Below are 56611 nucleotides of genomic sequence, written 5' to 3'. Positions count from 1 at the left end.
TCGACATGGGCCGCCTCCTTCTCGATCAGGTCGAGCGGGATGAAGATCGGGAAATAGCAGTTCTGGTGGCCGGTCTCGCGGATGCGCTGGTCGAAGCGCTTCTGGATCTGCTCCCAGACGCCATAGCCCCAGGGGCGGATGACCATGCAGCCACGCACGCCCGAGGGCTCGGCCATCTCGGCTTCCTTGACCACTTCCTGGAACCAGGCCGGAAAATCCTCGGCACGGCTGATACGGATGGCGGTCTTCCGCTGGGCGCTGGACATCGGACGGAGGTCCCTGTGTGTTGGACGACGGCTGTTGAACGGCGGGGAAAGCGCCATGAATGCGCATGGTCCCATACTCGCCGGCATCATCCACGTTTCAGGGCCGAGAACAAGAGCTTCCAGGCTCAGAGGCTGCCGTGCGAGGCAAGCGCCACGCCCACCGCAAGCGGCAGCAGCGGCAGGACCGCCGTGAACCCATAACCGCGGATCATGCGCCGCTTCAGTCCCGAGCCACCGCCACCGACGGCAATCGCTGCAATGGCGACCGGCAGCCAGCCGGCAAGGCCAAGCGTCACCGCCGCCTCGGCGCCGTCCAGCACGGCCGTGACGGCAACGGCCGCCAGCACGACCACCGCGAGTGCCGCGATGGTGGCGGGCAGGCCGGATCGTGCCGCAGCCAGGCCCGCAGCGATGCGGTTGGCAGCGATACGGCCAGCAGCGATACGGCCAGCACGGGCCGTGGCGGGTTTTCGCGGATCGGAGACGATGCGGGGATCACGATCGGCGGACATGGGCGGGACACTCCATCTACTGGAATGAATCTAAGTTTCACTCTTATATACAGGAGCACGCCCCGGACTTGTAGAGGCGAATGCGGATCGACACGATAGGCAGTCCCGATCGTCACGGAGCCAGCCCACCCCCATGACCCTGACCGAACTCAGATATCTGGTGGCCATCGCCGATCACGGCCATTTCGGTCGGGCTGCCGCGGCCGCAGGCGTCGCCCAGCCCACCCTGAGCGCCCAGCTGCGCAAGCTTGAGGACTATCTGGGCGTGGAACTGGTCGAGCGCAGCCGCAAGGGCGTGCGGCTGACGGCGGCCGGCGAGCGCATCGTGACCCATGCCCGCCGGGCGCTGGCGGAACAGCAGGCGATCCTGCGACTGACCCGGCACCGGGCGAAGCCGCTGGAGGGACCCTACCGGCTGGGGGCGATCCCCACCCTCGGCCCCTATCTGCTGCCGAGCCTGCTGCCGGCGCTGAAGCAGGCACACCCCCGGCTCGACCTGGTGGTGATCGAGGATCTGACCGACAATCTGCTGGGGCTGCTCGACGACGGCCGGCTGGATGCCGCCCTGGTCGCGCTGCCGGTCGAACTGCGCGGCCGGCAGGCGGCGCCGCTGTTCGACGAAGGCTTCTTCGCGGTCGAGCCCGCAGACACCGACCGCCCCCTGCCCGACGAGGCGCCCGCAATCAGCGAAGCGGAGCTTACCGCGGCCCGGCTGCTGGTCCTTTCCGACGGTCACTGCCTGCGCGACCAAGTGCTGGCCGCCTGTGCCCGCCCCAGCCCCGGCGGTGACGACTTCCGCGCCGCCAGCCTGGAGACCCTGCGCGAGCTGGTCGCCGCCGGCTTCGGCACCACCCTGGTGCCCGCCCTCGCAGCCCATGCCTGGCAGCGGGGCGGGGAGCGGCGGATGATCTTCCGCCCGGTTGAAGGTGAGGCCGGCCATCGCCGGATCGGCCTCGTCTGGCGCCGTGGGGCGGGTGATGCCGATGCAACTGCCATGGGCCGTGTCTGTCGCGGCGCCGTTCCCCCGGAAGTGAGACCAGTCGACGGCTGAGCACATGATCCGGATCCGGGATCAGCCGCCCGATTCCGGGCAAAATCTGCGATTGATTATTATTTGCATATGATGCGAGCATGCCGGCTCGGGATCATCCCCTGACGAGGCTCCCATGACACCCCTCCCGTCCACCGCCGGCGATACCGGCGGTCGCATCGCCATCTCCCTCGACGGCGTACCCGAGACCATGCTCTGGCCGCTCTGGCATCGCGTCGGGTTGGCGGAAACCGGGCGGGTGCCGCGGGAAGAACTGCTCGACGATCCGCGCGCGGCGGACCTGCTGCGCCGCATCAATTACGACTTCGTCGGACGTTTCGGCCGCCCGCACCCCGCCCATACGATCCGGGCGAAGCTGGGCGACCGGTTGATCCGCGACTTCGCCGCCCTGCATGACCGCCCGATCCGGGTGCTGTCGTTGGGCGAAGGATTGGAGACCCAGCTCTGGCGGGTCGATGACGGCCGCATGGATTGGGTGACGCTGGACCTGCCCGAGGGCATCGCGCTACGCCGACGTCTGCTGCCTGCCCATCCACGCAACCGTATGATTTCCGCATCGGCCTTCACTCCCGAAGACTGGATCAGCGAGATCGGGACCGACCGGCCGTGCTTCGTCAGCGCAGCAGGGCTGCTGATGTATGCCCCCGATACCATGACGGTGACACGGCTGCTGACGGCCCTCGCAGCAGGGCTGCCCGGCGGACAGGTTTATTTCGACACCATCCCCGGCTGGTATTCCCGCAAGACACGCCGCGGCCTTAAGGTGACACCCGGCTATACCGCACCGCCGATGCCCTTCGCCCTCACGCTGGCCGGCCTGGACGACTTCGCGGCCGGGATTGCGGGCTTCCGGGTCGAGCACAGCTGGACCTATGCTGATCCTTTCCCGCGGATGATGCCCATACTGGCCATGGCCTCGCGGATCGGTGTCGTCCGCCGGCATGTCGCGCCGCTCTTGATCCTGGGCAGCTTCGCTCCGACCCTTTGAGGGCGTGCCGCCCGCCCGCCAGACATCCACCACCGGAAGACAGATTGTCATGCACAGCCGACCGATTGAAGACTGGCAACCGGCCCACAGCTTCGGTCAGACCGTGCGTCGCCCGGTCGAAGGACGGGTCCATGCGGTCATCGCGCTGACCGTCGTCACCATGGTCGCCGAAGTGGTGACCGGCTGGCTGACCGGGTCGATGGCGTTGCTTGCCGACGGGCTGCACATGGGTACCCATGCTTTTGCCCTGGGGCTCGCAGCGCTCGCCTATGCGCTCACCCGCGCCCGGGCGCTCGATCGCCGCTACAGTTTCGGCAGCGGCAAGATCAGCGAGCTTGCCGGCTTCGCCAGCGCCCTGCTGCTCGGCGTCTCGGCACTGGTGATCGCGGGCGAAGCCGTCGCCAGACTGTTCGATCCGCGCCCGATCGCCTATGGCGACGCCATCCTGGTGGCCGTGATCGGCCTGGTCGTCAATCTGGTCTCGGCAGCGCTACTCGGCCTCACCCATCATCACGGGCACGAACATGGTCATGGTCATGCTCATGCTCATGGGCATGATCACCACGACCATACCCATGACGAGGACCATGGCCATGGCCTCGACACCAATGCCCGGGCGGCTCTGCTGCATGTTCTGGCCGATGCCCTGACCAGCCTTGCCGCGATCGCGGCGATCGGGATTGCCTGGGCGACCGGATGGCTCTGGGCCGACCCGCTCGCCGCCATGCTCGCGGCTGCGGTCATCCTGAAGTGGTCGGCGGATCTGGGACGGCAGTCAGCCGGTGTGCTACTCGACCGTCAGGCACCCGAGGCGATGCGCCACGAGATCACACGAGCGCTCGAGGCCGATGGCGACACGCAGGTGGTCGATCTGCATCTCTGGTCGGTCGGCCATCAGGCCTGGACTCTGGTCGCCTCGGTGGTCACGCATGGCGACACCGGCCCCGACGATTATCGCGCGCGACTGCCGCAGCGGGCAGACCTGCACCACCCGATCATCGAGGTCAACCGCTGCCGGGGGGACGGGCCGGGACATCCGGCCTGACGATCTGTGGCACCAGCACGCCCCGACGCCAGTCGGCCGGCGCCGCGCCGAAGCGGCGCCGGAACAGGCGGGCGAAATGGCTGGGATTGGTGTAGCCCACGGCCACGGCGGCATCGATCACCCGGGCCCCGTCCTCGATCATGCGGGCCGCCGCATCGAGCCGGGCGGCTTCCAGATGCCCATGAACCGTACGTCCGATCACCAGACGAAAGCCGGATTTCAGCTTCTTTTCATTCAGCCCCACCGTCCGCGCCAGAAGCGGGATGGTCCAGGCCTCGTCATGCCGCTCGACCAGCAGCCGGGCGGCATGTTCGATCCGGCGGCGCTCCGCCGGCACAGGCAGGGTGGCCACAGGCGGGGCTCCGTCGATCTCGGCGATCAGCCAGGCCAGAGCCTCCAGCGCCTTGGCCTTGAGAAAGACCTGCCGGGCGGCTCCCGTCAGCCGGCAGGCAAGTACCGCCCGCCCCACCGCTTCCAGCGCAGTCGATGTCGGGCGCCCCAGAAGCAGCACGTCGCGGACGCTGCAATCCGTTGCGAAACCACGGATCAGCACCGGCAGGGCGGCGAGGCCCAGCCCGGTCAGCAATCCGGCCTCGTAGCGGAAATCCAGGCAGAACACCCGGGCACCCGCGGGGATCAGATCCTCGCCCACCGTCGGCCGGTCGGCATGATACAGGACCGTCGTGCCGGGTCGGATTTCCAGGGGGCGTCCGCCATCGATCGACAGGCTGCCCGCACCATCGAAGAACATCGAGATCGAAAGCGTGGGCGGGCCGGCGATGCGCAACCGCTGTTCGGCCTCGGCGGTAAAATCGAACCGGTTGACCGCCATGCCGTCGCCGAGCGGCTCATTTGCCTGGGCGGCGAACCAGGCTGGGATGGCTGCGATCCCCTCGGCCTTGAGCGCGGCATTCTCATCGACCTCCCAGGTCGTCAGCGACGTCATGCTCCGGCTCCGCATGGGATGGCTGGGAAACCTGTATGATTCCGCAAGTGAGAATGATTCGCAAGAAAGTCCCGACTCGATCAGGATGAGCCCCGATCCGGGCGGCGGTGAGAACGGGAACGCGCGATGACGACGGGCCCTCTCTGACCGGCCATCCGTCCGGATCCCGTCACTCAAGCTCGCCAAGGATCACCCGCCATGCCCAAGCGCTCGTTCAGGTGCCGGACTGCGATCCTCGTCGCCCCACTGCTGATCTCTGCCCCTCTGCCGGCCCTTGCAGCGGATAACGGCGAGGATGGCGTTCAGCGTCTGGAGGCCTTGACCGTCACCGCCACCAAGCGCGAACAGGCCCTGGGCAGCGTGGATGCGGCAGTTTCGGTGCGCAGCGGCGAAGAGCTTGCGGAAGCCGGCATCACCCGCCTGGACCAGCTCGATCGGGTCTTCCCCGGCCTGGTGATCCGCGCTCGCGGCAATCGTGCCTATACCGGCGTCACCATCCGCGGCGTCACCTCTCCCGACTATTACAATCCCTCAGTGCAGGTCTATGTCGACGGTGTGCCTCAGGATCCCGCCAGTTTCGCCCAGGAGCTGGTCAATGTGGAACGGGTGGAACTGCTGCGTGGTCCGCAGGGCACGCTCTGGGGCCGCAACGCCCATGGCGGCGTGATCAACGTCATCACCCGCACACCGACGGATCACGTCGAAGGTCGTGCCGCCGTCACGCTGGGCGTGCCCGAACGCGGTGCCGAAGCGATGATCTCGGGCCCGCTGGTGCCCGACCGGCTGACGGCCGAACTGGCGGTGCGCTGGAGTGAGGATCAGGGCCAGATCGACGACATCGCAACCGGTGCCACCGGCATCGATGAGGGCATCTCGCGCTTCGCCCGGCTGAAGCTGCGTCATGCGCCGGCCGGCGGCCCGCTCGCCCTCACCCTCACCGCCACGCGCGAAGAGCTGGAGAGCCACGAAGAACTGTACATCCGCGAGACGAATGTCGCGGACCGGACCTATGACAGCGCCACACAGGGTGGCCGGGCCTGGCTCGACCGCGAGGTCACCACATTGGCGCTCGCCGGCGACTACGACATCTCGGACGCGCTCAGGCTGTCGAGCGTGACCTCCTGGCAGAGCCGGGACATGACCCGGGTCATCACCGTGAACACACCTGAAAGCCAGGACAGTTTCTCCCAGGAACTGCGCCTCGCCTTCCAGGCTGGCGCGCGCGTCGACGGTGTGCTGGGCGGCTTTGTCCAGGACACCGGCTTCACCCGCACGACCCCCGGCTATCCGGGCTATTACGGCCCCGACCGCAATGAGGTCGACACCCGGTCCTATGCCCTGTTCGGCGAAGCCACCTATGCGCTGACACCGGTGCTCGACCTGACCGGCGGACTGCGCTGGTCGCGGGAAGATGCGGAAATCCGTTATGACCGTCCGGGGGCTGGTCCCTACGACTTCCGCTTTCAGGCCGAAGACGACTTCTCGGACATCTCCCCAAAGCTGTCGCTCGGCTGGCAGCTGGCGGCGGATCACAGGGTCTGGGCCACCATCGCACGCGGCTTCAAGCCCGGTGGCTTCAACCATACCGTCTCCTCCCCCGCAGATGCCCTGCCCTATGACAGCGAGACCTCGACCAATTACGAGCTTGGCTGGCGCGGTACCGCCGCCGGCGGCCGGCTGGACATCGATGCCGCCCTTTATGTGATCACCGCCGAGGACAAGCAGATCTATACCGGCCCGCTGGGTGCCCAGGTGCTGCGCAATATGGGCGATGCGATCAGCCACGGCATCGAGATCGACACTGTCTTTCGTGCCACACCCGACCTGATGTTGCGCGCCGGCGCGACCCTTGGCCGGTCGGAATTCGACGGCGGCCCCTATGACGGCAAACGCCTGCCCTATGCCCCGGATACCACGTTCAGGGCCGGGCTGCGCTGGATCGTACCTCAGACCACGGTGCCCGGCGCCGTGGCGGTCGACCTCGGGACAGACTGGGTGTCGCGCAGCTGGTTCGATGAAGCCAACACGCTCTCCCAGAGCGCCTACGCCCTGATCGATGCGGCGGTGGAGGTCGATCTCGATGCGGGCTACGCGATCCGGGTCTTCGCCCGCAATCTGACCGACGAGGTCTACCGCACCTCCAGTTTCGATTTCGGTGGCGGCGACATCCGCAGCACCATCGGCGACGGCCGCACCATCGGCATCACCGGCAGCTGGAGGTTCTGAGGCGATGGGCGCCCTCATCCCCTCCGCCGCCACCCCGCCCGGCCGGGTACTCGCCGTCATCGCCGGGATCTATGTCACCCAGAGCACGATCGGCGGCCTCACCTTCCAGGGCCTGCCGACCAGCCTGCGGGCAGGCGGGGCCGGCTATGAGGTAATCAGCCTCGTCTCGCTGCTGATGCTGCCCTGGGCGCTCAAATTCCTCTGGGCACCCGCGGTCGAACGGCTTCGGCGGCCGATTGGCGGCGGACGGCGCAGCCGGCGCATCGTCCTCGGCGGCCAGATCCTGGCGATCCTGACCATCACCCTGCTCGCCGTCGGTGATGCACCGCCCTTGCCTGCGATGGTGCTTGCCGCCCTGGCGGTTGCCGCCCTGATCACCGCCACGGTCGATATCGGCTGCGATGCCTATGCCGTGGAACAGCTTCCGCCACGATTGCGCGGCCTGGGCAATGTCATGCAGGTCGGCGGCGGCTATCTGGGCGCCCTGATCGGTGGCGGCGCCTTCCTGGTGCTGCTCGACCACACCGGCTGGCGGGTCGCGATCCTGGCCATGGTCGCGATCATGATCCTGCTGACCCTGCCGATGGCGATGACGCGCGAAGGGCGGCCGGCGATCGACGGTGCCGATGCCGGCGCCGGGATCCATCGCCCTTCGCTCCGTCACGCCTTCGCGCGGCGGCCGGTGCGCATCGGCCTGGTAGTCGTGCTGGCGGTCCAGGCCGGGCTGCGCCTCGCCATGGGGCTGACGGGACCGCTGCTGGTCGACGGCGGGGTTTCGCTCGCCACCATCGGCCTGGTGACCGGCGCGGGCGGCATGGCACTCAGCATCGCCGGTACGGTGGCGGCAGGCATCGCCCTCCGCCGCATTGCGCCGGAGCACCTTCTGGCACCGCTGGTGGCGACCCAGGCGGTGCTCCTCGGCGCCATCGCAGCCGCGATCCCGGCCGGACTTCCAGCTTCCTGGATAATGGCCGTGCTGCTGGTCCTCTCGATGATCCAGGGAGCGAGCTTCGTTGCACTCTACAGCGCCATGATGGGTTGGGCGGCCTCGCCGCAGGCCGGGGTCGACTTCACCCTGCTGCAATGTGCCGATGCCGCGATCGCGGCTGTTGCCGGCCTGTCGGGAGGCCTGATCGCGGCCGCTCTCGGCCTCGACGCCACCTTCGCCCTTGCCGCCGGCACCGCGGCAGCTGCCGCCCTGCTCACCCCCCGCCTGCTCCGCCACGGCGCCCGCCCGGAGACCCTGCCGGCATGACCAGTCGACCCGTTTCCCCCTCGCACGCCGTCATCGCCGGTGCCGGCATTGCCGGGCTCACCGCGGCCTGGTGGCTCGACCGCATCGGCTGGCGCACGACGCTGGTCGAGCGCGCCCCTGACCTGCGTACCGACGGCTATATGCTGGGTCTCTCGGGCCCCGGGCTTGCCACGGCGACCCGGATGGGCCTGCGTCCCGCGCTGGAAGCCCGCAGCCGCGAGATCGACGAGAACCTCTATCTCGACAGCCGGGGGCGGGAACTGCTGCGCATCCGCTATCCCGACCTGCTGCAGGGGATCGACTGGATCACCCTGTCGCGTACTGCCCTGGTCGACTTACTCGCCGGTGCGCTGCCGGCCTCGGCCACCATCCGCTTCGATGATCGGATCACGGAGATCGAGGACCATCAGGAAGGACCGGTCCAGGTCGGGCTTGCCTCGGGTGCGGCCCTCGCCGCGGATCTGGTGATCGGCGCCGAAGGGTTGCGCTCAGATCTCCGCCGCCGGCACTTCGCCTCCGACAAGGTGGCGTTCGAGCCGCTCGGCTACGGCGTTGCCGCCTTCCGCCTGCCCGATACGCTGGGGCTGGGCCGCGATTTCCTGTCCTATGCCCAACCGGGCCGGCTGACCGAGTTCTACACCCTCGCCGACGGTTCCCTTGCCACCCTCTATGTCTGGCGGCGCACCGGGATCGACCTGCCGGCAGGCGAGGCAGACAGGATCCAGGCCCTGAAGACCGCCTATGCCGGCGCCCATCCGGCGGTGCTGACCGCGATCGATGCCCGTGATCCGGCGGACGGGCTCTATTTCGACACCACGCTGATGAGCGTCCTGCCTCACTGGTCGAAAGGCCGGCTTCTGCTGCTCGGTGACGCCGCCCATTGCCTCACCCTGCTGTCGGGCCAGGGAGCGGGCATGGCGATCACATCGGCAGCCCTGCTCGCCGAATGCCTGCTGCGCCATCCGCTGGATATGGGAAAGGCTCTTACGGAGCACGAAGCGCGGTTGCGTCCGGTCATCGGACGGCTTCAGGCCCGCAGCCGCAAGCTTGCCCGGCTGTTCATCCCGGCGACGTCGACAGGCTTCCGTCTGCGCAACCTCGCCCTGCGCCATATGCCGGCCCGACTGCTGGCCCGGCAGCTCACCCGAGACCTGAAGGGAGACGGGCCCTTCTGACGCCGGGCGTTTTCATAGTCACTGACTATGAATTACATATCCACAATCAATTTCCACTATCTATGCAGGGGACGCAGGATCACAGGCGAAGGCAGATGGCGCGAAGCCGATGCCAGATGCATGTGAGGAGGCAGACCCCATGAGCACGCCCAAGGACGATGCGATCCCGATCACCCGGCCGACCCTGACCACCGCCGCCGGTGCGCCGGTTGCCAGCAACCAGTACAGCCGCACCGCCGGCCGCCGCGGCCCGGTCACGCTCGACGACGTCCACCTGATCGAGAAGCTGGCGCATTTCAACCGCGAGCGGATCCCCGAGCGCGTGGTGCACGCCAAGGGCTCCGGTGCCTTCGGCAGGCTGACCATCACCAACGACGTCACCCGCTACAGCAAGGCGAAGATCTTCGCAGAACTGGGCAAAGAGACCCCGCTGCTGATCCGGTTCTCGACCGTGGCCGGCGAGCGCGGCGCCGCCGATGCCGAGCGCGATGTGCGCGGCTTCGCGGTCAAGTTCTATACCGACGAGGGCAACTGGGATCTGGTCGGCAACAACACGCCGATCTTCTTCATCCGCGACCCGCTGAAATTCCCCGATTTCATCCACACCCAGAAGCGCGATCCGCGGACCAATCTGCGCAATTCCACCGCCATGTGGGATTTCTGGTCGCGCAGCCCGGAGAGCCTGCACCAGGTGACGATCCTGTTCTCGGATCGCGGCCTGCCGGCCACCTATCGTCACCAGCACGGCTTCGGCAGCCACACCTTCGGTCTGGTCAATGCCGCCGGTGAGCGCGTCTGGGTGAAGTTCCACCTGAAGTCCATGCAGGGCATCCGCAACATCACCGATGCCGAGTCCACCGACATCATCGGCCGCGACCGCGAGAGCCATCAGGCGGATCTCTACGAGGCGATCGAGCGCGGCGACTATCCGCGCTGGCGGATGATGATCCAGGTGATGACCGAGGCGGAGGCGCGGCAGACACCCTATGATCCCTTCGACCTGACCAAGGTCTGGCCGCATGCGGATTTCCCGCTGATCGAGGTCGGCGTCGTCGAGCTGAACCGGAACCCTGAGAACTATTTCGCCGAGATCGAGCAGTCGATCTTCAGCCCCGGCAATCTCGTGCCCGGCATCACCGCCTCGCCCGATCGCATGCTCCAGGCCCGGCTCTTCGCCTATGGCGATGCGCATCGGTATCGGGTGGGGGTGAATGCCGACCAGCTGCCGGTGAACCGGCCGGTCGTCCAGGCGCATCCCGCCCATCGCGACGGCGCCATGCGCTTCGACGACAATGGTGGCCGGCAGCCCAATTACGAGCCGAACGGCTTCGGCGGGCCGGTCGAGGATCCGGCGGCCGGCGAACCGCCTTTGCCGCTCGACGGCCCGGCCGACCGCTACAGCCATCGCGAGGGCAATGACGATTACACCCAGGCCGGCGATCTGTTCCGGCTGATGAGCGAGGCCGAACAAGACCGCCTGATGACCGCAATCGCCGGTGCCATGGCCCCGGTGCCTGAAGACATCCAGCGCCGCCAGATCGGCCATTTCGCCAAGGCCGATCCCGCCTATGGCGCCGGGGTCGCCGCACGGCTGGGTCTGAGCCTCAGGGACGCGGTCGAATGACCTCTGCCTGACCTGCCATCCCGCCCCCCGATTGCGCCCCGGGGGGTGGCGGCGGCGGTGGTTTCCTCCGTGTGCCCACCCGGATGTCCGCCGCCGCCCGCAGGGATCGCCTGCCTCCCGGTCCCTGCGGGAGATCGTCGCACGGCCGGTTGTTGCCGCGACCGGCCGTGCGGCCTACTCTCCACCCATGACGACGGAGCCGGACCCGATGTTGCGCGACACGGCCGACGAGCGCGGGCCAGAGGCGGCCGCGCCCGATGGGGAAGCTGCGCCTGCCCACCCCCGCGCCCGGCTGCTGCGCATCGCCGGCTGGATCTGCGTCGGGCTGGGGGCGATCGGCGCGGTGCTGCCGCTGATGCCGACCACCATCTTCCTGATTCTGGCCGTCGCCTGCTTCATGCGCGCCGATCCGGAACTCGCCCGACGGCTGCTGGAACATCCCCGCTACGGCCCCTCGATCCGCGCCTGGCGCGAGCGGGGGATCGTGTCGCGCAAGGCGAAGATCGCGGCCGTGGTCGCGATGACGGCCGGCCTGGCCCTTTCCTGGGCGCTCGGCGCACCGACCATGGTGCTGGCCGGGACTGCGGCCATCCTTATCCCCGTCGCCACCTGGCTGGTGCTGCGCCCGGAAGACTAAGCCTGCACCTCCGGAACCGGCCCGGGACGCACACCGCCTGCCGCCGCCAGCAGCCGGCGACCCTCGGCCGTGAGATAGGGCTCGAAGATGCCCATCAGCTGCCAGGCGCCCCAGTCGAGATGCCGGCGGGTGATGTCGCCGACGCCGTGACGCATGCGCAGATAGTCGATCCAGTAGGTCGCGACGATCCAGGCGTTGACCATCATCCGCTCCAGTTCGTCGTCATCGGCCACGATCAGCCCGTTTGCTGCCATCGACCGCAGCGCCCGGCGCAGATCCGCCTGGCCCTCATCGGCCAGCGTTTCCAGTTCGGCCTGCAGGCCCGGGGCCAGCCTGCGGACGACCATGGCGTCCCGGTAGAAGAACCGCCATTCCCACATCAGGCCGAACCAGCCGCGGAAATACCGCGCGGCCCGGGTCTCGGCCTCGCCCTCCGCCAGATCGGCCGCCGCCACCTCGCGCAGCTCGGCCGCGAAAGCCGCGAACAGGGTCTCGAGGATCTGCTCCTTGCGCTTGAAGTGGTAATAGAGGTTGCCCTCGTTGATGCCCACCGCCGCCGCGATCTCGGCGGTGGTGATGTCGGCCGTCCCCCGCCGGTTGAACAGCTCCCGGCAGGTTTCCAGGATCCGCTGTCGCGTTCCCGACCTGCGCCCTGTCGTCGTCGCCATGCGGATCCTCCTGCGGCACGTGTTGACTCGCCTAAGGTAAACACCTTAGCCTGACCTTCGTGCAAGCGTAGCACGCAGACCGTCGCGGATCAGAGAGACCGGCAGGGTCCCGCCCGAAGCATCCGGCCCGTCCCGCGATGCCAGGGAGGATACCCGTTCATGGACACCACCACGATCGGCTCCGGCAGTGCCGGGGCCGAAGCCGCTGACCTGCGCGCCGTCGACGTCCTGGTGATCGGCGCCGGCCTGTCGGGCATTGCCGCCGGCTACCACCTTCAGACCCGCTGCCCCGGCATCGACTATGCGATCCTGGAAGCCCGCGATGCGATCGGCGGCACCTGGGATCTGTTCCGCTATCCCGGCATCCGCTCCGACAGCGACATGTACACCCTGGGCTTCGGCTTCCGTCCCTGGATCGGCGACAAGGTTTTCGCCGACGGCCCCTCGATCCGCGACTATGTGCGCGACACGGCCGCCGAATTCGGCATCGACCGGCGGATCCTGTTCGGCCACCGGGTCGTCTCCGCCGACTGGGACAGTGCGACAGCCCGCTGGCGGGTGCTTGTGGAAGCCGGGCCCGAGCGGCGCCCGCGCCGTTTCACCTGCCGGGTGCTCTATGCCTGCAGCGGCTATTACGATTATGCGGCGGGCCATATGCCCGACTGGCCGGGCATGGCGGATTTTCGCGGCAGCATCATCCATCCCCAGGACTGGCCGGCGGATCTGGACCATCGGGACAAGCGGGTGGTGGTGATCGGCAGCGGCGCCACGGCCGTCACCCTGGTGCCGGCCCTGGCCGAAAGTGCGGCACATGTCACCATGCTGCAGCGCTCCCCCACCTATATCGTCGCCCGGCCATCCCGGGACGCCGCGGCAGGCTGGCTGCGTCGCCATCTTCCGGAACGTCTCGCCTTCCGGGCGGCCCGGTGGAAGAACGTGCTGCTGTCGATCTATTTCTACAACCTCGCCCGCAGGAAGCCGGCGCTGGTGAAGTCGAAGATCCTGGCCGGCGTGCGCCATCAGCTGGGCCCCGACCAGGATCGCCACTTCACGCCGGCTTACGACCCCTGGGATCAGCGGCTCTGTCTGGTACCGGACGGCGATCTGTTCCGGGCGATCCGGGCCGGCACCGCCTCGGTCGTCACCGACGGCATCGAGCGCTTCACCGAAACCGGCCTCCGCCTCACCTCGGGCGAAGAGCTGGCGGCCGATATCGTGGTCGCAGCCACCGGCCTCCGGATGAAGCTGCTCGCCCATATCACCCTCTCGGTCGACGGCCGGCCGGTGCGGGTGGGGGAAACGACCTCGTACAAGGGCATGATGTTGAGCGGCGTGCCCAATTTCGCGCTGGCCCTCGGCTACACCAACGCATCCTGGACGCTGAAATGCGAGCTGACCGCGCAGCATCTCTGCCGGCTGATCCGCCGCATGGATGCCAGGGGGGCCGACTGGTTCATGCCCCGCCCGCCCGCGCCCGGCCTCGCCACCCGGCCGGCGATCGACCTCGCCTCGGGCTATGTCCGCCGGGCAGCCGCGGACCTGCCTCGTCAGGGCGACCGCAAGCCCTGGCGGCTCAATCAGAACTATCTCCTCGATATGGCCGCACTGCGCTACGGTTCGGTGGTCGACGACAACCTTGCCTTCGGGCAGCGCAGAGATGCGGGAGGTGCAGGCTGATGCTTCTGCAAACGATCATCGCGCTGGCTGCGACCGGCGGCGGGCTCGCCCTGTTCACCGGCTGGACGGCCAGCCGGGTGGAAAAGGCGCTGCCGCCACGCGGCCGGTTCATGGATGTCCGGGGCAATCGCCTGCACTATCTGGACGACGGCACCGGCCCGGACGACGACCGGCCGGCGGTGGTGATGGTTCATGGTCTCGGCGGCCAGATGCATCACTTCACCCACAGCCTGCTCGGCCGGCTCCGGACCGATCACCGGGTGATCGTGGTCGACCGGCCGGGCTCCGGCCATTCCACCCGTCCCGACGACGCGCCCGCCAATGTGCTGGCCCAGGCCGGCGTGATCGCGGATTTCATCCGGGCGCTGAAGCTGCCGCGCCCGCCGCTGCTGGTCGGCCATTCGCTCGGCGGCGCGATCGCGCTGGGCGTGGCGCTGGATCATCCGGAGACGATTTCGGGTGTGGCGCTGATCGCCGCTCTCACCCACCCGCAGGAGACGCCCCCCGACATCTTCAAGGGGCTGGCGATCCGCTCGGATATCGCCCGTCGGCTGGTCGCCTGGACGATGGCGACGCCGATGTCCTTCCTCCGCGGCCGCAAGGTGCTGGACGAGGTGTTCGGCCCCGATCCGGTTCCCGCGGACTTTGCGATCGCCGGCGGCGGCCTGCTCGGCCTCAGGCCCAAAGCCTTCCGCTCGGCCTCGATCGACATGGTGGCGGCCAATGACGACCTGCCCGCCATGACGGCCCGCTATCCCGACATCGCCCTGCCCGTCCACATGATCTTCGCCCGCGGCGACCGGATCCTCGACTGGCGCGCCCATGGCCAGGCCCTGCAGGCAAAGCTGCCGGCGCTGCAGCTGACCCTGATCGACGGCGGACACATGCTGCCGGTGACTGCACCGGATGCGGTCGAGACCCTGATCCGCAACGCGACGCAGCGGGCTTGATCTTTCATAAGGCACCATATTATATGGCTCCTTATGAACAAAATGGACACCAAATATCAGGCCCTGATCGACGAGAGCCGACGGCGGGGCCTCACCGGGCTCGACAGGCTCCGGACCTGCATGGAGCTGCTGTCGACGGCGCGGGCCATCGATCGCGACTGCGCCATCCGGCTCGGCAGCCATGGCCTCTCGGAAGGCAGGTTCGTGCTGCTCTTCCTGCTCCGCGACCGGACGGACGGGCTGGCACCGCATGTCCTGGCCGATCGGGCCGGTGTGACCCGTGGCACGATCACAGGTCTGCTCGACGGGCTGGAACGCGATGGACTTGTCCGGCGCACACCAGATCCCGAGGATCGCAGACGGGTCAGGGTGATGCTGACGACGTCCGGCGAAGCGGTGACGGCCAGGGCGTTCCAGGAGCATGCCGGCTGGATCGCCGGACTGACGGCGGGGCTTTCGGCGGAAGAGCAGGCAGACCTCGTCAGGCTGCTCGGCAAGTTGAGAGCAGGTCTTGCCAGCGAGGACGGATCATGAAGCCGACGGCTCTTTCCCCCGACCGCCATGCCGCGCTCAATGCCGGAGAGGTTGCCGCCACGACCCTTGCCGAATGCCTTGCGGTCGATTTCGCAATCCTGATGCGGTCGGTCTTCCCCGATGCCGGTGGTCAGGTGCTGCAGGCGATGGATGCGACGGCGGCACTCGGCATCTCGCGGCGCATGGCGCTGACGGCGGAGCTGATCATCGGCCGCTATGGCCCCGAGGTGATCCGGCACCTGGCCGATCACCCATCGGATACCGTCCGCGGCTGGGCCTGTTTCGCCGTGGGCCGGACCGCCCCCGCAGATCACGACCTCTGGTGCGAGGCCATCCGCCCCTTCGCCGACGACGGCCATTTCGGCGTCAGGGAATGGGCCTGGCTGGCGATCCGTGACCGGATCGCCGCCGACATTCCGGGTGCCATCGCGGCGCTGATGCCCTGGACGGCCGAGACCTCGCCGCGCCTGCGCCGCTTCGCGAGCGAGGCGACCCGGCCGCGCGGGGTCTGGTGTGCCCATCTGAAACCGCTGAAGGCGGACCCGACCCCGGGCTTCGCCCTGCTAGAGCCGCTGAAGGCGGACCCTGAAAGCTATGTGCAGGACTCGGTCGGCAACTGGCTGAACGATGCCGCCAAGGACCGGCCCGAGACGGTGCTGGCGCTCACCGGCCGCTGGCAGACTGAAAGCCCCTGCCCTGCCACGGCCAGGATCTGCCGGCGGGGGCTGCGCTCGATCCGGGCGTGACGGGGGCCAGGGTATGACGGGGGCCGGGGCATGACACGGGTCAGGCGGCGACCGGCTCGGTCAGACCGACATCCCAGCCGGTATCGTCGTCGAAAAACAACCGCCCCCGCTTGACCCGGAGTGCGACCGTCCGGCCAGTGGCGAGGCCGAGAGCGTCGGCTTCCTCGCGCGGCAGTTCGGCCTCGACCAGATCCAGCCCGGGCACGTCGAGTTCGATGCGCACCGAGGCGCCGAAAGCCACCAGATGGCGCACGGTCGCCGGCAGCGCGTCGGCGGTCCCCGCCGGCAGCACCGCCAGATCATGCGGCCGGACATAAAGCGTACCCTGTTCGGCGCGGGTCGCCTCCAGCCCCACCGGCAGCGGCAGCCCCGCCGTGCCGGCCCCGCTGACGCCCGCGACCTTCAGGCGCCCTGCATCAACCGTCACCGGCAGCTTGTTGACGTTGCCGAAGAACTGATAGACGAAGGCCGTCGCCGGCCGGTCATAGACCTCGGCCGGAGTACCGATCTGTTCGATCCGGCCCTGGGACATCACCACCACCCGGTCGGCGACTTCCAGCGCCTCTTCCTGGTCGTGGGTCACGAAAACACCGGTCAGGCCCAGATCGTCGTGCAGACGGCGCAGCCAGCGGCGCAGCTCCTTGCGGACCTTGGCGTCGAGCGCGCCGAAGGGCTCGTCGAGCAGCAGCACCCGGGGTTCGATGGCGAGCGCGCGCGCCAGCGCCACGCGCTGCCGCTGGCCGCCCGACAGCTGGTTGGGGAAACGGTCCGCCAGGCTTTCAAGCTGCACCATGCGCAGCAGCGACGAGACCCGCTCGGCAATCTCGGCCCGCCCCGGACGGCTGGCACGCGGCCGCACCGTCAGGCCGAAGGCGACGTTGTCGAAGACGGTCATATGCCGGAACAGCGCGTAGTGCTGGAAAACGAAGCCCACCCGGCGCTCGCGCGCCCCCAGGCGACCCGCATCCTCGCCACCGAAGCGGATCGCGCCACGGTCGGCGGTCTCCAGCCCGGCAATGATGCGCAGAAGGGTGGTCTTGCCCGACCCCGACGGCCCGAGCAGTGCCACAAGTTCACCATCGCGGATGTTCAGGTCGACATCGACCAGCGCGTCATAGCCGCTGAACCGCTTGGAGAGGCCCTTGATCTCGATCATCGTGCGTGTCCTTTTCCACCACGAACCGAATTGTCCGTGGGGAAGGGGCGAGAGTCAAATTATTTTACAGTCGTATGCGTCGCATATCGGCGATGCGATCTTCTATATACGTCATTTTTTGTGTGATTTCCCCGTCGTGCAGGACAGCAGCGCCGCCTTCAGCCCCGGCAGGCGCTCTAGGGGCAGGGACAGCTCCGCCTGCGGATCGGTGCTCCCGTCGGGGATCAGGGTTCGGGCAAGACAGCGGCTGGCGGGATCGTCGTATTCCCCAAGCCCGTCGGCGGTGACCGTCACCACCTCTCCCGGCAGCGGCGGCGCATCGGCGGCACCGCCATGGGGGGCGAGCGTGGCAGCGTCGAGACGCAGCAGCACGGTGCCGGCACAGCAGGCGGCGCAGAAAGGCAGGTCTTCGGCAGCCTTGCCCAGGGCCGCGGGCACGCCGTCGGGCGCGTCATCCGGCGCCAGGCCCAGGATCAGCGAAATCAGATCGTAAGGGGTCGCCCACTGGGCCACGTCCAGCGCCCTGCCGTCGACGCGGGTTGCGGTATGGATGCCCCCGTTGCAGCGGTCCCCCGCCGGTGCCAGAACCAGATCCTCCAGCACCGGCACGCCTTCCGCCGCGGCAAGCCGCCCCGACAGCAGCATCGAGAACACACCCGTACCGCCACCATTCTCGACCAACTCATAGACCAGACGATCGCCATCGAAACGACCGACCAGGCGGCTGCCCACCCAGCCCCGCGACCAGCCGCCGGGATTGTTGCCCTCTGGCTCGGCCGGCGGGCGGACCATCACCATCATGTCCTGGCGCGGGTCCGGCGCGATCTCGCTCCCGGGGCAGCCGGCCAGCGGCAGGCGTTCCAGCGCCGTCTCTCCGGTATAGGCCTGCGAGACCAGGCTGTCGAAACAGGCAGGATGGACCATGGCCGGGTCGAAAGGCGCAGATGCCGTCCCGGACGACGCAGAGGCGGGAACCGACCACGCCAGACCGGCGATCAGACCGGCGGCGAGTGTGCTGCGGATGCCCATGGCGTCGGATACTCCTGGATCGCGGGAGGACCACTCACTCCCGCCTGGATGGCTGACCGGTCAGCGCTTCCTGCCGCAGCCAGTCGGTGAAGGCCAGGACCCGCGGATCGTTCCAGCCGGTCTCGGTCGACACCAGATGATAGGCCTGTGCGGCCTGGATCTGAATCGAAAGTGGCCGTACCAGCCGGCCAGCCGCCAGGTGATCGGCGATGAGCGCGCTGCGCCCCATGATCACGCCCTGGCCCGCAACGGCCGCCGCAACGGCAACGCCGGTGTCGTTGATCCGCATTTGCCGGTCCAGATCCTGAGGCGGATCAATCCCGGCGGTTGCGAAGAAGCTCCGCCAGGAGACGGCGACCTCGCCGCCCGTCACATCGGCATCGTGGATCAGCGGCAGATCGAGCAGGGCCGCGGGTTCCGTCACCGGCCCCAGCCGTTCCAGCAGCGCCGGGCTCATCACCGGCCCGAGCGTTTCCTCCATCAGCCGCTCGGAAACCAGCCCGCCGTCGATCGCCGTGACATAGCGGATGGCAAGATCGACCGTGTCGCGATCGAAATCCACCAACCGGGTCTCGGCGCGCAGGAACAGCTCGACATCCGGATAGGCCTCGCGGAACCGGCCGAGCCGGGGGGCGAGCCAGAGACCGGCGAAGGACGAGAGCACACTCACGGTCAGCCGCCCGCCCAGAGTCCGGCCGCGCAATTCGGCTGTGGACCTGGCGATGCGGTCGAAGCCGTCGGTCAGTCCCGGCAGATAGGCGCGTCCCGCCGCGGTCAGCAGCAGACCGTTGGGCAGGCGGCGGAACAGGGTGACGCCGAGCCAGGCCTCAAGCCCCTTGATCTGATGGCTGACGGCGGCCGGCGTGACGTGCAGCTCTTCCGCCGCACGGGCAAAACTGGAATGACGGGCGGCGGCTTCGAAGGCACGCAGACCGTTCAGGGGCGGCAATTTGCGCGGCATGGCATGTCCGGACCGGGCATCCCGCCGGCGCGGCGAGCCGGCCCGGCGGGGGTAGAGGACGGGCGGGCCTTCATCGTGCCCGTCGCCGCCCGTCGTGACCCACGAATAGTTTTCCTAAGGGAGTGTACGAGAAAGCCTCGTTTGCCCGCAATCGGCCAAGGACGGAAGATGCAGTCACCGCCGGAGCCGTCCCTCATCCCCCCATCCGGCGGCTCCCTTCCAGCCGGAGATGACGAAGATGACCGTCGTGACCCTGCGGCACCGCGCCGACGCCTGCGCGGGAGCCGGACTGCCCCCCGTTCGCGCCCAGGCTGCCGTGAAGCCGGTTCACGGCGTGCTCGAGCGGATGATTGCAACCCTCGGCCTCTGGGCCGAGCGCCACCGGCAACGCCGCTGCCTTGCGACGCTCGATGCGCATCTGCTGCGCGATCTGGACATCGACCCGATCGATGCATCGCGGGAGGCGAACAAGCCCTTCTGGCGCGCCTGACCCCCACATCCGCCCCCGCAAAAAAATGGCCGCGGCTCCCGACCGGAGCAGCGGCCATTCCCGTTTCAGGCCCTGCACACCATCAGCCGACCATGGCGTTGCCGAACAGGGTGTTGGGCAGCCAGAGCGAGATTTCCGGCACATAGGTGATGATGATCAGGAAGGTGATCAGGATCATCAGCCAGGGCCATGCGGCCTTCACCACGCTCAACACCGGCATGCCGGTGATGCCCGATGTCACGAACAGGTTGAGCCCGACCGGTGGCGTGACCATGCCGATCTCCATGTTCACCACCATGATGATGCCGAAATGGATCGGGTCGATTCCAAGGCCGGTGGCGATCGGGAACAGGATCGGCGCCAGGATCAGGATGATCGCCGAGGGCTCCATGAAGTTGCCGGCGACCAGCAGGATGATGTTGACCACCAGCAGGAACTGCCAGGGCGCCAGCCCGGCTTCGGTGATGCCGCGGGCGATCGACTGCGGGATCTGCTCGGTGGTCAGCACATGGGCGAAGAGGAAGGCATTGGCGATGATGAACAGCAGCATCACCGTGACCTTCGCCGCATCGACCAGCACATGCGGCACATCGGTGAACTTCAGGTCGCGATAGACGAACAGCGCCACCACCGCCGCATAGACCGCCGACACCGCAGCGGCTTCGGTGGGGGTGAAGATGCCGCCATAGATGCCGCCCATGATGATCACGATCAGCAGCAGGCCCCAGAGCGCGTTACGGCCGGTTCGGATCACTTCGGCCAGCGGCGCCCTGGGCTGGCGCGGAATCCTGTTCACGCGCGCCGAGATGTAGATCGCGGTGGCGAGCATCAGCCCGAGCAGGGCCCCCGGGATCACACCGGCCATGAACAGCCGGCCGACCGAACTTTCGGTCGCCGCCGCATAGACCACCATCACCAGCGAGGGCGGGATCAGGATGCCGAGCGTGCCGGCATTGCAGACCACACCGGCCGCGAAGGTCTGGGTATAGCCCGCACGGACCATGCCCGCGATCACGATGGAGCCCACCGCCACCACGGTTGCCGGCGACGAGCCCGACACCGCGGCGAACAGCATGCAGGCCACCACCGACGCGATCGCGAGGCCGCCATACATATGGCCGACACAGGCATTGGCGAAGGCGATCATCCGCCGCGCCACGCCGCCGGTCGTCATGAAGGCGCCGGCCAGCACGAAGAACGGGATGGCGAGCAGGGTGTAGAGTTCGGCGGTCTGGAAGAATTTGAGTGCCAGCGACGCCATGCTGTCATTGGCGAAGAGCAGGATGGTGAGCAGGCTGGACAGGCCGAGCGAGATGGCGATCGGCATGCCGATGATCAGGAAGGCGAAGAGCGCCACGAACAGGAAGAGTGTGGTCACCGGCCCCGCCCTCCCCGTGCAGATGCGTCGTCGGTGGGGTCGTCCTTGCCCCGCTGGTCGAGCGCCATGGCCTCGGCCGCCTCGTCCGCCAGCTGGAAGCCCTCGGCACGCCCGGTCAGGATCGCCCAGCCCTGCTCGATCAGCCTGAGGCCCAGCAGGGCAAACCCCACCGGCAGGATGATCGACAGCATCCAGCGTTCGACGGGGATGTCCTCGGCCTCGATGCCGAGCATCATCATGCGGTCGGTATAGTTCCAGGATCCCCAGAACATCAGGCCGGCGTAAAGCAGCGCCAGGGCGACCGCCACAAGCCCCACCACCTTGCGGGGGGCGGCCGGCATCATCTTCACCACCAGGTCGATGCCGATATGGGCATGGACCCGCACGCAGTACGAGATGCCGATCATGATCAGCCAGGCGAAAAGATAGAAGGTCGCCTCAAGCGCCCAGACCAGGCCGCTGTTGAACACGTAGCGCAGCACCACCTGGACGAAGGTGAGCAGCGTCATGGCAGCCAGGAGGAAGGCGATCGCGCCTTCCTCCAGCCGTCCCCAGATGCGGGCGATCATTGCGGTGATCCCGTGAACCGGGTCGCGGCCGCTCAGCTGGCGCCGTTCGACGCCTGGGCCGCGTCGATCACGTCCTTGCCGATCTCACCCTCGAACTTGGTCCAGACCGGCGCCATGGCCTTGCGCCAGGCCGACACCTGATCCTTGGTGAGGGTCAGGATCTCGGACGAGCCGCTTTCGGCGATCCGCTTCTTGTCGCGCTCGTTGATGTCGTTGGCCATCTTGTTCACGGCCGTCGTCACCTCGCCCATGATCTTCTCAAGCTCGGCACGGACATCGTCGGGCAGGCCGTTCCAGAATTCGGTGTTGGTCACCACCATATAGTCGAGCACACCATGATTGCTCTCGGTGATATACTTCTGCACCTCGAAGAACTTCTGGCTGTAGAGGTTCGAGTAGGGGTTCTCGGCGCCGTCGATCGCGCCGGTCTGCAGCGCCTGATAGACTTCCGAGAAGGCCATCTTCTGCGGGTTGGCGCCCAGCGCTTCGAACTGCGCCAGCAGCACGTCGGAGGCCTGGATGCGGAACTTCAGGCCCTTGGCATCTTCCGGCATGCGCAGCGGCGTGTTGGCCGACAGCTGCTTCATGCCGTTATGCCAGTAGCCGAGGCCGATGAAGCCCTTCTTCTCCATCGAGCGCAGCAGGCTGCGGCCGATATCGCTCGCCTGGAAGCGGTCAACGGCTGCGATGTCGTCGAACAGGAAGGGCAGGTCGAAGACCTGAAGCTTCTTGGTATAGCGGTCGAACTTCGACAGCGACGGCGCGATCAGCTGGACGTCGCCCAGCGCCAGGGCCTCCATCTCCTTGCCGTCGCCGAAGAGCTGCGAGTTCGGGTAGACCTCGACCTTCACCTTGTCGCCCAGCCGCTCGGCGACGAGCTTCTGGAACATCAGGGCGCCCTGGCCCTTGGGCGTGGAGTCGGCCACGACATGGCTGAACTTGATGACGATCGGATCGGCGGCCATGGCACTGCCACCGGCCAGCAGGCCCGCCACGACGGCGAGCGACGCGAAAATGCGCATGGATCGGTTCCTCCCCTGGACCTGATCAACGGCTCCTCAGGCGCTGGTATGCGGTCCGGACCCTCGTCCCCCGGAGGCTCTGGCCGGGGATCGCTCCCCGGACATGGCCGTTGTTTTTCCCGGACCGTCACGACGCCTTGATGACGGGATGTTATCATCCCCACATGCCCGATGTAGCACGACCTGAGCGGTCGGCCGGAATGGAAAATCGGTCAACCTCTCGTCGAAACGCGATTTCGGGCGATTTGTTTCGTATATCGGGACAAGCCCGATGAATGGAAGACGGCCCGCGCCCCGCCGCGGGCCTGATACCGAGGAGAGAGAATGAACCGGCTCTGCGTCTTCTGCGGCTCCAACCCCGGCGACACCCCCGCCTTTACCGAGGCAGCGCGGCAGCTGGGCCGCGAGCTGGCCCGGCGGCAGCTGGGCCTTGTCTATGGTGGCGGCCGGGTCGGCCTGATGGGCCAGGTGGCCGACGCCACCATGGCGGCAGGCGGCGAGGTGATCGGCGTGATCCCCAAATCGCTGGAGGACCGCGAAGTCGGCCATCGCAACATCACCGACCTCCGGGTGGTGGGGTCGATGCATGAACGCAAGGCGATGATGGCCGATCTCGCCGACGGCTTCATCGCCCTGCCCGGCGGCATCGGCACCTTCGAAGAACTGTTCGAGGTCTGGACCTGGGCCCAGCTCGGCAGCCATGCCAAGCCGGTGGGGCTGCTGGACGTCGACGGCTTCTACCAGCCGCTGCTCGGCTTTCTGCACCATGTCGCCCAGCGCGGCTTCATGAAGCCGCAGCATCTGGACATCCTGCTGGTCGACACCGACCCGGCCCGGCTGATCGAACGCTTCGCGGCCTATCGCCCGAAGGTCGAGCACAAATGGATCGAGATCGAAGAGCGCTGAGCCGCCTCAATCGATCCGGGCGATGACCTCGTCCAGATCACCCGTCAACCGGCCGCGCAGTTCCGGCCCCAGCAGCGTCGCAAGCTCGTCCTGGGCGGCCCGCCACAGCGGTGCCGCCCGGCGCAGCACCGCCCGGCCCTGTTCCGTGATGACCAGCAGGCGACGACGGCGATCCTCCGGGTCCGCCCGGGTTTCGATCAGCCCGGCCTGTTCCATCGGCCTCAGATTGCGGGTGAGCGTGGTCCGGTCCGTCACCAGACGCTCGGCCAGCTGGCCGAGCGGCGCCGGCCCGTCGGCCCTGAGCAGGGCCAGAACCGGAAACTGGGTGATGCGGAGCCCCGCCGGCTCCAGCCGCCGGTCGTAGAGCCGTGTGACCTGCCGCGCCGCCTGCCGCAGCCGCAGACAGGTGCAGGGAAGATCCGTCCCGCCCGTCATCATCTCTCCCCTTGCCGTCTATGCTGCACCGCATTAGTCTGCAGCATAAGAGTGTATATACACGTATTTGTGGGCACAAGCCGGACCGGGAGTTCCGTCCATGACGAGCGAGATCAACGCCGCGGCAACCGAAGCGACCGAGGGGCGGGGCATCGGCGTCGCCAGCCTCGAGGAGATCGCCGAAATCTCGGGGCTCGAAATGCTGCAGCGCCTCGCCGCCGGCGACCTGCCCCGCCCGCCAATCGGTGCCACGCTCAATTTCGACCCGGAAACGGTGGAGCACGGTCGGGTGGTCTTTGCCGGCACGCCGCTCTTCGACCATTACAACCCGATCGGCACCGTTCATGGCGGCTGGATCGCGGCGATGCTCGACAGCGCGCTCGGCTGCGCCGTGCACAGCACCCTCGCCGCCGGATCGGCCTATACCACGGTGGAGATCAAGGTGAACTATCTGCGCCCGGTGACCACGGCGACCGGCCGGATGCGGGCCGAGGGCAAGGTCATCCATGTCGGCCGCAGCTTTGCGACCGCCGAGGCGACGCTCACCGACGAGGCAGGCAAGTTGTATGCACACGGCACGACCACCTGCGCCATCTTCCCCCTGTCACGCCGGGCGGGGTGATCCCCGCCCGAACATGACCAGCCACAGATCGCGGACGGATCACCAGGAGAAGCGCAGCCCGGCCGTCAGCCGATGATCCCCGCCGGTCTCGTCTATCGCACCGGCATAGCCGACCCCCACCGTCACGCCCGGCGCGACATCGGCCTCGACCCCAGCCCCGATCCGGCCCGTGGTCCGGCCCTGCGAAATACCGGTCACCTGGAAGGGGTTCGCCGGATCCCCGGCAAAATGCGCGGTCAGCGTCTGATCCCGATCGAGCAGTTCCTGGCCGATACCCAGGGTGAAGCTCGGCCGGATCACGGTCTCGCCCTTCGCCGCATCGCCATAGGCCGTGGAGAAGCGCACGCCGGCGAAGGCCTCCAGCCCTTCGACCGTGCCGCCCTGGACGACCAGCGCTGCGGCGCCGGCACCGGTTTCGGTGACGTCGTCGCTCTTCTGCCGGTCATAGATCAGGCGCAGCATCGGGGTGACGGTCCAGCTCGGGGCCCCCGCCGCCGCCTCGGGCGTGCCGGGCTTCGCCCCCGGCACCACAAGATCGGTCGAAACGCCGATGGCGGCAGTCACCTGATCGGTATCGAAGCTGCCCCGGGCCGTGCGGCCGGTACCGGTGATCGACCGGTCGGCATCCGAAGACGACCGGGTATAGGCGACCACCGCATCCAGCGTCACCGGCCCGGCCGGCACTGCACCATAGGCGCCGACATGCCAGCCGGTGGTATCGATGCCCGCATCCCGGCTGCGAGCGGTGGTCCGGCCATCGGTCACGCCGGCTGCGATGCCGAGGCGCGCCGTCTCCCCCACCGCAAAGTCGATGCCCACCGCCGTGCCGGCGCTCCGCCAGCGCAGATCGCCCGCGTCATCCTCGCCGCTGGTCCGGCCGGTATTGCCGAAACCGGTGATCCAGGCGCCACGATGACCGGCACGACCGGCATTTGCCGCCCCATCAACGAAGGCGCGGCCCGTTCCGCGCAGATAGCGCCAGTGGCCGGCATATTCGGATCCGGCGAGATCGCCGAGGGCCGCGGCCGCATCGGCATCGCCCAGGGCCGCCAGCTCGCTCAACAGCTGGTCGCGATCCCCGGTCGCCGTCAGCCCCTGGGTCTCCAGCACGGTTGCGACATTGCGGGCATTGCGGGTGGTGGCGAGCGCCCGGAAGCCGTTCTCGGTATCGACCAGCCTGAGCGAGATCACATCGCCATCGGCCAGCAACCGACCGACCAGGCCGGCCCGATCGGTTTCGATCGCATCGAAGGTGCCGGTAATGCCGTCCGCTGCCGTGATCAGTTCGGTACTGGCATAGCGGGGAGTACTGCCGTCGAACGAGGTCAGCGACAGCGTACCGCCCTCGATCGTGGCAGCACCACCCACCACCAGCCGGTCGGTAACGGTGCCACCGGCACCGTCCGCGGCATATTCCATGGCGAGCGTGCCGGTTGCGGTCTGGGTGAAATCGCCGGTGACGGTGATGGTGCCGATCGAATTGCCCGGCGCCACCCGGCCCTCATTGATCAAATCGCCGTCGATCGTGCCATTGCCGGAAAGCGTCCCCCCGGTCCCGACCGTCATTTCATCGCCGGTGAAGCGGCCGTCGAGGCGGACACCCCCCTCGTTCACATCGAAGGCGGCAGCGAGCAGATTGCCCGAGAAGCGCCAGGTGCCGGCCCCCTCCTTCTCGATCAGACCGAAACCGATGAGGTCATGGGCGAAGCTGCCGCCGCCTTCGAAGGTGGCGACGCTGTCTTCCCGGTCGCGGGCTGCATCGAGATCATTGGTCTCCCCGGCCAGAATATCGCCATCGATAACGGCGCCGTCGCGCACGGTCAGCCAGCGCTCGTCGGCATCGTCCGAGAACAACAGGGCCCAGCCTTCTTCGTTGGCGCCCAACCTGCCGCCGATATCGGCGATATTGACCATACCCGCGTCATAGACCACACCACCCCTGATCTCCCCCCGGTTGATCAGGGTCGGTGTGTCGATCAGCAGGGCCTCCGGGTCGATCGAGTTGGTGAAGGCAATGCCGAGAGCGCCGGAGATCAGGCCACCCGCCTGATTCTCGACGTAAGACTCGCCGCCGACCTGGATCGCCAGGCGCTCTGCCTCGATCACGCCCGCATTGACCACATCGACCAGACCGTCGGCATCGGCAGAAATGGCGACACCACCGCTGATCCGGCCCCCGGCCGCATTGGTCAGTGTGCCGTCGCCGACCAGGAACATGACGGGCGTATGCCGCTCGTCATTCCCACCTGAGATGGCGCCCGCATTCTCGACGTCGAAGCCACCTTCGACATCGATGGCACTGATCCCGCCGGTGATCTCACCGCCCGCCCGGTTGACGATCGACACATCATCGGCCGTGGCATAGACGCCATAATCCTCGCCGGTCAGGAAGCCGGCATTGTCGATGTCGAGCGTATCGACATCGGCATCAATGGCCGTGACGCCGGCGATGCGCGCGCCCGACAGGTTGGTCACCTCGAGCGACGCCCAGGCAGACTCGTCCGAGAGGCCGGCATCGATGCCGTCGGCATCATTGCCCGCGATCAATCCGGCATTGGTGACGACGGCCCCATCGACATCGAGCAGATCGATCACGGCGGAGTCGGGCTCTCCGTCTTCACCGCGTGCACCGGTCCGGATCATCACGCCACCGGCACGATTGTCGACCACCGCACCATTGCCGCTGAGCCAGAGTCCGCCATCGATCAGACCGGCCTGATTGACGATCGTGACGTCTTCCCCCGAAAGGTCGACGGCACGGATGCTGCCGGCAATCCGGCCACCGATATTTTCCAGGACGAAACCGTCACCAAAACTGGTCACGGCCACGCCGGCCAGGATCTGCCCCTCATTGCGAACGGTGGCGCCGTCGCCATAGGCGTCGCCCAGATCCACCACCCCGGCCTCCGCGCCCGAAATGACGCCGCCGGCCGCGTTCACCAGACTGCCGCCCTCCAGCAGAACGGCGGCATAGATCTCGTCCGGGTCGGCCAGAGGGTCATCCTCATCGTAGCGACCGAGCGAAACAATGCTGCCCGAATTGTAGATGGCCCCGCTGCCGAAGTTGACGGCCACATCTTCGGTCGCCTGGATCACGCCGGCATTGATCAATCCCGCCAAAGCTTCCGGATCAAGGAGTACAATGCCGCTGCCGCCCGAGATGACGCCTCCCTCGGCATTATGGATCGAGCCACCGACAAACGAGACGCCGGCTTCGCCCCCTGAAATCGTGCCGGTGTTCTCCAGAAGCAGATCACCTTCGATCAGGACGCCCGCGACACTGCCACTGATCGTGCCACTGTTGTCGATCTCGGCGGTACCATCGACCAGAGCGACGATTCCGATGCTGCTGTCCAGGTCGCCGATATCTTCGAGACCATCAGTCGGGCCGTCCACACCCGTAATCCGGCCGCTGTTGGAGATCACGACCGATCCGGCCTCGATCAACAGCCCCGTGTTGCCGCTGATCAGCCCCGCATTGTCGACGACGACCTGCGGTCCGGCGAGTATGTTGGGGGCGTTGCCGGCAATGACACCGGTTTCGCCATTTTGCAGGCTGAGCACCCCATCGCCGGCCGCCGCCATGAGGCCGGAGATGTAGCCGGCATTGTCGATCGTCGCATTACGTGCGGCGGCCAGGCCGAGCCCTCTGATATCACCGGCGATTACCCCGTCGATATCGTTGGTGACAGTAACCTCTTCACCGGCGGCCCCGAGGCCGGTCAACACGCCCGTGATGACACCGGCATTGCTGATATCGACCGTCCTGCCGAGAACGGCCATGCCGCCATTCTCCTCACCACCACCGCCGCCGCGGATCAGCGCACCGGCGCCATTGGAGACCGACACGGTATTCGCCTGCAGCCGGACCCCGGTGCCGCCGTCACTGACGATCACCCCGCCATTGCCCAGCAGCACCTCGCCGGCGACGACCTGCATGGCGGGTCCATCAGCTGCAACGATGGTGTTGGTATTGGCGATCTCCAGCCCGCCGACGATATCGGCCGCCAGTGCCACGCCGGCACCACGCGCCTGGATCAGGCCATCATTGGCGACGGCGGTCTCAAATTCATTCGCTTCATCGGCCACATCGCCGATCATCACCGCACCGGCGCCGCTTTCGATCACGCCGGTATTCGCGATCAGCCCGCCGCTGCCGGCCAGAATGGCGACCCCTTCCGCATCGTCGCCGCCGAAGGTCGGATCGGTGGACGATATGCGCCCGGCATTGGTGAGCGATGCCGTGCCCGCCAGCAGAAGAGCCGGGCCGGCGGCCTCGATGACACCGCCCGCAGCATTGTCGACCACCGCATCGCCTTCGACCGTGATCGCAATGCCCTGCTCGGACCGGATGAGGCCGGCATTGGTGATCAGCGCTTCGCCCACGATCTCGATTGCAGAGCCTTCGGAGACGATCTCGCCGCCGGCCCGGTTGTCGATGGTTGAACCGCCCACCGCCTTGACGGCAACGAAGCCGCCTGAAATCCGGCCGCTATTCTCGAGCGTGAGCCCCCCCTCGGTGCCGATGCCGACCACGCCCCCGGTGATCGCCCCGCTGTTGGCAACACTGGTTCCGGCCGTCGTGATGCTCGCGAGGCCGGCGCCGCTGCCCCCTTCGATGGTTCCCGTATTGACGACCCGACCCGCGTCGCCCCCAAGAACCAGGGCAGAGACCCCACCCTGAATGACACCCGCATTGTCGACCGTGATCGCCTCGCCGAGCAGCCCGTTCTGTTCATAGGCAGCCACAACACCTGTCGCGGCGTTGTCCAGCCGGGTGGACATGCCACCGTCGACGATCATGCCGTTGATGAAGCCGGCATTCTCGATCGCCGCTTCATCCGCGGCGGCGAGGGAGACTCCCATCCCGTCACCGGCGATGATCGCCCCCACCCGGTTGGTCACCACGGTCCTGTCTCCGAGGACGGCGAGGCCCGCGATCATCTGCGCGTCCTCATCGGCACTGCCGCCGATAATGGCTCCTGCATTATCGATGATGGCCGTGCCGGCCTGAAGCAGGATACCTTCGGCGCCAGCCGACAGAATGTTCCCACCCTGACGGTTGGAGACCGTCACCCGTCCCGCCACGTCAACAATCACCCCTCGACCGGAGCCTTCGGAGCGAATCAGGCCGGCGTTCTCGATGACCGTCTCACGGTCGGCCGGATCCTCGTCCCCCATACCGTCCGACACGGCAATGCCGGACCAGCGTCGGTTGAGGATCACGCCGCCCGCAAGATTGTCGACATGGCTGCCACTGCCCACGGCCACTGCACCGTCCGGGACATCGGCGGGCACGACACCGTGGACGGTGACAATCTGCCCGGCATTGACCACATCGGCGGCGCCGGTGGTGAAAACCGCCGTCCCCCAGGTCAGAATCTCGCCCGCGGCAGCGTTGGTCAGAGTGGCATCGCCATCGATCAGGAAGCCGGTGCCACCGGCGACCAGGCCCTCGTTGACGGCATGGGTGACATCGGCAGTGGCGCTGACGGCCGGAGCCAGGATACCGTCGATCGTGCCCCGGTTTTCGATCCGGATCACGTCACCGGAAAGCACGGCCGCACCGTTGAAGCCGGTGATCCGGCCGCCCGTTTCATTGATCAGGATGGTCTCGGCCGGCCGGTCCGCGCCTTCGCGGGTGCCCGCAATCAGGCCGATTTCGCTGCTCCGCCCGGGCCTGCCAGCCTCGATCGTGCCGGCATTTTCCACCCGCACGATGCCGCGGCCCGTGACGAGATTGTCGGTTTCGGCAGTGATCGAGCCGCCAGCGAGATTACGCAGCAGGGCCTGCGCCTCGCCGTCGATCATCACGCCGTTCAGCACGCCGCCATTGACGACCTCTGCCGTATCGGCCGCCTCGACCGTGACCCCGGCCTCGCGCCCCAATACCATGCCGCCGGCCTCGTTCCGCACGGTTGCGGTGTCGGCCTGAATGGCAATGCCGCCCGCCACGGGCTGGGCGCTGTTGACCCCGCCGGCAATGGTGCCAGCATTCGTCACCTCGACCGCACCGCCGGTGATGCCGAGGCCGATGGCGTCGCCGATGATCACCCCGTTTGCACCATTGGCGAGGATCACGTTGCCGGCATCGATCAGGGCGCCATCGGTCCTGCTGCTCTGGATCGTGCCGTCATTGCCCACCACCGCCTCGGCGGCCTGAACAGCCAGAGCCGGTCCAGCGGCGAAGATCGCACCCGACGTCTGATTGTCGAGGGCGAAGAGGCCGCTTCCCCCGGCCACCAGGCCGGCACCTGCCTGACCGGTGATCACGCCGGCATTCTCGACCCCAAGCCCGGCAGTACCGTCCGGATCGGCCATCTGCACGCCGGCAGCACCGGTGATCCGGCCATCGCTGCCGTTGACCAGGGTGCTGCCGACCAGCCCCACGGCCAGCCCCTCCGCGGTGATCTCGCCGCCATTCTCAAGCGTCCAGCCCGCCGTCTCGGACGAGACTGCCGGTGCATCGCCGGTCACCGTCCGGCTGGCCCCCGCAGTGATCTCCACCGTCGTCGGCAGATCCGACAGCTCTTCAAGCCTGAGGGGGGTATCACCCGAGCCGACCGGAATGGTCTCGGCCAGAACCTCGTCGCGGCTGCCCGCCCCCCAGACCATTACGGTCATCGCGGCACCGGCCATCAGCCGGCGCCTCAGATGGATGAGACGGCGGGACAGGTCGACCTCGTGGCAGAGAGAGCGGGGGTGGCCAGCCATGATGCGCACATCCTTCGGGCAAGACGATCCGACGCCGGAGCCGGGCGCTCCGACCGAACATTGAACATGTCCGAGCGCAACCGGTGCCGGAAGGCCCACAGATCGACAGGTCAACCCGGGTTTACATCGCCTTAACCCTGAGCCGCGCCCCGAAGCTGACACAGGTTTTCCCGTGGCGACATCAGCCCCGCTCAGGCATGCTGGCGGCCATGCACCGAGGATTGGCCTGCGCATGACCACCGACCAACCCCCGAAGCCGCGTCCGGGCCGATCCGCCCGGCCAGCGCCTGGCCTGCTGCGCCGGGTTTTGCGGGCGGTACGGGCCGTGGTGCTGACGATACTGGCGGTCTGGGCGGCGATGCTGGTCGCCTATCGCTGGATCGACCCGCCGGCGACGCCGCTGATGCTGATCCGCCTGGTCGAAGAGGGGCGGCTGGATTATCGGCCGCGCGACCTGGATCAGATCGCCCGCGCCCTGCCGAATTCGGCGATCGCCGCCGAAGACAATAATTTCTGCAGCCATTTCGCCGTCGACTGGAACGCGGTCGGCGAGGCGATCGACGAATGGCGCGACGGCCGGCCGCTGCGCGGCGCCAGCACCATCACCATGCAGACCGCGCGCAATCTGTTCCTCTGGCCGGGCGGGGGCTTTCTGCGCAAGGCGCTGGAGGTGCCGCTCGCCTTCGCGATCGAGACCCTCTGGCCGAAATGGCGGATCATCGAGCTTTACGTGAACGTCGCCGAAATGGGGCCGGGCATCTACGGCGCCGAAGCCGCCGCCCAGGCCCATTTCGGCAAGCCCGCCGCAGCGCTGACCGCACGGGAAGCGGCACTGCTCGCCGCGGTTCTGCCCAATCCACGCCGCTGGAGCGCCTCGGAGCCCACGCGCTATATCCAACGCCGGGCGGGGGTCATCACCCGCCGCGTGGGACAGCTGGGGCCGGCGACGGCCTGTGCGGCGCCGCCGGCCTGAAACATGGCAGATTATGACCGTCAGCCGAGGCCGTGGTCGCGGAACCAGGCGAGGCAGCGCGCCCAGCCATCCTTTGCCGCCTCCGGCCGGTAGCTCGGCCGATAGTCGGCGTGGAAGGCATGGGGCGTGTCGGGATAGACGATGATCTCCGACGCCTGCGCCGCCGGCGTGCCGGCCGCGGCGAGTGCGGCGCGCATCTGCTCCACCGTCGCAACCGGAATGCCGCTATCGGCCCCGCCATAGAGGCCCAGCACCGGCCCCGCCAGATCGGCGGCCACCTCCACGGGCTGGTGCGGCGTGATCTCGTTCGACGGCCCGACCAGCCGCCCATACCAGGCGACGCCGGCCTTCACCTTCGGATTATGGGCGGTATAGAGCCAGGTCGTACGCCCGCCCCAGCAGAAGCCGGTGATGCCCAGCCGCTCCGGGTCGCCGCCGCGTTCGGCGGCAGCGTGAGCCGCGATGGCATCGAGGTCGGCCATCACCTGGGCATCCGGCGTTTTCGAGACCACGGTCGAGATGATGGTCTGCACGTCGGGCAGCGTGGTGACGTCCCCCTGACGCGCGAAGGGATCGAAGGCGATTGCCAGAAAGCCCTCATGCGCGAAACGCCGGCAGACATCGGCGATGTGCTCGTGCAGGCCGAAGATTTCGGGCGCGACCAGGATGGTGGCGAGCCTTTCGCCCCCTGCCGGCCGGGCGAAATAGCAGGGCACGTCGAAGCCCGAGACCGGCAGGGTGAAGGCGCCCGCCTCCAGCCCCGCGGCATCGGTCGTGATCCGCGTCTCCGCCCGCACGGGCCTGGCGGCCAGCGCAAAACCCACCGCCAGAGAGCCGAGGGTGAAGCCGCGGCGGGTGACGTCCACAGGCGGCACGAGGCTCGCCAGATCAGATGAATGATCGGTCATTTTTCTGGATCTCCGGCAAGGGGCGCGGTGGACGTCGCCACCGCTTCCATTGCCAGATGGCCTGATATCCCCTCGTCGACCAGCGTCTTACGCGAAACGCTGCATCCACGGGAATGTGCCAATCCGCGTTGACGACCTAGTCGAGCAGGTCCGGCTGCTCCTTGACGATCCGGGCATAGAGGGGCTGGAACTGGAACCAGCCGGCCTGGGCGGTGCCGGTGACCGAATAGGCCTGGGCGGCCGAAGCATCGGAGATGACCTTGGGCGTGCCTGCCGCCTCTGCCATCAGCTGGACCTGACAGCAGCGTTCCATGGCCACATACCACCACACCGCCTCGTCCACCGAGGCGCCAACGGTGAGCAGGCCATGGTTCTGCAGGATCGCGGCCTTGTTATTGCCCAACGCCCGGGCGATCCGGTCACCTTCATCGAGTTCTACCACCACGCCGCCGAAATCGTCATAGACGGCATGATCGTTCCAGAAGGCGCAGGAATCCTGGGTGATCGGCTGAAGCGGCCGTCCCAGCGTCGACCAGGCGCGGCCATAGACACCATGGCTATGGGCCGCGGCCATCACATCCGGGCGGGCCTTGTGGATGCGGGAATGGATGGCGAAGGCGGCGGCATTGCAGATCGCGTCACCGTCGACCACCTGCCCCTCTTCATCGACCCGGATCAGGTTGGACACCTTGATCTGGCTGAAATGCACGCCGAAGGGGTTGGTCCAGAAAGTGGTCGGATGTTCGGGATCGCGGACGGTGATATGCCCGGCGACGCCTTCATCCAGGCCGAAGCGCGAGAAGATCCGGAAGCCTGCGGCAAGGCGCTGCTTGGCGTGGAGCCGGGCCTCTTCCACCCGCTCGAAGCGGGGCGGGCGGGGCAGGTTGCCGTAGCGGGCCGCGGCGGCGCTCATCGGCCCCGGATCGGTCGCAGGGCGCTTCGCCGCAGGATCGGACGTCGGGGCGGGATGCTGGGCGGTCATGGCATCAGTCCTCCATCGCCTTCTTGTAGACCGACTGCTTCGGGGCGGCGAATACCCGTCTAAGCATCGGCTCGAAGGCCTCGAGCGGCATGCATGCGGCATCGGCATCGAAGGCCGGCGCATCGTATTTCTCGCAGAAGGCCGCCGTGCGGTCGAAATTCGGATGCCCCCGGAACTGTTCCCGGATGTCGCGGTCCAGCCCGATATGGTGGAAGAAATAATAGCCCTGGAACAGGCCGTGCTTCTCCACCATCCAGTGATGTTCGGGCTCGACGAAGGGCTTCACGATCGCGGCCGCGATATCCGGATGATTATAGCTGCCGAGCGTGTCGCCGATATCGTGGAGCAGGGCGCAGACCACGTATTCCTCGCTCTCGCCGGCCTGGTGGGCCAGCGTCGCGGTCAGCAGCGAATGATGCAGCCGGTCGATCGGAAAGCCGCCGAAATCGCCGTCGAGCAGTTTCAGGTGATCCAGGATCCGGTCGGGCAGCGCCCGGGCATAGCCGCGGAAACTGCCGGCGATCTTCGCCCAATCCTCGGCGGTACCCTCCTGCATGCGGCGAAAGCCGGCACGAGCCTCGGCATCGGGTGGGGTGATGGCGTTCATGTGACGGCACGTCCTCCCTCAAGGTCTTTGACGGGGCCGGTTGTCGCCCCTTGCCCGGACGATGGTTCCGGGACAAACATGCTAGGATCATGCGCTGCCCGCCGTCTGTCGGTCCTGCGACAGTTCAAGGCGTTGTCCTGTCTCTTCGTCGAGCCCCGCCCCGTCAGATGACCATCCCCTTCGCCGACCAGAGCGGCTTCCTCTCCTCGTCCCTGCCTGAAGACACGGTGCGGCGCCTGACCGATGCAGGCAGCCGGCGCCGGGTGCCGGATGGCGGGCTGATCCATGCCAAGGGCGACGAGGCTGACGCCCTTTTCGGCGTGATTTCGGGCGCGGTCCGTATCGCCTCAGCCGGCGATGACGGTCGTGAACTGGTGCTGGCCGTGCTGGAGCCCGGCGCCTGGTTCGGCGAAATCGCTCTCATCGACGGCGGCCGGCGCACCCATGATGCGGTGGCGCTGGGCGAAAGCGAGCTGATCGTGGTGCCCAAGGCCGCCTTCGTGCGCCTGCTGACGGAGCATCCGCCGCTGTCGGCTCATCTTCTGGTCCTGCTCTGCCGCCGGCTGCGCATGACCTTCTCGGCCCTTGAAGACGAAGCCTTCCTGCCGCTCGATCGCAGGCTCGCCAAGCGCCTGCTGGCGCTGGCCGATGCCTATGGAGAGGTCGAAGGCACCGCCACACGGATCGCACTGCATCTGCCGCAGGAGGAATTGGGCCACATGCTCGGCACGTCGCGCCAGACCGTCAATCGCCTGCTCGGCGCCTGGGCCCGCGACGGGCTGATCGCCCGCGCCTATGGCCGGGTGACGATCACCGACCGCACCGCCCTCGACCGGATCGCCCGCGGATGACGGCGGGCGGCGAGGAGCGTCTGCCCCTGCGGATCTGCGTGATCGGTGACAGCTTCGTCGCCGGTGCGGGCGACAGCACCTGCCTGGGCTGGGCAGGCCGGGTGGCGGCAAAGGCCATCGCCCGCGGTGCCGATCTCACCCTCTACAATCTGGGCATCCGCCGCGACACCAGTCGCGACATCGCCGAACGCTGGCTGAGCGAAAGCCGCACCCGGCTGCCGGAGGGCGTCGACGGCCGGCTGATCTTCGCCTTCGGGGTCAATGACCGCATGGAGGCGCCCACACCCTCTGGCACCAGGCTGCCGATGGCCGAAAGTCTCGCCAATGCCGAGGGCATTCTGCGGGTTGCCGGCGCCCGTCGTCCGGTGCTGATGATCGGCCCGCCGCCGATCGCCGAAGACGACGCCAATCTCCGCATCCGGGCACTGAGCGACGCCCTCGGTCCGATCTGCCGGCGCCTGGGTGTGCCCTGGCTGCCGGTTTTCGATGCCCTGGCCGCAGATCCGGTGTGGATGGCAGAGGTCCGGGCGGGGGACGGCGCCCATCCGGATGCCGCGGGCTATGAACGCCTCGCCGCGCTGATCGAAGGCTGGCCGGCCTGGCAGGGCTGGACCGGCGGCGCCTGATGGAGCGTTGGCCGGTTCAGCGCGGCATCTTCGCAATTTCCGCCATCAGCCAGTCGCGAAAGGCCGCCACCGCCGGCCGGCGCAGCCCCACCTCGGTCGCCACCAGGTAATAGCCCCAGCCGTCATCGGCACGGATGTCGGGGAAAAGCTGCACCAGCCTGCCGGCTGCGATAGCATCGGCGGTCAGCGACGGCCGGCCGATAGCGATGCCCTGGCCGGCCTCCGCCGCCTCGATCACGGCGGTCGATTCGCTGAAGACCGGTCCGCCCGGCCCGGCGGCGATCACCTCCGGCATCGCCACCCCCGCCGCCCGGAACCAACAACCCCAGTCGTCGAGTTCGGCGAAGTGCAGCCGCACCTGATCCAGCAGGCAGGCGGGTCCGAAATCGATGCGGGCACGCAGCGCGGCAGCCAAAGCAGGCGCCGCCACCGGGGTGAGGGGTTCGGGGCCGAGCGGCAGCACCACCAGACCGCGCCAGTCCCCGCGCCCCCAGCGCAGGGCGATATCGGCCTCGCCGCGGGCGAGGTCGACATGGTGACGCTGGCTGTCGAGGCGCACGGCCAGATCGGGCTGCGCCTTCAGGAACCCGCCGATGCGGGGGGCCAGCCAGAGGCTTGCAAAACTCGGCGCCACGCCGACGGTCAGGATGCCGGGCGCCGTGCGGGCCAACGCCCGTTCATAGGCATGGGCCATCCCGTCCAGCGCCTGATGGGCGGCATCGGCCAAGTCGGCACCGACGGCGGTCAGGCGGACACCGCGGGCTTCACGTTCGAACAGCTTCAGCCCCAGCCGGTCTTCCAGCGTCTTCACCTGCTGGCTGACGGCGCCGGGGGTGAGGCCAAGCTCTCCTGCCGCCGCCGCCATGCCGCCCAGCCGGGCGGCGGCGGTAAAGGCCCGGATCGCGTTCAGCGGCAGGCGCGCAATGGTGCGCGCCCGCGCGATCTCGGGCCGAAGCGCCGGATCGGCATGGGCACCCCCCGGTTCGGGATTGGGATCGCGGAGCGGAGCATCAGCCATGCCCCGATCATGCCGTGGCGGCAAGCACCGGTCCAGCGGCGGCGAAGCGGGCTGCGGGTGCTGCACCGGCGGGCAGGCTGCGCAGGCGCAACCGGCCAACCCCCAGCAGGGCGCCCAGCTCGGCCTCACGGAATGGCGGCCGCCGGTCGGCGGGCAGATCCAGCTCGACGGTGGCATCCGCCGTGATCTCGCGCCCGCCCGCCACATCGCGCACCAGGGCCCGCAGCCGGTCCAGGCGCCGGTTGGCGAGGATGGTTCCCGGCGTCGCCCAGAGCGGATCCACCGACGGCCACAGACGTTCATGAACACTGCCGGCACCGGCACCCCAGCGCGCCAGCCAGGCCTCTTCGGCCAGGAAGGGCAGAAGCGGCGCGATCCAGGCGACCAGATGGTTGAAGCTGCGCGCCGCGACCGCCGCAACCGCCCGCCGCCCGGGGGCATCTGCATCCCCCGCCAGCAGACCGGCCCGGAGCCCGGCCCAGCCGGCGGTCAACTCGTCGGCGCAGAACCGGGCCAGCCGGGCCAGCATCGCCGGCAGATCAGCCGCCTCCAGATCGTCGCGCAACTCGGCATCGATTTCGACCAGCCGGGCGAGCAGCAGGATCTCGGGCATGTCGAGCCGGTCGGCCGGCGGCAGCAGCCCGGCTGGTGCCACCGCCAGATGATCGAGCAAGCGCCCCAGGGCCGCGCGGATGCCGCGGATCGCCCCGGACGCATCGACAGTGTCACCGGCTGCAAATCGTGCACGGAGCAGATCTGCGCCGTCCTGGTCCGCACGCGCGGCCCAGCGCCGCCAGTCGGCACCGGCATCACCCGCCGCGGCATCGGCATCCGCCAGCAGGCCAAGGCGCCGTCCGGCCGCATGCGCCGCCCCGCCCGGCGGCGGCGTATCGAAACCGGCCATGCGCCGGGCCCGCGCCAGCATGTCCCGGCAGAGCGCCGCCTCGACCACGCCAGCCCCCGCCGGCAGAAGCGCGGACATCTCGGGAAGGGCCGCACGCGGGCGCCCGGCGCAGGCACTGCGGGCCCGGCGGTCCAGACGCATCTCCGCCCAGGCATCGACGAGCCGGGCTTCGCGTGCGGGATCAGCTTCGGGAGAAAAGGTCGGATCGCCGGCCGTGAGGTCGGCAGAGAAGGGCGCGGCGGTGGCCTGAAGAAGCAGCTCGGTCATGATCGGGTCCCGTCGGTCGTACCGCCCCGCCGGGCGGTCCCTCCGGTGTGAAACCGGGACCTCGTCTCCGAACGGTCAGGCGGTGCCTGTATCGTCGCTCCGGCGCCCTATGACGGCGCCGGTCCCGGCCTCCGCAGAGACCGGGCGGGAAATTCGCGCAATCGATACCGATACCAGGCAGCGGCCACGGACAGACGAGAAGCGGCGGGCATGCGTGCAGATGCCGGTGATCATGACTGCCCTCCTCTCCTGCGCGTGATGAACCGATGCGGGGAAGCCTGCGCGATGGCGCACCTTCCCGTCAAGAACGATCTGCCGGGGGTTGCCGATCAGCCGGCGCGGATCCGCGCCAGGATCTCGCGCACCACCTGGTTGAGCCGGGTGATGGTGGCCGTCAGCTCCTCGGTGCCGGCCAGCACCGCATCGGCGGCATCTCCGGTCCGGTCCGAGGCCTGCCCCACCTCGGCCGCGCGCACCGACACCCGATCGGTGGCGGTGGCCGCTTCCTGAACATTGCGGGCGATTTCCGCAGTGGCGGCCCCCTGCTCGTCGATCGCCGAGGCGATGGTGAGCGCAATCTCGTGCATCTCGCGGATGCTGACCGTCACCCGGTCGATCGCCGTGCCCATATCGGCGGCAGCGCCCTGGATCTCTCCCAGGCGGCCCGAGATGTCGGCGGTCGCCCGCGCGGTCTGGTCGGCCAACGCCTTCACCTCGGCTGCCACCACCGCGAAGCCCTTGCCGGCCTCGCCGGCCCGCGCCGCCTCGATGGTGGCATTCAGGGCCAGAAGATTGGTCTGGCCGGCGATGTCGCCGATCAGCGACACCACCTGGCCGATCACCCGCCCGGTTTCGGCCAGCCGCTTCGCCTGGCTGTCGGCACTGCCCGCCTCTTCGACCGCCCGATCCGCGGCACCACGGGCACGGCCGACCTGAGAGCCGATCTCGCCGATTGAGGCCGACAATTCTTCCGCCGCGGCAGAGACGGTCTGGACATTGGCGGCGGCGGCCCGAGATTCGGTATCCACCGCCCGCGCGCCATCGATCGAGGTCGCCGACATCTGGCCCATCTCGGCCGAGGTGTCGCGCATCCGTGCCGCCGCCGCGATCAGCTCCTGCAGCATCCGTCCGGCCTCCCGTTCGAAGGCATCGGCGATGCGCCGGCGCTCGGCCGCAAGCTCCGCCTCATGGGCCTCGCGCCGGCGTTCGGCTTCGTGGGCCAGTTCGTCGGCCCGGGCCAGACCGTCGCGGAACACGACCACGGTGCGGGCCATGGCGCCGATCTCGTCGGCCCGGACGGTTGCCGGTACCTCGACCGCGCGATCGCCCTCGGCCAGCTGATGCATGGTGCCGGTCAGCCGGCGGATCGGTGCGGCGATGGCATGGCCCATCCAGAACAGGGCGAGCCCGGCGCCGAGGGCGATCACCACCAGCCCGATCGACAGCCGCCGCTCGACGGCGCGGGCTTCGGCGAACACCGCCGCTTCGGGCACCGTGACCAGCACCGTCCATTTCGCCGCGCCATGGCCCAGATCCACCGGCAGCGCCCGAACCAGGACCGGACCGGCGGGGCCGGCCACATCGGCACCGTCGACCGCCTGCTCCACGGGGCGGCGGGCCGCCGCCTTCAGGATGCCGGCGATCGCCGGGGCCGTCGCCGGCCTGCCGCGCCGCGCGTCATCGGGATGCACCACCCAGAGCCCGTCGGCGGACAAAACCGCCACCTGGCCGCTGCCGAAGGGACGGGCCGATCCGATCCGGCGCTGAAGGTCATCCAGGCCCAGATCGACGGTGGCGACACCCACCGGCTTGCCCGCCCGCAGGATCGGGGCGGCAGCGGTGGTCATCAGCACGTCCCGGCCCGCGACGGGGTAGAGATAGGGTTCGGTCACCAGGCTGCGGCCGGCGCGCATCGGCGCCCCATACCAGGCATCGGCCGCCGCATCCATGATCAGCGGCTCGGTCACCACGCCGCCATCGGCGGTGCGCGACATGTAGGGCACGAACCGGCCATCGGCATCGCCGAGTTCGGTGTTGCGGAAATCGGCACCCCGGCCGTCGGGCAGGCCGGGCTGCCAGCCCAGGCCGCCGCCGACCACCCCCGCTTCGGCCGCGATCACCCCGTGCAGTGCCGCCGCCAGGACCGCACGATCGGTGGTGCCCGCCGCCAGCATACCGGTCTGCCCGGCCGCCATGGTCTCGGCCAGCGCAACCGCACGTCCGATCTCTTCGGCCACCACCGCCGCCTGGCCGGCTGCGGTTTCCGCCAGAATCCGGTCGGCCGCAAGCCTGGCCGCCTCTTCCTGGGTATGCAGCACATAGGCGGTCGCCAGCCCGAAGCCGACGATCAGGATACCGCCGCCCAGCACCAGGATGCGCAGGCGCAGGGATCTGAAGATGCCGCGTCCGGCCATGTCGCCCTCCGTCGATGTCATGTGCCCGCTCTATCACACCAACCGTGACGCGCGGATGACGGTCCGGCTGTGGTTCAGCGGCACTGCCCCTCACCCCCAGAAATCCTGGATGGACCCGCGACCGCAGATGGGCGAGGCTTCAGACGTCCCCCGCCATCGCCGGATACGCGCCCCCATGCCCGACGCCGCCCCCGCTCAGACACCGCTCGTCAGCCCGCTGCCGGTGCCGGTCATCCGGCCACTCGTCGACGCCGATGCAGACGGGCTGATCGCGCTGATCGATCTCTGCTGGTCCGCCTATCCGGGCTGCATCCTGGATGTCGACGCCGAACTGCCGGAGCTGCGCCACTATGCCAGCCATGTCGGCGCCCGTGGCGGCGCCGCCTGGGTGGCGGTTGCAGGCAGCGATCCCGCAGCCCCGGCGACGGCGGACACGATCCTGGCCAGTTGTGCCGTGATGGCGGCAGAGCGGGAGCCCGCGGGCCATTTCGAGCTGTTCAAGCTCTATGTCTCGCCACGGGCCCGGCGGTCCGGCCTTGCCCGCCGGATGCTGGTGCGGGCGATCGAACACGCCCGCGATGCCGGCGGTCGCCATCTGATGCTGTGGACCGACACCCGCTTCAAAGAAGGCCATGCCTTCTATGAGGCGCAGGGCTTCACACGCGGCCCCCTCACCCGCGCGCTTCACGATCTGAGCCGTTCGGTCGAATACCGCTACGATCTGCCGCTCGGATCCGGCGCATGAGCGCGTCTGACCGGGCGGAAACCGCCGGGGCCCGGCCGGTCGGCGCGATGCTGCTGGCGGTCTGCCTGCTCTCGACCATGGATGTCGTGGTGAAGCTGCTGGGCGGCGACCATGGCATCGGCCAGATCGTGCTGCTCAAATCCGCGGCCTCTCTGCCCTGGGTCGGGCTCTGGTGGCTGCTCAGGCCCGAGCGGAGCACCTGGCGGCTGGCACGGCCCGGGGCCCATCTGCTGCGCGGGGTGCTGCTCGCGATCGCAGGCTTCGGCTTCTTCACCGCCTTCACCCTGCTGCCACTGGCAGAGGCCTATGCCATCCTGTTCACCGCCCCGATCGTCACCGTGCTGCTCGCCTGGGCGCTGATGGGCGAACGGCCGGGCAAGGGGGCGGGCATCGCCCTTTCGGCCGGCTTTCTGGGCGTGCTGGTGGTGGCGTCGCCGGGGTTGATGATCCAGGACGGTCAGGGCCATGGTCCGCTGACGGGCTATGTGGCGGCCCTGATCGGAACGGTGGGCTATGCCGGCGTCATCGTGACCACCCGCAAGCTGGCGCCGTCGGAGGGGATCGGAGCGCTGGCTCTGAGCGCCAACCTGGTGGCGGGCACGGTTGCGATCCCGGTGGCGCTGATCGACTGGACGCCGGTCTCGGCCGCCCAGCTTGCCGGCTATCTGGTGGTGGCCGGGTTGAGCGTCAGCGGAATCGCGCTGATTTCCTGGGCCCTGGCCCGGGTCGAAGTGCAGCGGGTTGCCCCGCTGGAATACACCGCCTTCGCCTGGGCCGTGCTCTATGACTGGGCGATCTGGCGGACGACGCCGGGCCTGGCATCGATCCTGGGGGCGGCGATCATCGTCAGTGCCTGCCTGTGGCTGGAAACCCGCCGCGCCGCCGGGCAAAGGCGGGCGGCGGGGTGATGCCCGGCGCAGAGGTAGGGTTGATGATGGGGGGTTGATGATGGGGGTTGATCCCCGCCATCAACCCGACCATCAACCCTGCGCGGCCATATCCTTCAGCTGCGCCTTCAGCACCTTGCCGGTGGCGGTCGCAGGGAAGGCATCCATGATCACGAATTCGGCCGGCCGCTTATAGGGCGCCAGCCGTTCCGCCACCCAGCCGGCAAGCGCCTCGCGGGTCAGCACCCGCCCCGGCACCGGCTGGACGAAGGCCACCACCTCTTCATTGCCCGGAACCGTCCGGCCGACCACGGCCGACTGCGCCACATCGGGATGAGCGTTGAGCACCCCCTCCACTTCGGGCGGATAGACGTTGAAGCCCGACCGGATGATCAGCTCCTTGGCCCGGCCGGCGATGAAGATCCGGCCACCCTCCAGGCGTGCCAGATCACCGGTGTCGAACCAGCCGCCCGGCTTCATCACCTCGGCCGTCAATTCCGGCGCCTTGTAATAGCCCTTCATCACCCCGGGGCTGTGGATCCAGAGCCGGCCGACCTGGCCGTCGGGCAGTTCCCGGTCCTCTGTGTCCACCACCTTCACCGCCATATTCGGCAGCGGCCGGCCGACGCTGTCGTCGATGGCGGGCTCGGCCGGCGTGGTCTGCGACACGGCGGAGGTCGTCTCGGTCAGGCCATAGCCGTTGTGGAGCGAGGTCCCGACCAGCGCCTCTGCTGCCGCCTTCACCGCCGGATCCAGCGGCGAGCCGCCTGCGGAGCAATAGCGCAGATGCGGCCGCGCGATCGAGGTCTGGCCGCGCGATTTCAGCACCGCCAGCAGGCGCTGATACATCGCGGGCACGCCCTGGAACATGGTGACGCCCTCGTCCGCCAGGGCGCGGAAGACGGCATCGGGGTCGAAGCGCGGCGCCAGGCGCAGCGTCGCCCCGCGCATCATCGATCCGGTCAGCACCGACGACAGGCCGAAGATGTGCGACATCGGCAGCACGGCATAGACCACGTCGCGATGGGTGATCTGGCGGCCGCGGCCGGATTCATCCGCCACCAGGATCAGATTGGCATGGGTGATCATCACCCCCTTGGGGTTGCCGGTGGTGCCGGTGGTATAGACCAGCGCCGCCACCTGCCCCGGCCCCTCGTCCACCGGCTCGGGCATCGCCTCAGGGTTTTCGGGCGACAGCATCACCCGGCCGAGCGCGCCCAGATCGATCTCCTCCGCCCCGGCACGCGCGCCATGGGCCGCCGCCTCGGGCGAGACACCGCTGGTATAGAGGATGCGCCGGGCCCCCGAATGGGCGGCGATGCGATCGACTTCCGCTCCGGTCAGCCGGGCATTGAGCGGGATGACCCAGACATCGCGGCGGCTGGCGGCCAGGATCGCGCCGACCAGGGCGGGGGCATTCTCCGACACCACCAGCAGCCGGTCCCCCGGCCGCACGCCCCAGCGGTCGAGCCGGCTGGCCAGGGCCTCGCTCTCGGCCATCAGTTCGGTGAAGCTGATCCGGCCGTCGTCATGGATGATCGCAGGCTTGTCCGGATGGGCGCGGGCGGCCGCCTCCATCACCTCGTGCAGGCGGCGATAGCGATGCGGGTCCCCGACATGATCCTCGAAACGCGATGTCGCAGCAGGCGCAGCGGCGGTCATGAACGCGCCTCGCGGATCATGTTGCGGGCGATCACGATCTGCTGGATCTGGCTGGTGCCTTCATAGAGCCGGAACAGGCGGACATCGCGATAGAAGCGTTCGACGCCGTAATCGGCGATATAGCCGGCACCGCCCAGGATCTGCACCGCCCGATCCGCCACCCGACCGACCATCTCGGACGCGAAGAGCTTGCAGCACGAGGCCAGCATGTTGACGTCTTCGCCGGCATCACGGCGGCGGGCGGCATCCTCCACCATGCAGCGCCCGGCATAGGCCTCGGTGCGGCTGTCAGCCAGCATGGCCTGGATCAGCTGGAACTCGGCGATCGGCTGGCCGAACTGGCGGCGGTCCATGGCATAGCTGAGCGCGTCATGGATCAGGCGCTCGGCCACGCCGACACAGACCGAGGCGATGTGCAGCCGGCCGCGATCCAGCACCTTCATCGCCGTCTTGAAGCCCACGCCTTCAACGCCGCCGATCACCGCCGAGGCCGGCACGCGGCAATCCTCGAAGATCACATCGGCGGTATGGGCGCCACGCTGGCCCATCTTGCGGTCGGGTTTCGCAACCGTCAGGCCGGGGGTGCCGCGCTCGACGATGAAGGCCGAGATGCCCGAGGCCCCGCGTTTCTCCGGGTCGGTCCGCGCCATCACCGTATAGATGCCGGCCTCGGGCGCATTGGTGATGTAGCGCTTGGTGCCGTTCAACACATAGCTGTCGCCGTCGCGCCGGGCGCTGGTCCTGAGGCTCGCCGCGTCCGAGCCGCTTTCGGGTTCCGTCAGGCAGAAGGACCCGATCACCTCGCCCGAGGCGAGCTTGGGCAGCCACTGCGCCTTCTGCTCGGCCGTACCGTCCATCACGATGCCCTGCGCGCCGATGCCGTTATTGGTGCCGAGCAGTGACCGGAAGGCGGGCGAGGTCCAGCCCAGTTCGAAGGCGACCTTCACCTCTTCGGACATCGACAGCCCGAGCCCGCCGAACTCCTCCGGGATCGACAGACCGAACAGGCCGAGCTCACGCATCTCGGCGACCACCTCATGCGGGATCTCGTCGGTATCGGCGACCTGCTGCTCCAGCGGCACCAGCCGCTCACGCACGAAGCGCCGGACGGTGCCGACCAGCTGTTCCAGAGTTTCGGGATCGAGGGCCATGGTTCGGGGAATTCCTCAACGCGGGCGGAAGCGGATGCGGCGGGGATCGCAGCACGGCTGCAGACGAGAACGGCGGCCGCCACGTCGCCGGATGGCGGAGGGGTATCGCAACCGGCCGCCGTCCTCATCGCCCGAAACGATAGAGGGGGGCGCGGGCATGGGTCAAATCAGCGGAATGCGTGGCCGCATTGCGGAATTCAATGAGTACAGACGCCGCCGATCAGGCCCTAAACAGCTGTGTCTGCTTCGGAGCGCTCGGCCGCTCCCGTCAAATCAGCAGGTGCGGCGGTGGCAATCGCCGCACCTGCTCCGTCAGAATCAGGAGACGGTGATCCCATCGCCAGTGATACCGGCCTGCGCCCGGGTGACCACGTCGAGGTCCACGCACTGCAACTGTGGTGCGGACCACACCCGCTTCACGGAAGCCCTCGTCACATCGGCCGTCGCCTCACCCTGCTTGCCAACCTGTTCAATGCTCGTGCTCATGTTCTGCTCCCAATTCCGACACTGAAAGACGCCCCCTTACGCCTCCCTTCAGCAGAGCATAGCCTATGGACGAGTATCGATGGACTCCGGAGGCGTCATATTTTCCCGACAGGGCAGGCATCACATCACAGTCTTGCAGCACTTGCTCGACAGCCCCTGACAAAATCATCTCACAGGAGAATTTTACCGAGCGATGTTGGAAAAGTGGATCAATCCCATCTACCTCGATGACACGCGGACATCAAAGCTGCGCGCCGATTTCGAAGCGGACCCGGTCCGCATGCTGATACTGGACGATGTCCTGCTGCCAGAGCGATATGCGCGGATCTCCCAGGGTCTGCGGACGGATTGCGACTGGACGACCCATTATGGGGTCGACGCCAGCGGCGAACTGACCTCGGCCGAACGGTTCAATGCCACCCCGGCGGATCGGCGCCTGTTCCGTCACGGAAACTATCGGGCCCCCAAGAAGGGCCGGGAGCTGGCGCCCGGCATGCTCGCCATCGTGGGTTTCAAACTCCTGGCCGGCCGCGCCGACTTCAGGCACTGGCTTGGCACACTGACCGGCATCGACACCGGGGCGATCGCCGATCTGTTGGTCCGGCGCATGGGCCGGGATGATTTTTCCACCCGGCATGACGACCGCGCCTCGGAACGCAGACTTTGTCTGCTGCTTTATTTCAATGATGACTGGCACCCCGGCATGGGGGGCACCTTTCGCGTCTTCACCGCCCGGGGGGAACGGGTCATCGACCCTTTGCCCAATCGGGCGATCCTTTTCGATGTCGATGCCGATCAGTCGCATGGCGTCGATCCGCTGCGCGATGTTCCGGCAGACTGGCATCGCTATAACTTCACCCTCTGGCTTGGGTGACGATGGTGGCGCAGAACATTTCGCCCTGGATGTCCTTGCCATTTTTAATGATGATCGTCATATATAATCCGAACCCGCACCGAACGGGACGGCTTGGAGGGACAAGGACGATGACGGCAGGCAAGGGCACGGCACTGGTCACCGGTGCCTCTTCGGGGATCGGGGCGGTTTACGCCCAGAGGCTGGCGCAACGCGGGCATGATCTGATCCTGGTTGCGCGCGATCGGGCGCGCCTGGAAGCGGCTGCGGAACGGATTGCCGCAGCTCATGGGGTCGCGGTCGAGGTTCTGGCCGCCGATCTGGCGACGTCCGAAGGGCTGGGCGCCGTGGCGGCACGGATCGAGACGGATACCGCTCTGTCGCTGCTGGTCAATGCGGCGGGGCTGGGTCCCGCCGGGCCGGCGCTGGCGACCCCGCCGCAGGGCTATGACGCGATGCTCGCCCTGAACGTGGGCGCGCTGCAGCGGCTGACGCTGACCGCGGCGCAGGTCTTCGCCGGGCGTGGACGGGGCACGATCATCAATCTTGCCTCGGTGGTCGCCCTGATCCCGGAGCGGATGAACGCCCCCTATGTCGCCGGCAAGGCTTTCGTGTTGGAGCTGACCCGGGCGCTGGCGGCTGAATTGGCGGGCAGCGGCGTCCGGTTTCAGGCGGTACTGCCCGGCCTCACCCGCACCGAGATCTTCGAGCGTGCCGGCGGCAGCCTGGACCACTTCCCCGCCCATATGGTGATGGAGGCCGGCGATATGGTCGATGCGGCCCTGGCCGGGCTGGATGCCGGTGAGCTGGTCACCATTCCATCCCTGCCCGATGCGGCCGACTGGGCGGCCTATGATGCCGCCCGTGCGACGCTTGCTCCCAACCTGTCGCACGATCGGCCGGCGGCCCGCTATCTGGCCGGTCGCGCGGCCTGAGCGGGCCCATAATCATGATATCTGACATATAATCTTCAGGAGTCCGGTCATGTCGGCTGCCGAAACCGCCATCCCCGAAACGGCCACGGCAGCCCCCCGGCGCCTGACCGGCGGCATGCTTGCCCTGCTCGCCGGGCTGGCCGCGCTGGGCACGCTCTCGACCAACATCATCCTGCCGGCCTTCCCCTCGATGGCTGTGGCACTGGATGTCCCGGCAAGGGCTCTGGGGCTCACCCTCACCAGCTTCTTCCTGGCCTTCGCCCTCGGCCAGCTGGTGGTCGGGCCGGCCTCGGACCGCTTCGGCCGGCGGCCGCTGGTGCTGGGCGGGCTGATCCTGTTCGTGATCGGCTCGGCCATCTGCTGGGCAGCACCGGACTTCAACATCCTGATCATCGGCCGCGTCGTGCAGGCGGCCGGCGTCTGTGCCGCCTCGGTACTTTCCCGCGCCATCGCCCGCGACCTTTTTGACGGCGAGGCCCTGGCCCGGGCGCTGGCCTTGACCATGGTCGCCATGGCGGCGGCCCCCGGCTTCTCGCCGCTGCTGGGCAGTGCCCTCGACACGGCCTTCGGCTGGCGGGCGGCCTTCGTGCTGGTCGGGGCGGCAGGCATCCTGCTCGCCATCGCACATCTGACCGTGGTGGGAGAGACCCATCCGGCCGATCGCCGCCGCCCTGCCGGCATCGGCGGCATTGCCCGGGCCTATGTCGAGCTTGCCCGCGATCGCCGCTTCATCCTGCCGGCCAGCGCCGTCTCGCTGGTGCTCGGCGGGCTCTATGCCTTCTTCGGCGCCACCCCCGCCATTCTGATGACCGGCATGGGCTTCACCTCGCTGGAGCTGGGGCTGTTCTTCGCCGCCACGGTGTTCGTGGTGTTCGGCGCCGGCTTCGCTGCGCCGCGTCTGGCCCATGCCTTGGGCGCCGGCCGTGTCGCACGCGCCGGCGCCGTGCTGGCGCTCGCCGGCGGCCTGGCGCTGGCCGCAGGCGGCAGCACGCCGGACATCGGGATCTTTACCGCGGCGCTTTCAGTGTTCCTGTTCGGGATGGGTCTGGTCAACCCGCTCGGCACCGCGATCACCCTGCAGCCCTTCGGCAGCCGGGCAGGCCTCGCCTCGGCCCTGCTCGGCTTCCTGCAGATGGCCATGGCGGCGCTTGCCACGCTGCTTGTCACCGCGCTGCCGCTGCCGCCCACCCTGGCGATGGCTGTCGTGCTCACCGGCGCCTCGGGGCTGGCGGCACTCGCATTCACAGCCCACGGAAATAAGTGACCGCTCGATCAGGCACAAGATCCGGGAGAGGAACGCAGCGTTGCAGCGATGAAGGCTTGACCGGACGGGTGATCCTGCCGTCTCGTCTTCTGCCGCGTCCACCTCCGTTGCAAGGCGCCCGATGCAGTTCCTTACCGCTACCAGCCTGCGCGTCAGGCAGATCCTGGGCTTTGCCGTCCTGCTCATGATGCTGGCGGCGCTCACGGCCGTGGGTATTTCTCAGGTCGATACGATCGACGATACCCTCACCCGGATCAACACCGTCAATTCGGTCAAGCAGCGCCACGCCATCAATTTCCGGGGCAGCGTCCATGATCGCGCCATTGCGCTGCGCGACCTCGTCCTGATCCAGGATGCCGCAGAACGTCGCAAGGTCGTGGCCGACATCCGCCGGCTGGAAGGCTTTTATGCCGAGGCGGCACGCGCCCTGGACGGCATGATCGCCGCCGGTGTGGAGATGACGGCGGAAGACCGCACCCGGCTCGACCGGATCAAGGCGGTGGAAGCCCGGACGATGCCCATGGCCGCACAGATCATCCGGCTGAGCGAGACGGGCGACACCGCCGGCGCAACCCGGGTTCTGATCACCAGCGCACGCCCTGCCTTCACCGAGTGGCTGGCGGCGATCAACGCCTTCATCGACCTGCAGGAGGTCAAGAATCAGGAGGCGGGCGCCATTGCGGCAGCCAAGGCGAGCGGCTTTCGCGAGCTGATGATCATCGCCTGTGCAGTGGCGCTGGCGGTGGGCCTGCTGTTCGGCCTCTGGTCGGTGGCGGCGCTCAGGCCGTTGCGCCGGCTGACCGGGGTGATGCTCACCCTCGCCCGCGGCGACCTGACGGTCGAGGTACCGAAGGTCGCCAGCCGCGACGAGATCGGCGACATCGCCGGCGCGGTCGCGGTCTTCAAGGCCAATGCGATCGAGGCGGCCGACTTCCGGGCCCGGCAGGAGTCCGCCGAGCGCGACGCCCAGGCGCGCAAGAAGGCCGAGATGGCAAGCCTCGCCCAGAGCTTCGAAAGCCAGGTGCAGGGCGTGGTGACGGGGCTCTCCGGCTCGGCGGACCAGCTCCGCAGCTCGGCCCGCGCCCTTTCGGGCACTGCTGAAGACACCGAACGCCGGGCGCATCAGGTGCTGCGTTCGGCTGAATCCGCCTCCACCAATGTTCAGACCGTCGCCGCCGCCACCGGCCAGCTTTCGGCATCGAGCAACGAGATCGGCCGGCGGATCGAGGAAAGTGCCGCCAAGGCCCGCACGGCCGCGGACCAGGCCGAGGGCACCAATGCCGTGGTCCAGGGCCTGCGCGAGAAGGCCGAGCGGATCGGCAATGTGGTGAAGCTGATCTCCGACATCGCGGAACAGACCAATCTGCTGGCGCTGAACGCCACCATCGAGGCGGCCCGCGCCGGCGATGCCGGCCGCGGCTTCGCCGTGGTCGCGAACGAGGTGAAATCGCTCGCCACCCAGACGGCGACCGCCACCGGCGACATTGCCGCCCAGATCACTGACATCCAAGCGGTCACCCGCGACGCCGTCGGCGCCATCCAGGCGATCGCTGCTGCGATCCGCGAGGTCGACGGCATCGCCGCCACCATCGCCGCGGCGGTCGAGGAACAGAATGCGGCCATCGGCGAAATCGGCCGCAATGTCGATCAGGCCTCGCGTGGGACCGGTGAGGTCAGCGAGGCGATTGCGGGCGTCGGCGAAGCGGCCTCGCGCACCGGCAGCGCCGCCGCCCAGCTGCTCGGCGCATCGGAAGAGCTGTCGCGTCAGGCAGGCGCCCTGCAGACCCAGCTCGACCGCTTCCTGGCCGGCATCAGGGCCTGAGAATCCGGGTCTGAGGATCCGGCGACCGGATCAGGCGAGCAGATCGCGTGTGGCGGGATCGGGCATCCCGCCACACCAGCGGTCCAGGGCGGTCTGGAAGACCGGCCGCCCCGAGACGGCCCCGAACAGGGTGACGCAGGACCGGAATTTCAGGTCGTCCGGGCTGCCGAAAAGCGCGTGCAGAGATGCGGCGGGGGCGGCGGTCGCCGTCTCCACCGCACCGACCAGTCGCGGGCCCAGCACCGGATGAGCAAGATAGGCTCGGGCCTCGTCGGCATCGCCGATGCCATAGCGCTGCGCTGTGGGGCTGCGGCCAAGGGCGCGCAGCTGCGGGAAGATGAACCACATCCAGTGGCTGCGTTTCGCGCCTGCCCGCAGCTCCGCCAGCGCCTGATCGAAGACCGGCGCCTGGGCGGTCACGAAGCGCACGAGATCATAAGGGTCGTCAGCCGGCGTCATTGAACCTGTCCTTCGTGATGGTCCTGGTCGCCTTCTCCGGAAAGAGTCGCTTTCTCTGGAAAGAATGGCGATGACGGCAAGCGCGATCAAACCGGCCCTGGCCGATCATGCCATCATCATGTGGTCGAGAACGTCGAGGAGAGGCAAAGCATGGCCGATACGCCGGTGGACAGGGTGCTCTGGTTCATCGACGGCCATTATCGCGAGGCGCTGGACCTGGACCGCATGGCCGAGGTCGCCGGCGTGTCGCGTTTTCACCTCTGCCGGGCCTTTGCCGCCGCCACCGGCGGCACGGTGACGGGGCGGCTGCGGGAGGTACGCCTGCACGCAGCCGCCCGCCTGCTGGCGGCTGGTGCGCCGGACATCCTCTCCGTGGCACTCGACTGCGGCTACGGCTCCCACGCCGCCTTTACCCGGGCCTTCCGGGACCGGTTCGGGGTCACCCCCGTCCGCTTCCGCACGGCCGCCCTCGCCGCCCCCTTGCGCCATTCCCCCGTCCACAATGTGTTTTCGGAGACCGCCATCATGCAGCCGACCATCATCCACGATCTGCCGCCGCCGCGCACCGAACGTACCGGCCCGCTCCGCATCGCCGGCCTCAGCAGCCACTACGACATCAGCACCATCGGCACCATCCCGGCCCTCTGGCAGAAACTGGTCATGGAATACGAGCCACTGCCCGGGCGGCTGGACGGCGTATCGCTGGGGGTGTGCCATGCCGGGGATGCCGAAGGCGGCTTCGACTATCTGGCCGGTGCCCAGGTCACCGGCTTCGACGGCCTGCCGGAAGAACTGACCCGTCTGGAACTGCCGGCCCGCAACTATCTGGTCTTCGCCTGGCCGGGGCACATCTCCGAGGTTCGCAACCTGGTCCATACCATCTGGAACCACTGGCTGCCGACCCATGGCGTGACCCCGGCCCGGGCGCCGGATTTCGAGCGCTACCCTGAAAGCTTCGACGGGGCCACCGGCGACGGCGGTTACGAAATCTGGATCCCGCTCGACGACTGATCTCAGCGCACCGCCGAGACCCCGCCATCGACCACCAGCGCCGTGCCGGTGGTGAAGCTCGACATGTCGCCTGCCAGATAGAGGGCAGAGCGGGCGATTTCGGCGGGGTCCGCCAGACGCTTCAGGGCATGCAGCCCTTCGACATGAGCGCGGGCTTCAGGGGTCGGCATGGCGCCGCGGCCCATCGGGGTGTCGGTGCCGCCGGGGAGCAGCGCATTGGCGCGGATGCCCTGGTGCCCGTATTCCGCCGCGATCGCCCGGGTTAGGCCGACCACCCCCGCCTTGGCCGCCGCATAGGCGCCCATCATCGGAAAGCCGACGACGGGCCCCACAAAGCTCGACGTGAAGATCAACGAGCCACCGCCGCGGGCGATCATCGCCGGGATCTGATGCCGCGCGCCCAGGAAGGCCGCGGTCAGGTTCACATCCAGCACCATCCGCCAGTCGGCCTCGTCGAGCCCGGTCACCGGCACCGCCAGTCCGGTCAGACCCGCATTGTTGAACGCAATGTCGAGCCCGCCGAATTGCCCCTCGGCGGCCTCGACCGCCGCCCGGGCCACGGCGTCATCGCGCACATCCCCTGCGACCGCCACCGCTTCCCCACCCCGGGCGGCAACCTCTTCCACCAGCCGGTCGAGTTCCTCGCGCCGGCGGGCGACCACCACCAGCCGCGCGCCTTCGGCCGCAAACAGTTTCGCGGCCTCGTAACCGATCCCGGAACTCGCCCCGGTCACGATCGCCACCTTTCCATCAAGCTGCGACATCGGTCGCTCCTCCTGCGTTGTCGATGGCAGGAGCATCGCCATGGGATCGACGGCCGGCCATCCGGCTGCGGTCACGGCATCCGAGGTTCCGCATCACACCGGCTGGCGGTTGCGGATCACCGTCCGGATCGCAAAGCTCGACTGGATGCGTGCCACGCCCGGCATGCGTGAGAGCACCTCCTTGTGGACCCGCTCATAGGCGGCCGCATCCTCGGTCTCGACGCGGAGCAGATAGTCCGACAGGCCGGTCATCAGATAGCACTCCCGCACCTCGGGGCAGCGACGGACCGCCATCTCGAACCGGTTCAGCACCTCTTCGGTCTGACGCTCCAGGGTGATCTGGACGATGACCACCGTCGGTTCCTCGTCGGCGGGCAGGTCGATGAGCGCGGTATAGCCGCGGATCACCCCGGATTTCTCCAGCAGTCTCAGGCGCCTGAGGCAGGCCGATTGCGACAGTCCGACGGCCTCGGCGAGGCGCGCATTGCTCATGCGGCCGTCCTTCCTGAGCAGGCGGACGATGCGGTCGTCGACCGGGTCGAGATGCAGCGGCATGATCTGCGGTTTCCCTCGCAGAAAATTGTGTATGCCCCGATATCTTCGATGATTCTGCGGCAGATCGGCAAGACAATCGACGATCTTTGTTCATACGCTGTGTGGAGTGCCATCCCCGCCCGAGCCGACCGCCGATCGAAAGCCGCATGCCATGAATGTGAGCGTCAGCGCCGCCCTGTCCGACCGGGAGACGACACGCCCCCGCACCGCGGATGATGCCGCGGCAGCCCGCGCCGGGGCCTTCCTGACCATCGATCTTGCCGCCCTTCGCGAGAATTACCTGGCGCTGCGCAGCCGCCTTGGCGGGCGGGCCTGCGCGGCGGTGGTCAAGGCCGATGCCTATGGTCTGGGGGCCGCACGGATCGCGCCGGTCTTTCATGAGGCCGGCTGCCGGCATTTCTTCGTCGCCCATCTGGATGAAGGCCTGGCCCTGAAGCAGGCACTGCCCGACGACTGCGCCATCATGGTGCTGCACGGGCCGATGCCGGGCTCGGAAGCCGATTGCGCCCATGCCGGGCTGGTACCGGTGCTGAATTCCATGGAGCAGATCGAGGCCTGGGGTGGTCTCGCCCGGGCGCTGGGCCGGCGGCTGCCGGCCTTCGTGCAGATCGACAGCGGCATGTCGCGCATGGGCCTGCCCGAGGCCGACATCACCCGCATCGCCGCCACGCCCGACCTGCTGGACGGGATCATCGTCGAGGCGGTGATGAGCCATCTGGCCTGTGCCGACGAGCCCGACCATCCGGCCAATGCCGAGCAGCTGGCGAATTTCCGCCGCCGCAAGGCGCTGCTGCCCGACGCCCCCGCCTCGTTCGCCAATTCGAGCGGCATCTTCCTGGGCCCGGATTACCAGTTCGATCTGGCCCGGCCGGGCGCGGCGCTCTACGGCCTGAACCCGCAGCCCCATCTGCCCAACCCGATGAAGAACGTGGTCCGGCTGATGGCCAAGGTGGTGCAGACCCGCGAGATCCCGGCAGGTGCCCATGTCGGCTATTCCTGGCGCTTCCGTGCCGATCGTCCGACCCGCATCGCCACCGTTTCGGTCGGCTATGCCGATGGCTGGCTGCGCAGCCTGAGCGGCCGCGGCGCCGTCCTGGTCGACGGCCGGGCGGCCCCGATCGCCGGCCGGGTGTCGATGGACAGCATTACCGTCGACGTGACCGACCTGCCCCCCGAGGCCGTGAAGCCCGGCAGCCTGGTCGAGCTGATCGGCCCCGATCAGACCCCGGATGCCGTGGCGGCCCTGGCCGGCACCATCGGTTACGAGGTGCTGACCAGCCTGGGCAACCGCTATCACCGCCGCTACCTGAACGGCTGAGCACCGCCGAGCCGTCCCGCCACCCACACCCCACGCACCCCGGCGGCCCCCTGCCGCCACCTTCGAAGACTGGGCAGAGCCTGTGAAGATCATCATCCTCGGTAGCGGCGTCCTTGGTGTCGCGTCGGCCTATTATCTGGCCCGCAAGGGGCATGAGGTCACCGTCGTCGACCGCCAGCCGGCGGCGGCGATGGAGACGAGCTTCGGCAATGCGGGGGAAGTCTCTCCCGGCTATTCGGCCCCCTGGGCCGGGCCGGGCGTGCCGCTGAAGGCGATCAAGTGGCTGACCATGGAGCATGGGCCGCTGAAGATCCGGCCCAAGCTGTCGATGCATCAGTGGTCGTGGCTGGCGCAGATGCTGGCCAACTGCACCAGCGAGCGCTATGCGGTCAACAAGGCCCGCATGGTGCGCATCGCCGAATACAGCCGCGACTGCCTGAAGGAGCTGCGCGCCGAGATCGGCATCACCTATGACGAGCGCACCATGGGCACGCTGCAGCTGTTCCGCAAGCAGGAGCAGCTGGACGGCATCGATGGCGACGTGAAGGTGCTGAAGGACAGCGGCGTCGCCTTCGAGGTGCTGGATCGCGACGGCTGCATCAGGGTCGAGCCGGGCCTCGCCCGCGTGCGCGACAAATTCGTGGGCGGGCTGCGCCTGCCGGGCGACGAGACCGGCGACTGCCACATCTTCACCCAGAACCTGGCCGCAGAGGCCGAGCGCCTGGGCGTCACCTTCCTCTACGACACCAGCATCCAGGCGCTTGCAGCCGAAGGCGACCGGATCACCGGCGTCTCGACCAGCCGCGGCGTGCTGACCGCCGATCGCTATGTGGTGGCGCTGGGCAGCTATTCGCCGCTGCTGCTGAAGCAGATCGGCATCAAGGCGCCGATCTATCCGGTGAAGGGCTACTCGATCACGGTGCCGATCACCAACAGCCAACTGGCACCGGTCTCGACCGTGATGGACGAGACCTACAAGATCGCCATCACCCGGCTGGGCGACCGGATCCGCGTCGGCGGCACCGCCGAACTCGCCGGCTTCGACCTTGCGCTGCGCGACGGTCGTCGCAAGGCGCTGGAGCATTCGGTCTCGGATCTCTTCCCCGAGGGCGGCGACGTGGCGGCGGCCAGCTTCTGGTGCGGCCTGCGCCCGATGACGCCGGACGGCACGCCGATCATCGGCGGCACGAAATATCGCAACCTCTGGCTCAACACCGGCCATGGCACGCTGGGCTGGACGATGTCCTGCGGCTCGGGCCGGGTGCTGGCCGATCTGATCTCGGGCGACAGGCCCGATATCGACACCCACGATCTGGCGATCAACCGCTACGCCGCCTGATCGACAGCCTTTCATCCCTTCGCCGGTCCTGTTCCGATCCAAGCTCCGGTCCGGCGCGAAGACGCCCCCGCCACCTTCGGGTGACGGGGGCGTTCTTCGTTGCAGGCGGCGGGTGGCCCTCCTCAGGCCACCTTCACCTCTTCGATGAAGCGGGTAACGTCGCCGCGCAGCACGTCGGCACGCTGGGCCAGGCTGCCGCCGGCGGTGAGCACCTGGCGGCCGGCGGCA

At 68.3% G+C, this 56611-nt stretch carries 52 protein-coding genes (2 of these 52 only partly in view); 27 read left to right on the top strand and 25 right to left on the bottom strand.

Translation table 11 applies throughout. From position 1 onward, the window contains the following. Both proS and TMO_RS01350 read right to left on the bottom strand, forming a co-directional pair. A protein-coding gene (proS, locus tag TMO_RS01355) for a proline--tRNA ligase (RefSeq protein ID WP_014743783.1) crosses the window boundary here: on the bottom strand, positions 1 to 266 show its 5' end (the start). 1258 nt of this gene lie to the left of the window's left edge; 266 of the gene's 1524 nt are visible here — the first part of the coding sequence; it begins with the start codon at positions 264 to 266; its stop codon lies beyond the left edge, outside the window. 125 nt (positions 267 to 391) lie between these two features. Further along, complete coding sequence (locus TMO_RS01350; RefSeq protein ID WP_014743782.1) at positions 392 to 778, bottom strand: hypothetical protein; 387 nt, start codon at positions 776 to 778, stop codon at positions 392 to 394. 133 nt (positions 779 to 911) lie between these two features. Here TMO_RS01350 and TMO_RS01345 point away from each other — a divergent pair, with 133 nt between their 5' ends. The 3 genes from TMO_RS01345 (at position 912) to dmeF (ending at position 3862) form a co-directional block, all read left to right on the top strand. Beyond that, entirely contained in the window at positions 912 to 1829 is a 918-nt protein-coding gene (locus TMO_RS01345; protein WP_014743781.1) for a LysR substrate-binding domain-containing protein, read from the top strand. 115 nt (positions 1830 to 1944) lie between these two features. Then, the gene (locus TMO_RS01340) at positions 1945 to 2817 is read left to right on the top strand and encodes a class I SAM-dependent methyltransferase (RefSeq protein ID WP_014743780.1); all 873 of its coding nucleotides are present in this window, start codon (positions 1945 to 1947) and stop codon (positions 2815 to 2817) included. A 49-nt stretch (positions 2818 to 2866) separates the two neighbouring features. Then, a complete protein-coding gene (gene dmeF, locus TMO_RS01335; protein WP_014743779.1) occupies positions 2867 to 3862 on the top strand; it encodes a CDF family Co(II)/Ni(II) efflux transporter DmeF in 996 nt (331 codons plus the stop codon). Here dmeF and TMO_RS01330 read toward each other — a convergent pair. Then, positions 3822 to 4808: a helix-turn-helix transcriptional regulator gene (locus tag TMO_RS01330; RefSeq protein WP_014743778.1), complete on the bottom strand. Its 987-nt coding sequence runs from the start codon at positions 4806 to 4808 to the stop codon at positions 3822 to 3824. The genes dmeF and TMO_RS01330 overlap by 41 nt on opposite strands. 198 nt (positions 4809 to 5006) lie before the next feature. Between TMO_RS01330 and TMO_RS01325 the strand changes: the two genes are divergently transcribed. The 5 genes from TMO_RS01325 (at position 5007) to TMO_RS01305 (ending at position 11725) form a co-directional block, all read left to right on the top strand. Next, entirely contained in the window at positions 5007 to 7034 is a 2028-nt protein-coding gene (locus TMO_RS01325) for a TonB-dependent receptor (protein WP_014743777.1), read from the top strand. A gap of 4 nt (positions 7035 to 7038) precedes the next feature. Continuing rightward, complete coding sequence (locus TMO_RS01320) at positions 7039 to 8289, top strand: MFS transporter (protein ID WP_014743776.1); 1251 nt, start codon at positions 7039 to 7041, stop codon at positions 8287 to 8289. Continuing rightward, on the top strand, positions 8286 to 9464 hold the full coding sequence (locus TMO_RS01315; protein ID WP_014743775.1) for an FAD-dependent monooxygenase: 1179 nt from the start codon (positions 8286 to 8288) through the stop codon (positions 9462 to 9464). Before TMO_RS01320 ends, TMO_RS01315 begins: the two co-directional genes overlap by 4 nt. Before the next feature lie 139 nt (positions 9465 to 9603). Then, positions 9604 to 11088 (top strand): catalase, encoded by a 1485-nt coding sequence (locus tag TMO_RS01310; protein WP_014743774.1) that lies wholly within the window; start codon positions 9604 to 9606, stop codon positions 11086 to 11088. 208 nt (positions 11089 to 11296) lie between these two features. Continuing rightward, positions 11297 to 11725: a YbaN family protein gene (locus TMO_RS01305; RefSeq protein ID WP_014743773.1), complete on the top strand. Its 429-nt coding sequence runs from the start codon at positions 11297 to 11299 to the stop codon at positions 11723 to 11725. Here the strand turns inward: TMO_RS01305 and TMO_RS01300 are convergent. Continuing rightward, positions 11722 to 12393, bottom strand: coding sequence for a TetR/AcrR family transcriptional regulator (locus tag TMO_RS01300; protein ID WP_014743772.1), 672 nt, complete (start codon positions 12391 to 12393; stop codon positions 11722 to 11724). The genes TMO_RS01305 and TMO_RS01300 overlap by 4 nt on opposite strands. 159 nt (positions 12394 to 12552) lie before the next feature. Here TMO_RS01300 and TMO_RS01295 point away from each other — a divergent pair, with 159 nt between their 5' ends. The 4 genes from TMO_RS01295 to TMO_RS01280 are packed head-to-tail and all read left to right on the top strand — an operon-like array spanning position 12553 to position 16300. Continuing rightward, positions 12553 to 14070: a flavin-containing monooxygenase gene (locus tag TMO_RS01295; protein ID WP_014743771.1), complete on the top strand. Its 1518-nt coding sequence runs from the start codon at positions 12553 to 12555 to the stop codon at positions 14068 to 14070. Further along, the gene (locus tag TMO_RS01290; protein ID WP_014743770.1) at positions 14070 to 15020 is read left to right on the top strand and encodes an alpha/beta fold hydrolase; all 951 of its coding nucleotides are present in this window, start codon (positions 14070 to 14072) and stop codon (positions 15018 to 15020) included. Before TMO_RS01295 ends, TMO_RS01290 begins: the two co-directional genes overlap by 1 nt. Before the next feature lie 42 nt (positions 15021 to 15062). Continuing rightward, positions 15063 to 15554 (top strand): MarR family winged helix-turn-helix transcriptional regulator, encoded by a 492-nt coding sequence (locus tag TMO_RS01285; protein ID WP_014743769.1) that lies wholly within the window; start codon positions 15063 to 15065, stop codon positions 15552 to 15554. After that, the gene (locus TMO_RS01280) at positions 15551 to 16300 is read left to right on the top strand and encodes a DNA alkylation repair protein (protein ID WP_014743768.1); all 750 of its coding nucleotides are present in this window, start codon (positions 15551 to 15553) and stop codon (positions 16298 to 16300) included. Before TMO_RS01285 ends, TMO_RS01280 begins: the two co-directional genes overlap by 4 nt. Positions 16301 to 16340: 40 nt before the next feature. Here the strand turns inward: TMO_RS01280 and TMO_RS01275 are convergent, their stop codons facing one another. The 3 genes from TMO_RS01275 to gcvA all read right to left on the bottom strand — a co-directional run bounded on the left by TMO_RS01275 (position 16341) and on the right by gcvA (position 19446). Continuing rightward, positions 16341 to 17456 (bottom strand): sulfate/molybdate ABC transporter ATP-binding protein, encoded by a 1116-nt coding sequence (locus TMO_RS01275; protein ID WP_014743767.1) that lies wholly within the window; start codon positions 17454 to 17456, stop codon positions 16341 to 16343. A 111-nt stretch (positions 17457 to 17567) separates the two neighbouring features. Beyond that, a complete protein-coding gene (locus tag TMO_RS01270) occupies positions 17568 to 18485 on the bottom strand; it encodes a hypothetical protein (RefSeq protein WP_014743766.1) in 918 nt (305 codons plus the stop codon). A gap of 34 nt (positions 18486 to 18519) precedes the next feature. Further along, positions 18520 to 19446 carry a transcriptional regulator GcvA gene (gene gcvA / locus TMO_RS01265; RefSeq protein ID WP_014743765.1) on the bottom strand — a complete coding sequence of 309 codons (927 nt, stop codon included), beginning with the start codon at positions 19444 to 19446 and terminating at the stop codon, positions 18520 to 18522. A gap of 238 nt (positions 19447 to 19684) precedes the next feature. Between gcvA and TMO_RS31940 the strand changes: the two genes are divergently transcribed. Further along, positions 19685 to 19936: a DUF1127 domain-containing protein gene (locus TMO_RS31940; RefSeq protein WP_014743764.1), complete on the top strand. Its 252-nt coding sequence runs from the start codon at positions 19685 to 19687 to the stop codon at positions 19934 to 19936. 82 nt (positions 19937 to 20018) lie between these two features. On the opposite strand, the gene TMO_RS01255 is transcribed toward TMO_RS31940, so the two are convergent. From TMO_RS01255 to TMO_RS01245, 3 genes are read right to left on the bottom strand one after another with little or no spacing between them, the layout of a single operon-like run. Continuing rightward, entirely contained in the window at positions 20019 to 21314 is a 1296-nt protein-coding gene (locus TMO_RS01255; RefSeq protein ID WP_014743763.1) for a TRAP transporter large permease, read from the bottom strand. Next, a complete protein-coding gene (locus tag TMO_RS01250; protein ID WP_014743762.1) occupies positions 21311 to 21883 on the bottom strand; it encodes a TRAP transporter small permease in 573 nt (190 codons plus the stop codon). The genes TMO_RS01255 and TMO_RS01250 overlap by 4 nt, the downstream gene beginning before the upstream one ends. A gap of 32 nt (positions 21884 to 21915) precedes the next feature. After that, the gene (locus TMO_RS01245) at positions 21916 to 22905 is read right to left on the bottom strand and encodes a TRAP transporter substrate-binding protein (protein ID WP_014743761.1); all 990 of its coding nucleotides are present in this window, start codon (positions 22903 to 22905) and stop codon (positions 21916 to 21918) included. Positions 22906 to 23229: 324 nt separating this feature from the next. Here TMO_RS01245 and TMO_RS01240 point away from each other — a divergent pair, with 324 nt between their 5' ends. Then, positions 23230 to 23811, top strand: a complete 582-nt coding sequence (locus TMO_RS01240) for a TIGR00730 family Rossman fold protein (protein ID WP_014743760.1) — start codon at positions 23230 to 23232, stop codon at positions 23809 to 23811. 6 nt (positions 23812 to 23817) lie between these two features. Here TMO_RS01240 and TMO_RS01235 read toward each other — a convergent pair whose 3' ends face one another. After that, the gene (locus TMO_RS01235) at positions 23818 to 24246 is read right to left on the bottom strand and encodes a MarR family winged helix-turn-helix transcriptional regulator (RefSeq protein WP_014743759.1); all 429 of its coding nucleotides are present in this window, start codon (positions 24244 to 24246) and stop codon (positions 23818 to 23820) included. Between the two features lie 100 nt (positions 24247 to 24346). Between TMO_RS01235 and TMO_RS01230 the strand changes: the two genes are divergently transcribed. After that, positions 24347 to 24868, top strand: coding sequence for a PaaI family thioesterase (locus tag TMO_RS01230; protein WP_014743758.1), 522 nt, complete (start codon positions 24347 to 24349; stop codon positions 24866 to 24868). A 39-nt stretch (positions 24869 to 24907) separates the two neighbouring features. Here TMO_RS01230 and TMO_RS01225 read toward each other — a convergent pair whose 3' ends face one another. Further along, a complete protein-coding gene (locus tag TMO_RS01225; RefSeq protein ID WP_187297801.1) occupies positions 24908 to 31744 on the bottom strand; it encodes an autotransporter outer membrane beta-barrel domain-containing protein in 6837 nt (2278 codons plus the stop codon). A gap of 70 nt (positions 31745 to 31814) precedes the next feature. Here TMO_RS01225 and mtgA point away from each other — a divergent pair, with 70 nt between their 5' ends. Continuing rightward, entirely contained in the window at positions 31815 to 32555 is a 741-nt protein-coding gene (gene mtgA, locus TMO_RS01220) for a monofunctional biosynthetic peptidoglycan transglycosylase (protein ID WP_081598721.1), read from the top strand. 20 nt (positions 32556 to 32575) lie between these two features. Here the strand turns inward: mtgA and TMO_RS01215 are convergent, their stop codons facing one another. The 3 genes from TMO_RS01215 to TMO_RS01205 all read right to left on the bottom strand — a co-directional run bounded on the left by TMO_RS01215 (position 32576) and on the right by TMO_RS01205 (position 35052). Next, positions 32576 to 33463, bottom strand: coding sequence for a dienelactone hydrolase family protein (locus TMO_RS01215; protein ID WP_014743755.1), 888 nt, complete (start codon positions 33461 to 33463; stop codon positions 32576 to 32578). Between the two features lie 136 nt (positions 33464 to 33599). Next, entirely contained in the window at positions 33600 to 34376 is a 777-nt protein-coding gene (locus tag TMO_RS01210) for a class II aldolase/adducin family protein (protein WP_041605220.1), read from the bottom strand. 73 nt (positions 34377 to 34449) lie between these two features. After that, positions 34450 to 35052 carry an HD domain-containing protein gene (locus TMO_RS01205; protein WP_014743753.1) on the bottom strand — a complete coding sequence of 201 codons (603 nt, stop codon included), beginning with the start codon at positions 35050 to 35052 and terminating at the stop codon, positions 34450 to 34452. Between the two features lie 167 nt (positions 35053 to 35219). Here TMO_RS01205 and TMO_RS01200 point away from each other — a divergent pair, with 167 nt between their 5' ends. Together TMO_RS01200 and TMO_RS01195 are read left to right on the top strand one after the other, a co-directional pair. Next, the gene (locus TMO_RS01200; protein WP_014743752.1) at positions 35220 to 35903 is read left to right on the top strand and encodes a Crp/Fnr family transcriptional regulator; all 684 of its coding nucleotides are present in this window, start codon (positions 35220 to 35222) and stop codon (positions 35901 to 35903) included. Further along, a complete protein-coding gene (locus TMO_RS01195) occupies positions 35900 to 36529 on the top strand; it encodes a GDSL-type esterase/lipase family protein (protein WP_014743751.1) in 630 nt (209 codons plus the stop codon). Before TMO_RS01200 ends, TMO_RS01195 begins: the two co-directional genes overlap by 4 nt. Positions 36530 to 36545: 16 nt before the next feature. Here TMO_RS01195 and TMO_RS01190 read toward each other — a convergent pair whose 3' ends face one another. From TMO_RS01190 to TMO_RS01180, 3 genes are all read right to left on the bottom strand, one after another. Continuing rightward, positions 36546 to 37547, bottom strand: a complete 1002-nt coding sequence (locus TMO_RS01190) for a LysR substrate-binding domain-containing protein (protein WP_014743750.1) — start codon at positions 37545 to 37547, stop codon at positions 36546 to 36548. A gap of 7 nt (positions 37548 to 37554) precedes the next feature. Continuing rightward, positions 37555 to 38718 (bottom strand): class I tRNA ligase family protein, encoded by a 1164-nt coding sequence (locus tag TMO_RS01185; protein ID WP_014743749.1) that lies wholly within the window; start codon positions 38716 to 38718, stop codon positions 37555 to 37557. A gap of 329 nt (positions 38719 to 39047) precedes the next feature. After that, on the bottom strand, positions 39048 to 41132 hold the full coding sequence (locus tag TMO_RS01180; RefSeq protein ID WP_014743748.1) for a methyl-accepting chemotaxis protein: 2085 nt from the start codon (positions 41130 to 41132) through the stop codon (positions 39048 to 39050). A 175-nt stretch (positions 41133 to 41307) separates the two neighbouring features. Here TMO_RS01180 and TMO_RS01175 point away from each other — a divergent pair, with 175 nt between their 5' ends. Both TMO_RS01175 and TMO_RS01170 read left to right on the top strand, forming a co-directional pair. Continuing rightward, complete coding sequence (locus tag TMO_RS01175; RefSeq protein ID WP_014743747.1) at positions 41308 to 41877, top strand: GNAT family N-acetyltransferase; 570 nt, start codon at positions 41308 to 41310, stop codon at positions 41875 to 41877. Next, a complete protein-coding gene (locus TMO_RS01170) occupies positions 41874 to 42785 on the top strand; it encodes a DMT family transporter (RefSeq protein ID WP_014743746.1) in 912 nt (303 codons plus the stop codon). The genes TMO_RS01175 and TMO_RS01170 overlap by 4 nt, the downstream gene beginning before the upstream one ends. Before the next feature lie 72 nt (positions 42786 to 42857). On the opposite strand, the gene TMO_RS01165 is transcribed toward TMO_RS01170, so the two are convergent. From TMO_RS01165 to TMO_RS31495, 3 genes are all read right to left on the bottom strand, one after another. Next, positions 42858 to 44426 (bottom strand): class I adenylate-forming enzyme family protein, encoded by a 1569-nt coding sequence (locus tag TMO_RS01165; protein ID WP_014743745.1) that lies wholly within the window; start codon positions 44424 to 44426, stop codon positions 42858 to 42860. Further along, the gene (locus TMO_RS01160; protein WP_014743744.1) at positions 44423 to 45577 is read right to left on the bottom strand and encodes an acyl-CoA dehydrogenase family protein; all 1155 of its coding nucleotides are present in this window, start codon (positions 45575 to 45577) and stop codon (positions 44423 to 44425) included. Before TMO_RS01160 ends, TMO_RS01165 begins: the two co-directional genes overlap by 4 nt. 318 nt (positions 45578 to 45895) lie before the next feature. Further along, the gene (locus TMO_RS31495) at positions 45896 to 46063 is read right to left on the bottom strand and encodes a hypothetical protein (protein ID WP_187297800.1); all 168 of its coding nucleotides are present in this window, start codon (positions 46061 to 46063) and stop codon (positions 45896 to 45898) included. A gap of 193 nt (positions 46064 to 46256) precedes the next feature. Between TMO_RS31495 and TMO_RS28925 the strand changes: the two genes are divergently transcribed. The 4 genes from TMO_RS28925 to TMO_RS01140 all read left to right on the top strand — a co-directional run bounded on the left by TMO_RS28925 (position 46257) and on the right by TMO_RS01140 (position 50937). Next, complete coding sequence (locus tag TMO_RS28925; RefSeq protein WP_014743743.1) at positions 46257 to 46937, top strand: 2OG-Fe(II) oxygenase family protein; 681 nt, start codon at positions 46257 to 46259, stop codon at positions 46935 to 46937. Between the two features lie 110 nt (positions 46938 to 47047). Further along, entirely contained in the window at positions 47048 to 47851 is an 804-nt protein-coding gene (locus tag TMO_RS01150) for an SDR family NAD(P)-dependent oxidoreductase (RefSeq protein ID WP_014743742.1), read from the top strand. 49 nt (positions 47852 to 47900) lie between these two features. Then, positions 47901 to 49115 (top strand): multidrug effflux MFS transporter, encoded by a 1215-nt coding sequence (locus TMO_RS01145; protein ID WP_014743741.1) that lies wholly within the window; start codon positions 47901 to 47903, stop codon positions 49113 to 49115. 121 nt (positions 49116 to 49236) lie between these two features. Then, entirely contained in the window at positions 49237 to 50937 is a 1701-nt protein-coding gene (locus TMO_RS01140) for a methyl-accepting chemotaxis protein (protein ID WP_014743740.1), read from the top strand. A gap of 30 nt (positions 50938 to 50967) precedes the next feature. On the opposite strand, the gene TMO_RS01135 is transcribed toward TMO_RS01140, so the two are convergent. Beyond that, on the bottom strand, positions 50968 to 51396 hold the full coding sequence (locus TMO_RS01135; protein ID WP_014743739.1) for a DUF1810 domain-containing protein: 429 nt from the start codon (positions 51394 to 51396) through the stop codon (positions 50968 to 50970). 150 nt (positions 51397 to 51546) lie between these two features. Between TMO_RS01135 and TMO_RS01130 the strand changes: the two genes are divergently transcribed. After that, positions 51547 to 52407: an AraC family transcriptional regulator gene (locus TMO_RS01130; protein ID WP_014743738.1), complete on the top strand. Its 861-nt coding sequence runs from the start codon at positions 51547 to 51549 to the stop codon at positions 52405 to 52407. 2 nt (positions 52408 to 52409) lie between these two features. Here TMO_RS01130 and TMO_RS01125 read toward each other — a convergent pair whose 3' ends face one another. Beyond that, positions 52410 to 53171, bottom strand: a complete 762-nt coding sequence (locus tag TMO_RS01125) for an SDR family oxidoreductase (RefSeq protein ID WP_014743737.1) — start codon at positions 53169 to 53171, stop codon at positions 52410 to 52412. Between the two features lie 93 nt (positions 53172 to 53264). After that, on the bottom strand, positions 53265 to 53726 hold the full coding sequence (locus tag TMO_RS01120; RefSeq protein ID WP_014743736.1) for an Lrp/AsnC family transcriptional regulator: 462 nt from the start codon (positions 53724 to 53726) through the stop codon (positions 53265 to 53267). Positions 53727 to 53877: 151 nt separating this feature from the next. Here TMO_RS01120 and alr point away from each other — a divergent pair, with 151 nt between their 5' ends. Both alr and TMO_RS01110 read left to right on the top strand, forming a co-directional pair. Continuing rightward, positions 53878 to 55044, top strand: coding sequence for an alanine racemase (alr, locus tag TMO_RS01115; protein WP_014743735.1), 1167 nt, complete (start codon positions 53878 to 53880; stop codon positions 55042 to 55044). 82 nt (positions 55045 to 55126) lie between these two features. After that, positions 55127 to 56383 carry a D-amino acid dehydrogenase gene (locus tag TMO_RS01110; protein WP_014743734.1) on the top strand — a complete coding sequence of 419 codons (1257 nt, stop codon included), beginning with the start codon at positions 55127 to 55129 and terminating at the stop codon, positions 56381 to 56383. Between the two features lie 122 nt (positions 56384 to 56505). Here the strand turns inward: TMO_RS01110 and TMO_RS01105 are convergent, their stop codons facing one another. Beyond that, positions 56506 to 56611 carry the end of a methyl-accepting chemotaxis protein gene (locus TMO_RS01105; protein ID WP_228382249.1) on the bottom strand. The gene runs 1310 nt beyond the window's last position, so the window shows 106 of its 1416 coding nt (coding positions 1311-1416); its start codon lies beyond the right edge, outside the window; it ends in the stop codon at positions 56506 to 56508.

It is taken from the genome of Tistrella mobilis KA081020-065 (assembly GCF_000264455.2).
GTDB lineage: Bacteria > Pseudomonadota > Alphaproteobacteria > Tistrellales > Tistrellaceae > Tistrella > Tistrella mobilis.
The sequence above is the reverse complement of the archived record's forward strand: the minus strand, read 5'-3'. Positions and strand labels throughout refer to the sequence as shown.

Bases quoted from the DNA above. Each gene is read 5' to 3' on its own strand.
- TMO_RS01350 (WP_014743782.1), bottom strand. From the start codon at position 778: ATGTCCGCCGATCGTGATCCCCGCATCGTCTCCGATCCGCGAAAACCC.
- TMO_RS01345 (WP_014743781.1), top strand. From the start codon at position 912: ATGACCCTGACCGAACTCAGATATCTGGTGGCCATCGCCGATCACGGC.
- TMO_RS01340 (WP_014743780.1), top strand. From the start codon at position 1,945: ATGACACCCCTCCCGTCCACCGCCGGCGATACCGGCGGTCGCATCGCC.
- dmeF (WP_014743779.1), top strand. From the start codon at position 2,867: ATGCACAGCCGACCGATTGAAGACTGGCAACCGGCCCACAGCTTCGGT.
- TMO_RS01330 (WP_014743778.1), bottom strand. From the start codon at position 4,808: ATGACGTCGCTGACGACCTGGGAGGTCGATGAGAATGCCGCGCTCAAG.
- TMO_RS01325 (WP_014743777.1), top strand. From the start codon at position 5,007: ATGCCCAAGCGCTCGTTCAGGTGCCGGACTGCGATCCTCGTCGCCCCA.
- TMO_RS01320 (WP_014743776.1), top strand. From the start codon at position 7,039: ATGGGCGCCCTCATCCCCTCCGCCGCCACCCCGCCCGGCCGGGTACTC.
- TMO_RS01315 (WP_014743775.1), top strand. From the start codon at position 8,286: ATGACCAGTCGACCCGTTTCCCCCTCGCACGCCGTCATCGCCGGTGCC.
- TMO_RS01310 (WP_014743774.1), top strand. From the start codon at position 9,604: ATGAGCACGCCCAAGGACGATGCGATCCCGATCACCCGGCCGACCCTG.
- TMO_RS01305 (WP_014743773.1), top strand. From the start codon at position 11,297: ATGTTGCGCGACACGGCCGACGAGCGCGGGCCAGAGGCGGCCGCGCCC.
- TMO_RS01300 (WP_014743772.1), bottom strand. From the start codon at position 12,393: ATGGCGACGACGACAGGGCGCAGGTCGGGAACGCGACAGCGGATCCTG.
- TMO_RS01295 (WP_014743771.1), top strand. From the start codon at position 12,553: ATGGACACCACCACGATCGGCTCCGGCAGTGCCGGGGCCGAAGCCGCT.
- TMO_RS01290 (WP_014743770.1), top strand. From the start codon at position 14,070: ATGCTTCTGCAAACGATCATCGCGCTGGCTGCGACCGGCGGCGGGCTC.
- TMO_RS01285 (WP_014743769.1), top strand. From the start codon at position 15,063: ATGGACACCAAATATCAGGCCCTGATCGACGAGAGCCGACGGCGGGGC.
- TMO_RS01280 (WP_014743768.1), top strand. From the start codon at position 15,551: ATGAAGCCGACGGCTCTTTCCCCCGACCGCCATGCCGCGCTCAATGCC.
- TMO_RS01275 (WP_014743767.1), bottom strand. From the start codon at position 17,456: ATGATCGAGATCAAGGGCCTCTCCAAGCGGTTCAGCGGCTATGACGCG.
- TMO_RS01270 (WP_014743766.1), bottom strand. From the start codon at position 18,485: ATGGGCATCCGCAGCACACTCGCCGCCGGTCTGATCGCCGGTCTGGCG.
- gcvA (WP_014743765.1), bottom strand. From the start codon at position 19,446: ATGCCGCGCAAATTGCCGCCCCTGAACGGTCTGCGTGCCTTCGAAGCC.
- TMO_RS31940 (WP_014743764.1), top strand. From the start codon at position 19,685: ATGACCGTCGTGACCCTGCGGCACCGCGCCGACGCCTGCGCGGGAGCC.
- TMO_RS01250 (WP_014743762.1), bottom strand. From the start codon at position 21,883: ATGATCGCCCGCATCTGGGGACGGCTGGAGGAAGGCGCGATCGCCTTC.
- TMO_RS01245 (WP_014743761.1), bottom strand. From the start codon at position 22,905: ATGCGCATTTTCGCGTCGCTCGCCGTCGTGGCGGGCCTGCTGGCCGGT.
- TMO_RS01240 (WP_014743760.1), top strand. From the start codon at position 23,230: ATGAACCGGCTCTGCGTCTTCTGCGGCTCCAACCCCGGCGACACCCCC.
- TMO_RS01235 (WP_014743759.1), bottom strand. From the start codon at position 24,246: ATGACGGGCGGGACGGATCTTCCCTGCACCTGTCTGCGGCTGCGGCAG.
- TMO_RS01230 (WP_014743758.1), top strand. From the start codon at position 24,347: ATGACGAGCGAGATCAACGCCGCGGCAACCGAAGCGACCGAGGGGCGG.
- mtgA (WP_081598721.1), top strand. From the start codon at position 31,815: ATGACCACCGACCAACCCCCGAAGCCGCGTCCGGGCCGATCCGCCCGG.
- TMO_RS01215 (WP_014743755.1), bottom strand. From the start codon at position 33,463: ATGACCGATCATTCATCTGATCTGGCGAGCCTCGTGCCGCCTGTGGAC.
- TMO_RS01210 (WP_041605220.1), bottom strand. From the start codon at position 34,376: ATGAGCGCCGCCGCGGCCCGCTACGGCAACCTGCCCCGCCCGCCCCGC.
- TMO_RS01205 (WP_014743753.1), bottom strand. From the start codon at position 35,052: ATGAACGCCATCACCCCACCCGATGCCGAGGCTCGTGCCGGCTTTCGC.
- TMO_RS01200 (WP_014743752.1), top strand. From the start codon at position 35,220: ATGACCATCCCCTTCGCCGACCAGAGCGGCTTCCTCTCCTCGTCCCTG.
- TMO_RS01195 (WP_014743751.1), top strand. From the start codon at position 35,900: ATGACGGCGGGCGGCGAGGAGCGTCTGCCCCTGCGGATCTGCGTGATC.
- TMO_RS01190 (WP_014743750.1), bottom strand. From the start codon at position 37,547: ATGGCTGATGCTCCGCTCCGCGATCCCAATCCCGAACCGGGGGGTGCC.
- TMO_RS01185 (WP_014743749.1), bottom strand. From the start codon at position 38,718: ATGACCGAGCTGCTTCTTCAGGCCACCGCCGCGCCCTTCTCTGCCGAC.
- TMO_RS01180 (WP_014743748.1), bottom strand. From the start codon at position 41,132: ATGGCCGGACGCGGCATCTTCAGATCCCTGCGCCTGCGCATCCTGGTG.
- TMO_RS01175 (WP_014743747.1), top strand. From the start codon at position 41,308: ATGCCCGACGCCGCCCCCGCTCAGACACCGCTCGTCAGCCCGCTGCCG.
- TMO_RS01170 (WP_014743746.1), top strand. From the start codon at position 41,874: ATGAGCGCGTCTGACCGGGCGGAAACCGCCGGGGCCCGGCCGGTCGGC.
- TMO_RS01165 (WP_014743745.1), bottom strand. From the start codon at position 44,426: ATGACCGCCGCTGCGCCTGCTGCGACATCGCGTTTCGAGGATCATGTC.
- TMO_RS01160 (WP_014743744.1), bottom strand. From the start codon at position 45,577: ATGGCCCTCGATCCCGAAACTCTGGAACAGCTGGTCGGCACCGTCCGG.
- TMO_RS31495 (WP_187297800.1), bottom strand. From the start codon at position 46,063: ATGAGCACGAGCATTGAACAGGTTGGCAAGCAGGGTGAGGCGACGGCC.
- TMO_RS28925 (WP_014743743.1), top strand. From the start codon at position 46,257: ATGTTGGAAAAGTGGATCAATCCCATCTACCTCGATGACACGCGGACA.
- TMO_RS01150 (WP_014743742.1), top strand. From the start codon at position 47,048: ATGACGGCAGGCAAGGGCACGGCACTGGTCACCGGTGCCTCTTCGGGG.
- TMO_RS01145 (WP_014743741.1), top strand. From the start codon at position 47,901: ATGTCGGCTGCCGAAACCGCCATCCCCGAAACGGCCACGGCAGCCCCC.
- TMO_RS01140 (WP_014743740.1), top strand. From the start codon at position 49,237: ATGCAGTTCCTTACCGCTACCAGCCTGCGCGTCAGGCAGATCCTGGGC.
- TMO_RS01135 (WP_014743739.1), bottom strand. From the start codon at position 51,396: ATGACGCCGGCTGACGACCCTTATGATCTCGTGCGCTTCGTGACCGCC.
- TMO_RS01130 (WP_014743738.1), top strand. From the start codon at position 51,547: ATGGCCGATACGCCGGTGGACAGGGTGCTCTGGTTCATCGACGGCCAT.
- TMO_RS01125 (WP_014743737.1), bottom strand. From the start codon at position 53,171: ATGTCGCAGCTTGATGGAAAGGTGGCGATCGTGACCGGGGCGAGTTCC.
- TMO_RS01120 (WP_014743736.1), bottom strand. From the start codon at position 53,726: ATGCCGCTGCATCTCGACCCGGTCGACGACCGCATCGTCCGCCTGCTC.
- alr (WP_014743735.1), top strand. From the start codon at position 53,878: ATGAATGTGAGCGTCAGCGCCGCCCTGTCCGACCGGGAGACGACACGC.